58 protein-coding genes and 1 pseudogene (1 of these 59 running past the window's edge) are annotated in these 56,063 nt (G+C 68.5%); 36 read left to right on the forward strand and 23 right to left on the reverse strand.

Translation table 11 applies throughout. The annotated features are described in order from the left end of the window. The first annotated feature begins 1,067 nt into the window (after positions 1-1,067). The 7 genes and pseudogenes from AC07AG_RS41835 to AC07AG_RS41865 form a co-directional block, all read left to right on the forward strand. On the forward strand, positions 1,068-1,439 hold the full coding sequence (locus AC07AG_RS41835; protein WP_478762339.1) for a hypothetical protein: 372 nt from the start codon (positions 1,068-1,070) through the stop codon (positions 1,437-1,439). A 68-nt stretch (positions 1,440-1,507) separates the two neighbouring features. After that, entirely contained in the window at positions 1,508-2,068 is a 561-nt protein-coding gene (locus tag AC07AG_RS41840; RefSeq protein ID WP_478762341.1) for a hypothetical protein, read from the forward strand. A gap of 116 nt (positions 2,069-2,184) precedes the next feature. Further along, on the forward strand, positions 2,185-2,787 hold the full coding sequence (locus AC07AG_RS41845) for a hypothetical protein (protein ID WP_478762343.1): 603 nt from the start codon (positions 2,185-2,187) through the stop codon (positions 2,785-2,787). 442 nt (positions 2,788-3,229) lie between these two features. Further along, positions 3,230-4,435, forward strand: a complete 1,206-nt coding sequence (locus AC07AG_RS41850) for a DUF932 domain-containing protein (protein WP_478762345.1) — start codon at positions 3,230-3,232, stop codon at positions 4,433-4,435. 504 nt (positions 4,436-4,939) lie between these two features. Next, positions 4,940-5,806 (forward strand): hypothetical protein, encoded by an 867-nt coding sequence (locus AC07AG_RS41855; RefSeq protein ID WP_478762461.1) that lies wholly within the window; start codon positions 4,940-4,942, stop codon positions 5,804-5,806. A 383-nt stretch (positions 5,807-6,189) separates the two neighbouring features. Next, complete coding sequence (locus tag AC07AG_RS41860; RefSeq protein WP_478762347.1) at positions 6,190-6,627, forward strand: hypothetical protein; 438 nt, start codon at positions 6,190-6,192, stop codon at positions 6,625-6,627. 133 nt (positions 6,628-6,760) lie between these two features. Next, a pseudogene (locus AC07AG_RS41865) lies at positions 6,761-6,976 on the forward strand (single-stranded DNA-binding protein); the annotation flags it as partial. Positions 6,977-7,008: 32 nt separating this feature from the next. Here the strand turns inward: AC07AG_RS41865 and AC07AG_RS41870 are convergent. After that, a complete protein-coding gene (locus AC07AG_RS41870) occupies positions 7,009-7,149 on the reverse strand; it encodes a hypothetical protein (protein ID WP_478762465.1) in 141 nt (46 codons plus the stop codon). A 693-nt stretch (positions 7,150-7,842) separates the two neighbouring features. Next, on the reverse strand, positions 7,843-9,102 hold the full coding sequence (locus AC07AG_RS41875) for a hypothetical protein (protein ID WP_478762349.1): 1,260 nt from the start codon (positions 9,100-9,102) through the stop codon (positions 7,843-7,845). A 197-nt stretch (positions 9,103-9,299) separates the two neighbouring features. Here AC07AG_RS41875 and AC07AG_RS41880 point away from each other — a divergent pair, with 197 nt between their 5' ends. The 3 genes from AC07AG_RS41880 (at position 9,300) to AC07AG_RS41890 (ending at position 12,176) form a co-directional block, all read left to right on the forward strand. After that, positions 9,300-9,587, forward strand: a complete 288-nt coding sequence (locus AC07AG_RS41880) for a hypothetical protein (protein ID WP_478762351.1) — start codon at positions 9,300-9,302, stop codon at positions 9,585-9,587. Between the two features lie 511 nt (positions 9,588-10,098). Next, entirely contained in the window at positions 10,099-10,815 is a 717-nt protein-coding gene (locus AC07AG_RS41885; RefSeq protein WP_478762352.1) for a hypothetical protein, read from the forward strand. Positions 10,816-11,249: 434 nt separating this feature from the next. Next, a complete protein-coding gene (locus tag AC07AG_RS41890; protein ID WP_478762354.1) occupies positions 11,250-12,176 on the forward strand; it encodes a replication-relaxation family protein in 927 nt (308 codons plus the stop codon). Positions 12,177-12,237: 61 nt separating this feature from the next. Here the strand turns inward: AC07AG_RS41890 and AC07AG_RS41895 are convergent, their stop codons facing one another. Then, positions 12,238-12,543, reverse strand: a complete 306-nt coding sequence (locus tag AC07AG_RS41895) for a hypothetical protein (RefSeq protein ID WP_478762356.1) — start codon at positions 12,541-12,543, stop codon at positions 12,238-12,240. Between the two features lie 327 nt (positions 12,544-12,870). Here AC07AG_RS41895 and AC07AG_RS41900 point away from each other — a divergent pair, with 327 nt between their 5' ends. Continuing rightward, complete coding sequence (locus AC07AG_RS41900) at positions 12,871-13,704, forward strand: ubiquitin family protein (protein ID WP_478762358.1); 834 nt, start codon at positions 12,871-12,873, stop codon at positions 13,702-13,704. A gap of 372 nt (positions 13,705-14,076) precedes the next feature. On the opposite strand, the gene AC07AG_RS41905 is transcribed toward AC07AG_RS41900, so the two are convergent. From AC07AG_RS41905 to AC07AG_RS41930, 6 genes are all read right to left on the reverse strand, one after another. After that, on the reverse strand, positions 14,077-14,241 hold the full coding sequence (locus AC07AG_RS41905) for a hypothetical protein (protein WP_478762360.1): 165 nt from the start codon (positions 14,239-14,241) through the stop codon (positions 14,077-14,079). After that, positions 14,238-14,600: a hypothetical protein gene (locus AC07AG_RS41910; RefSeq protein ID WP_478762362.1), complete on the reverse strand. Its 363-nt coding sequence runs from the start codon at positions 14,598-14,600 to the stop codon at positions 14,238-14,240. Before AC07AG_RS41910 ends, AC07AG_RS41905 begins: the two co-directional genes overlap by 4 nt. A 123-nt stretch (positions 14,601-14,723) precedes the next feature. Further along, a complete protein-coding gene (locus AC07AG_RS41915; protein ID WP_478762364.1) occupies positions 14,724-15,938 on the reverse strand; it encodes a helix-turn-helix domain-containing protein in 1,215 nt (404 codons plus the stop codon). Between the two features lie 361 nt (positions 15,939-16,299). Next, positions 16,300-16,812: a hypothetical protein gene (locus tag AC07AG_RS41920; RefSeq protein WP_478762366.1), complete on the reverse strand. Its 513-nt coding sequence runs from the start codon at positions 16,810-16,812 to the stop codon at positions 16,300-16,302. A gap of 49 nt (positions 16,813-16,861) precedes the next feature. Continuing rightward, positions 16,862-17,626, reverse strand: coding sequence for a hypothetical protein (locus AC07AG_RS41925; RefSeq protein ID WP_478762368.1), 765 nt, complete (start codon positions 17,624-17,626; stop codon positions 16,862-16,864). A 66-nt stretch (positions 17,627-17,692) separates the two neighbouring features. Beyond that, positions 17,693-18,763: a hypothetical protein gene (locus AC07AG_RS41930; protein WP_478762370.1), complete on the reverse strand. Its 1,071-nt coding sequence runs from the start codon at positions 18,761-18,763 to the stop codon at positions 17,693-17,695. Positions 18,764-19,260: 497 nt separating this feature from the next. Here AC07AG_RS41930 and AC07AG_RS41935 point away from each other — a divergent pair, with 497 nt between their 5' ends. Next, complete coding sequence (locus tag AC07AG_RS41935) at positions 19,261-19,572, forward strand: hypothetical protein (protein WP_478762372.1); 312 nt, start codon at positions 19,261-19,263, stop codon at positions 19,570-19,572. A gap of 323 nt (positions 19,573-19,895) precedes the next feature. Here AC07AG_RS41935 and AC07AG_RS41940 read toward each other — a convergent pair whose 3' ends face one another. Next, complete coding sequence (locus AC07AG_RS41940; RefSeq protein ID WP_478762374.1) at positions 19,896-20,429, reverse strand: hypothetical protein; 534 nt, start codon at positions 20,427-20,429, stop codon at positions 19,896-19,898. 470 nt (positions 20,430-20,899) lie between these two features. Here AC07AG_RS41940 and AC07AG_RS41945 point away from each other — a divergent pair, with 470 nt between their 5' ends. From AC07AG_RS41945 to AC07AG_RS41975, 7 genes are all read left to right on the forward strand, one after another. Beyond that, positions 20,900-21,817, forward strand: coding sequence for a conjugal transfer protein (locus tag AC07AG_RS41945; protein WP_478762376.1), 918 nt, complete (start codon positions 20,900-20,902; stop codon positions 21,815-21,817). Between the two features lie 14 nt (positions 21,818-21,831). Beyond that, positions 21,832-22,146: a hypothetical protein gene (locus AC07AG_RS41950; protein WP_478762463.1), complete on the forward strand. Its 315-nt coding sequence runs from the start codon at positions 21,832-21,834 to the stop codon at positions 22,144-22,146. Continuing rightward, on the forward strand, positions 22,143-22,739 hold the full coding sequence (locus AC07AG_RS41955) for a hypothetical protein (protein ID WP_478762378.1): 597 nt from the start codon (positions 22,143-22,145) through the stop codon (positions 22,737-22,739). The genes AC07AG_RS41950 and AC07AG_RS41955 overlap by 4 nt, the downstream gene beginning before the upstream one ends. Further along, a complete protein-coding gene (locus AC07AG_RS41960) occupies positions 22,739-25,450 on the forward strand; it encodes an ATP-binding protein (RefSeq protein ID WP_478762379.1) in 2,712 nt (903 codons plus the stop codon). The genes AC07AG_RS41955 and AC07AG_RS41960 overlap by 1 nt, the downstream gene beginning before the upstream one ends. Then, the gene (locus AC07AG_RS41965) at positions 25,447-25,797 is read left to right on the forward strand and encodes a hypothetical protein (protein WP_478762381.1); all 351 of its coding nucleotides are present in this window, start codon (positions 25,447-25,449) and stop codon (positions 25,795-25,797) included. Before AC07AG_RS41960 ends, AC07AG_RS41965 begins: the two co-directional genes overlap by 4 nt. Further along, positions 25,791-28,682, forward strand: coding sequence for a hypothetical protein (locus tag AC07AG_RS41970; RefSeq protein ID WP_478762383.1), 2,892 nt, complete (start codon positions 25,791-25,793; stop codon positions 28,680-28,682). Before AC07AG_RS41965 ends, AC07AG_RS41970 begins: the two co-directional genes overlap by 7 nt. 101 nt (positions 28,683-28,783) lie before the next feature. Next, a complete protein-coding gene (locus tag AC07AG_RS41975) occupies positions 28,784-29,848 on the forward strand; it encodes a C40 family peptidase (protein WP_478762385.1) in 1,065 nt (354 codons plus the stop codon). Between the two features lie 251 nt (positions 29,849-30,099). Here the strand turns inward: AC07AG_RS41975 and AC07AG_RS41980 are convergent, their stop codons facing one another. Beyond that, a complete protein-coding gene (locus AC07AG_RS41980; RefSeq protein ID WP_478762387.1) occupies positions 30,100-30,462 on the reverse strand; it encodes a hypothetical protein in 363 nt (120 codons plus the stop codon). A gap of 20 nt (positions 30,463-30,482) precedes the next feature. Between AC07AG_RS41980 and AC07AG_RS41985 the strand changes: the two genes are divergently transcribed. Further along, positions 30,483-33,119 carry an ATP/GTP-binding protein gene (locus AC07AG_RS41985; protein WP_478762389.1) on the forward strand — a complete coding sequence of 879 codons (2,637 nt, stop codon included), beginning with the start codon at positions 30,483-30,485 and terminating at the stop codon, positions 33,117-33,119. Here the strand turns inward: AC07AG_RS41985 and AC07AG_RS41990 are convergent. The 3 genes from AC07AG_RS41990 to AC07AG_RS42000 all read right to left on the reverse strand — a co-directional run bounded on the left by AC07AG_RS41990 (position 33,094) and on the right by AC07AG_RS42000 (position 35,466). Beyond that, positions 33,094-33,297 carry a hypothetical protein gene (locus tag AC07AG_RS41990; protein WP_478762391.1) on the reverse strand — a complete coding sequence of 68 codons (204 nt, stop codon included), beginning with the start codon at positions 33,295-33,297 and terminating at the stop codon, positions 33,094-33,096. The genes AC07AG_RS41985 and AC07AG_RS41990 overlap by 26 nt on opposite strands. Before the next feature lie 245 nt (positions 33,298-33,542). After that, entirely contained in the window at positions 33,543-34,124 is a 582-nt protein-coding gene (locus AC07AG_RS41995; protein ID WP_478762393.1) for a GNAT family N-acetyltransferase, read from the reverse strand. A gap of 10 nt (positions 34,125-34,134) precedes the next feature. Further along, positions 34,135-35,466, reverse strand: a complete 1,332-nt coding sequence (locus tag AC07AG_RS42000; RefSeq protein ID WP_478762395.1) for a hypothetical protein — start codon at positions 35,464-35,466, stop codon at positions 34,135-34,137. A gap of 358 nt (positions 35,467-35,824) precedes the next feature. Here AC07AG_RS42000 and AC07AG_RS42005 point away from each other — a divergent pair, with 358 nt between their 5' ends. The 10 genes from AC07AG_RS42005 to AC07AG_RS42050 all read left to right on the forward strand — a co-directional run bounded on the left by AC07AG_RS42005 (position 35,825) and on the right by AC07AG_RS42050 (position 46,812). Next, positions 35,825-36,301 (forward strand): hypothetical protein, encoded by a 477-nt coding sequence (locus AC07AG_RS42005; protein WP_478762397.1) that lies wholly within the window; start codon positions 35,825-35,827, stop codon positions 36,299-36,301. Between the two features lie 145 nt (positions 36,302-36,446). Then, positions 36,447-36,635: a hypothetical protein gene (locus AC07AG_RS42010; protein ID WP_478762399.1), complete on the forward strand. Its 189-nt coding sequence runs from the start codon at positions 36,447-36,449 to the stop codon at positions 36,633-36,635. Further along, positions 36,632-37,234 carry a class I SAM-dependent methyltransferase gene (locus AC07AG_RS42015; RefSeq protein ID WP_478762401.1) on the forward strand — a complete coding sequence of 201 codons (603 nt, stop codon included), beginning with the start codon at positions 36,632-36,634 and terminating at the stop codon, positions 37,232-37,234. Before AC07AG_RS42010 ends, AC07AG_RS42015 begins: the two co-directional genes overlap by 4 nt. A 1,367-nt stretch (positions 37,235-38,601) precedes the next feature. Continuing rightward, the gene (locus AC07AG_RS42020; protein WP_478762403.1) at positions 38,602-41,589 is read left to right on the forward strand and encodes a lantibiotic dehydratase; all 2,988 of its coding nucleotides are present in this window, start codon (positions 38,602-38,604) and stop codon (positions 41,587-41,589) included. Then, complete coding sequence (locus tag AC07AG_RS42025) at positions 41,586-42,728, forward strand: lanthionine synthetase C family protein (RefSeq protein WP_478762405.1); 1,143 nt, start codon at positions 41,586-41,588, stop codon at positions 42,726-42,728. Before AC07AG_RS42020 ends, AC07AG_RS42025 begins: the two co-directional genes overlap by 4 nt. Positions 42,729-42,744: 16 nt before the next feature. Then, a complete protein-coding gene (fxlM, locus tag AC07AG_RS42030) occupies positions 42,745-43,944 on the forward strand; it encodes a methyltransferase, FxLD system (protein ID WP_478762407.1) in 1,200 nt (399 codons plus the stop codon). A 1,103-nt stretch (positions 43,945-45,047) separates the two neighbouring features. Then, on the forward strand, positions 45,048-45,224 hold the full coding sequence (locus tag AC07AG_RS42035; protein ID WP_478762409.1) for a hypothetical protein: 177 nt from the start codon (positions 45,048-45,050) through the stop codon (positions 45,222-45,224). Positions 45,225-45,746: 522 nt separating this feature from the next. Continuing rightward, positions 45,747-46,463: a hypothetical protein gene (locus tag AC07AG_RS42040; protein WP_478762411.1), complete on the forward strand. Its 717-nt coding sequence runs from the start codon at positions 45,747-45,749 to the stop codon at positions 46,461-46,463. Then, positions 46,460-46,660: a hypothetical protein gene (locus AC07AG_RS42045; protein WP_478762413.1), complete on the forward strand. Its 201-nt coding sequence runs from the start codon at positions 46,460-46,462 to the stop codon at positions 46,658-46,660. Before AC07AG_RS42040 ends, AC07AG_RS42045 begins: the two co-directional genes overlap by 4 nt. Then, positions 46,657-46,812 carry a hypothetical protein gene (locus tag AC07AG_RS42050; protein ID WP_478762415.1) on the forward strand — a complete coding sequence of 52 codons (156 nt, stop codon included), beginning with the start codon at positions 46,657-46,659 and terminating at the stop codon, positions 46,810-46,812. Before AC07AG_RS42045 ends, AC07AG_RS42050 begins: the two co-directional genes overlap by 4 nt. A 251-nt stretch (positions 46,813-47,063) precedes the next feature. Here AC07AG_RS42050 and AC07AG_RS42055 read toward each other — a convergent pair whose 3' ends face one another. Continuing rightward, complete coding sequence (locus AC07AG_RS42055) at positions 47,064-47,243, reverse strand: hypothetical protein (protein ID WP_478762417.1); 180 nt, start codon at positions 47,241-47,243, stop codon at positions 47,064-47,066. A 144-nt stretch (positions 47,244-47,387) separates the two neighbouring features. Between AC07AG_RS42055 and AC07AG_RS42060 the strand changes: the two genes are divergently transcribed. After that, positions 47,388-47,909, forward strand: a complete 522-nt coding sequence (locus AC07AG_RS42060) for a hypothetical protein (RefSeq protein WP_478762419.1) — start codon at positions 47,388-47,390, stop codon at positions 47,907-47,909. A gap of 14 nt (positions 47,910-47,923) precedes the next feature. Here the strand turns inward: AC07AG_RS42060 and AC07AG_RS42065 are convergent, their stop codons facing one another. The 8 genes from AC07AG_RS42065 to AC07AG_RS42100 all read right to left on the reverse strand — a co-directional run bounded on the left by AC07AG_RS42065 (position 47,924) and on the right by AC07AG_RS42100 (position 50,565). Then, complete coding sequence (locus AC07AG_RS42065) at positions 47,924-48,136, reverse strand: hypothetical protein (protein ID WP_478762421.1); 213 nt, start codon at positions 48,134-48,136, stop codon at positions 47,924-47,926. Between the two features lie 43 nt (positions 48,137-48,179). Next, a complete protein-coding gene (locus AC07AG_RS42070) occupies positions 48,180-48,428 on the reverse strand; it encodes a hypothetical protein (protein WP_478762423.1) in 249 nt (82 codons plus the stop codon). Between the two features lie 135 nt (positions 48,429-48,563). Beyond that, positions 48,564-48,917 (reverse strand): DUF6233 domain-containing protein, encoded by a 354-nt coding sequence (locus AC07AG_RS42075; RefSeq protein WP_478762424.1) that lies wholly within the window; start codon positions 48,915-48,917, stop codon positions 48,564-48,566. A 10-nt stretch (positions 48,918-48,927) separates the two neighbouring features. Beyond that, positions 48,928-49,194: a hypothetical protein gene (locus AC07AG_RS42080; RefSeq protein WP_478762426.1), complete on the reverse strand. Its 267-nt coding sequence runs from the start codon at positions 49,192-49,194 to the stop codon at positions 48,928-48,930. Between the two features lie 66 nt (positions 49,195-49,260). Then, complete coding sequence (locus tag AC07AG_RS42085) at positions 49,261-49,506, reverse strand: hypothetical protein (protein WP_478762428.1); 246 nt, start codon at positions 49,504-49,506, stop codon at positions 49,261-49,263. A gap of 111 nt (positions 49,507-49,617) precedes the next feature. Further along, positions 49,618-49,857, reverse strand: a complete 240-nt coding sequence (locus tag AC07AG_RS42090) for a hypothetical protein (protein ID WP_478762430.1) — start codon at positions 49,855-49,857, stop codon at positions 49,618-49,620. A 256-nt stretch (positions 49,858-50,113) separates the two neighbouring features. After that, entirely contained in the window at positions 50,114-50,341 is a 228-nt protein-coding gene (locus tag AC07AG_RS42095) for a DUF6221 family protein (protein ID WP_478762432.1), read from the reverse strand. 2 nt (positions 50,342-50,343) lie between these two features. Then, positions 50,344-50,565: a hypothetical protein gene (locus AC07AG_RS42100; RefSeq protein WP_478762434.1), complete on the reverse strand. Its 222-nt coding sequence runs from the start codon at positions 50,563-50,565 to the stop codon at positions 50,344-50,346. A 997-nt stretch (positions 50,566-51,562) separates the two neighbouring features. Here AC07AG_RS42100 and AC07AG_RS42105 point away from each other — a divergent pair. The 5 genes from AC07AG_RS42105 to AC07AG_RS42125 all read left to right on the forward strand — a co-directional run. Then, positions 51,563-52,126: a hypothetical protein gene (locus AC07AG_RS42105; RefSeq protein WP_478762436.1), complete on the forward strand. Its 564-nt coding sequence runs from the start codon at positions 51,563-51,565 to the stop codon at positions 52,124-52,126. Between the two features lie 413 nt (positions 52,127-52,539). Next, positions 52,540-53,028, forward strand: coding sequence for an ATP/GTP-binding protein (locus tag AC07AG_RS42110; protein ID WP_478762437.1), 489 nt, complete (start codon positions 52,540-52,542; stop codon positions 53,026-53,028). Positions 53,029-53,044: 16 nt separating this feature from the next. Next, on the forward strand, positions 53,045-53,740 hold the full coding sequence (locus AC07AG_RS42115) for an SAF domain-containing protein (protein ID WP_478762439.1): 696 nt from the start codon (positions 53,045-53,047) through the stop codon (positions 53,738-53,740). A 6-nt stretch (positions 53,741-53,746) separates the two neighbouring features. Further along, the gene (locus AC07AG_RS42120) at positions 53,747-54,670 is read left to right on the forward strand and encodes a hypothetical protein (protein WP_478762440.1); all 924 of its coding nucleotides are present in this window, start codon (positions 53,747-53,749) and stop codon (positions 54,668-54,670) included. Beyond that, positions 54,663-56,063: the 5' portion of a CpaF family protein gene (locus AC07AG_RS42125; protein WP_478762442.1), read on the forward strand. 129 nt of this gene lie beyond the right edge of the window; only the first 1,401 of its 1,530 coding nucleotides appear in the window; the start codon lies at positions 54,663-54,665; the stop codon falls past the right edge of the window. The genes AC07AG_RS42120 and AC07AG_RS42125 overlap by 8 nt, the downstream gene beginning before the upstream one ends.

Genomic DNA, 56,063 nt, shown 5'->3' on the forward strand with positions numbered 1-56,063 from the left:
CCCGCGGAGCGGGTACCACATCGCTGCGCGATGTGCAAGCGAGCACCCTCGCTGCGCGAGGGTGCTGCGCTCCCGCTCCGCGGGAGCGCAGGCGGGACGCTGCGCGTCCCGCTCAACCAGGTTGCTGCGCAACCTGGTTGACGCTCCGTCCGCTGCGCTCCCGGAGCTTGCGGGGGCTATGCCTCTGTAGTGGCTTCCGCTGCGCTACAGCCACTCGTGACGCTCCGCGTCACCAGGCGGGCCACGCTCCGCGCGGCCCGCGCAACGGGCCTGATGGCCCGGCAGTAAGGAGCAGTTCGCCCGACGGTTGTGGGGTAGCGGGATTGGGATTTGCTTCAAACTACATCACGGATTGAGTCTGGAATGGATGAGTCGCCCCGATCCGCCGCCCGATGATCGAAGTGTCTGCACTGTGCTGTCATCAAAATCCGTCACGCCATGACACCGGAATCAGCGCATCAGGACGTCATCGATCCTGCTCAACTGCGGTGACACCGCATGACTTCCGCAGTGACATCGAAGTGCAGATGCGCAGGGCAGACGCGCAGCACCTCAACGCCTTGTTCACCCGACTCGGCGGAAGCCTTCCGAATGCCCCTGTACGGGCCCATGAAGCTCTCACGCCGTGCAACGCCCCCGGGAACTATCCAGCCCCTAGCCCAGCCGCAGGCCCCCGCAGAAACCCGCCCCGACCCCGCCGTGCCCAGCGGCCCGAGCGCGGAGGCCCCCGACGCGCAACACGAACAAACCCCACCCCCGATCCCCGAAGCCGCCACGCCGACCGCACCCGCCCCACCACCTACACCCACGGGGCACGGGAGCAGGGGCAGCAGAGGGGATGTCAGGGGATGGGCCAGCTCTGTTTGGTGGGGTGAGCTGGGGAAACGCAGGTCCCCGAAGTTCGCCAGCGCAACGTATATCGCAACCTCTACCGCAACGCGATGGCGCAACATCCAGTGCAACCCATAACGCAGCGGGGGTTCCACCCAAGCAAGGGAGACACTATTATTTGAAGTCACGGGGAAGGTGCTCCCCGGAACCGCACGAGACCAACAAAGGGGAAAAACGTGGAACTTCAGATCACTGACGGGATCGTGCGCAGGGTACGCGGCGCGGACGCGCCCATGACCGGGCGTGCAGTTCAGGCCCGCACTATCGCGAACTTCCTGCCCCTCCAGTGCGCGCGAGCAGGGGTGAAGATCGTTCACAACTTGGACCGTAACTACACCGGAATCCGGTTCGAGACCAAAGCTGCCGGTCCGGTCGTGCTGGAAATGCCGACGGGTGAGGAGCCTTACCGTCTGGTTCAGGAATTCATCGATCCGGACGGGGCGGGGCGCATGGAGGTCGAGTTACGGCGGTTCCCGCAGATCTACCGGCCGCACGGAATCGCGCTCATCACGTCTGAGTTCCTCCGGTCGAGCGGGTTTTTGAAGTAATCCGCGCGGGGCGCCCCGGTTGGGGCGCTCCCCTTCCACCCGGCATCGCTGAAAGGAGAAGGGACACCATGGAGAACACGCGGATTGCAGGGCAGGCCCGAGAATCCGGAGCGCCGCTCACGGACGCCGAGATAGAGCAGGCCCGTTACGCGCTGCGGGAGTTGGCCCGCAGCGATAGGGACCCGGAGGCGGTGAGGGTGTCTCCCGAACAACTGGACGTGGTCCGGTCGTTCTTCGAGTTGGGTTGGGCCATGGGTGTGCGCACCGGCCACACCGGGCCCCCTATGACCGATGTTCCGGTGGACCGGGCGACGGTTGACCGCGCGTTCGTAGAGCTGCTGTCTGCGCGGGTGGCACATCAGCTTTCGTTCTCGGTGGCTCGGCTCGTTGACCCGCAGGACGCTGGACCGGTCCTGTGGCAGAAGGTCAGGTATCACGGAAGCCTGACACGGCATCACGGCCTCTACTGGGTCCGGGCGATCAAGGCGGAGGCCGGCCCGGAGGGGGCGGCTCACACCGTCCGCTACGACCTGTGCGAGGTGATCGGTGGTGTACCGGTTCCCGCTGTCACGCACGTGCGACGGCAGAGCGTGACGCCCCTTCCCGAGTTCCGCGCACCGTCGGCCTAAAGGTGCAGGTCAGGGGTGGGTTTACCCACCCCTGAAATACACTATTATTGAAGTTGTTCGGGGGTGACAGCCCGCCCCCGGCCCCACAGAAACCAACGTCGAAGGGGAAGCGGCACATGGCAGAGCAGGGAGCCCGGCAGATGCTGCCGGAGGTAAAGAAGTACGTCGAGACCCTCGAATCCGCCATATCGACTCGGAACGCCGCCGAGGATGCGGCTGGCGGGAAGTACCCGCAGCGGTGCGGCTACGGCGAGGACGCGCGGCGCCAGGCCAGCGCCTACAGGGAGGAGGTCGGCACGGCGTACGACACGTGCTCAGCGGCCCAGGCAGACGCGTGGGAGGCTCTCAAGGCTTCTGGGGACCTGCTGGTGAAGTGGATTGCCGAGAACAGCGTCGCATACCGGGAACAGGCTCGGTGCATTCTCGCCGCCCTCCCTGCCACGATCGATGAGCTTGACGATCTGGCGGACGCGAACGATTTTTGCGGCGTCTGGGACGACTTCAGGCAACAGGCCATAGAGGCCGGAGTCGTCTCCGGCGCCACTCCCCCGAGCCCGGCCAGGAAAGCGGTCTTCGAGCGGATCAACGAAGACAGCTGCTGCCGCATGGACAGCAAGGCCATGCGGCGCCTCGACAAGGCCCTGGACGCCCTGGTCCATGAAGTCCTGACAGGCCCGGGCAGCGCCACAGCAGCGAAGGGCGGAGCAGTCCCAGCGTGACCGAGGCAGGCCACAACCCGCCAAGACCCAGGTAACAGCAGCACCGAGCCGCCGCGTCCTGTTTCTCTCCACGACGGGGCGCGGCGGGTCGGAAGACGCACTTTCCGGCGACTCGCCCGTCCCGGCTCCCGCCCCCCTGCCGCCGGGGCGGGCGGCGGACCGCATGCCGTGCAGCCGAGCCGCGGGGCCAGTAATGGCAACCGAGAGCGCAGCGGCGCGAGGATTCCCGGCGCAGGCTGGGCAGGCGCTCACCGCCCCCTGCCCAGCCTGCGCCGGCGGCCAAGCCCACCGCCCCCTCTCCCGGGAGGGCATCGGTGCCGACGCACATAAACCGCCAGTTCAGGGGTGGGTTCACCCCTCACCAAAACACACTATTATTGACGTTGTTCGGGGGTGGTGGCACCGCCCCCGGGCACCGCAGAAACCGACACGAAGGGGAATCGTGACTCTCACCGACGTGAACACCGCGTTCGCCGCCGAGAAGGCCGCACAGGTCGAGGCCGTCCGCGAACAGGAGCGCGCCTTCCAGTCCCGTGTGGACCGAGGCGAGATCCGCATGACCGGCATCGACCGCTATGAGGTACTCACCGGCTGGGACCGGGGCGAGACGTTCACCCTCTCCCGCAACACCGAAGGGCAGATCGAGCAGATCACCGCCAACCACGGGCTCGACGAGCAGACCAACTCCACCATCTCCCTGTACACATCGTCTCCGGCCTGGCACGGTCTCGGCCAGATCATCCCCGGCGGCACCACGGACATCGACCAGGTCCTGCGTCTGTCCGGGCTCGACTTCGAGGTCACCACCGTGCCCGCCCTCTACGAGTGGCAGGGCGAGACGCGCGAGCACACCGACCAGCAGCACACCGTTCGCACCGACACCGGCGCCGCCCTCGGCGCAGTCGGCTCCCGGTACACGCCCATTCAGAACCGGGCGGGGTTCGTGTTCCTTCAGGAACTGGTGAGCCGCTACGACGTGGTGTGGGAGTCCGCCGGACTCCTGCGCGGCGGGAAGCGCGTGTTCATCTCCATCCGCCTCCCAGAGACCGTCACCGTGGACGCCGAGGGCATCAACGACATCGTGGTCCCCTACATCGCCGTCATGAACGACCACTCCGGCAATGGCCAGTTCCAGTGCGTCGTCACCCCCTGGCGCCCTGTCTGCGCCAACACCGAACGGTTCGCCGTCCGTGACGCAGTCACCCGCTGGGCCGTCCGGCACACCGCAGGAGCCACCAGCCAGATCAAGGAAGCCCGCCGCACCCTGGGGCTCTCGTCCCAGTACTTCGAGCAGTTCGCCGAGGAAGAGACCGCACTCGCCCGCACCGACATCGCCATCGCCGACTTCCACCAGGTGATCGCCGACCTGTGGCCCCTGGACGACGACGCCACCGGCCGCAAGCGAACCAACCACGCCACCCGGCTGGACGCCATCACCGACGTGTTCCGCACCGAGAGCAACCGCGTCGGACCGACCGCCTACGCAGCCGAGCGCGCCATCACCGGCTACCTCGACCACCTCACCCCCAGGCGCCCGCCGCAATCCATGACCGAGGAAATCGCCCGCGCCACGGCCGCACTCGAAGGCGCCGACGACGAGATCAAGAGCAAGGCACACCGGCGCCTGCTCCAGCTCCACACACGCTGACTCCCTGGAACGGCAGCCTCACCAGCCAACAGCCCCCGTGCGGGCCGGGAACTTCCCCGAGCCCGGCCCGCACGGGCCACCACCACCCTCACGCCCAAAACACGCGCTGCCACCCGCTCACGGAGCACAGGACGCACCCGCCCGCCGCCCCTGCCCACGCGCAGCACAGCGCGACGCAGCAAAGGAGCCGACCACGCGCCAGCACGACACCCGTCGTGCCCAGAGGCACCGCACGGCCTGCCCCCGAACGCCCACCGCCCCGCCCATATGCGAGGCGCAGGGGCCGCCTTGCCCGCAGAGACGGCCGTCCGCCGGCGTCGAACGGACCCGACGACACGCCAGCGCGCAGACCGCGTGTCCAGCTGGCGGCTGGCGGCTGGCGGCTGCGAACAGGCCCCTCAACTCGCCCACGAGAAAGGCATACAGGTGACTCACACACCCCCGCCCCCCGAGCACGGCGGCGAACCATCGCACGCGAGCACAGCGCCTACCGACCACCAGACGATGCGCCGCCTCCTGCGCCAGGAAATGACCGGCACCATCGGCCTCCTCGCCGATGAGCACGACTTCCACGCCATGCGGCACTACCGCAGCTTCCCCTTCAACGAGCACGCGACCTACCTGACAGGGGTCGAAGACCTCCTCAGCGCCCGCGCCTCACAGGGCATGCACACCATGCTCGCCCTCTTCGACCCCGAGGAGTACACCGACTTCTGCACCGACAACGGCCTTGAACCCGACAGCCCGACCAGTCGCACCCGCTTCACCGCCGAGATCGCCACAACAGGACCGACCATCCCCTACGACGGCGCGCCCCTATCCGACCTCATCCCAGACCTGATCGACGAAACCCTGCGCAACGCCACCTGGGAGTACGCCTCCACACTCCTGGCCCGCCTCGGCGCCTGCGCCGCCTGCGGAAAAGACGTCGGCCAAGAAGCCCTCGACCGCGCCCAAAACCTCCTCCTGCGCATCCTCAACACAGCCGAACCCGGCCACAACCACCTGGTATGCAGCGTCTCGACCACACCGGAAACCCTGGTATCCGTCCTGCACGCAGACACCGACACCGACGGCGTCACCCACGTCGGCGACGCCGCAGCCCTGGAATTCACCACAGTTCTCGCCCTCGGTCTCGCCGCCCTACCCGGCGGACTCGTCATGCGGACCACCGCCCCAGACGCCACAGACCGCGTATACGGATGGCGACTGCACGCGGGAGACCCCGAACCCCTCACAGCCGCACAGGTCTTCGACGCCTACTGCTCCGATGCCGACACCGGCGACCCCATCCCCCCGGAATCAGACGTCGACTACTGCACGCCGCCCGACCTCGGACCAGACACCACAACACCGGGCCACCACTACTGAACGCCCCGGGTCGTCGCTCCTGGCACCCAGCCCGCCAGGAGCGACGGCCCACCTCCCCCGCCCCCAGTTCTCAAAGGTTTCCATGCCCCAAACGCTCCACCCGCGCCCTACAACCGGCACGCCTGCGCGTACCGCCCGCCAGTTCACCTCCAAAAGCGCCGACTGCCGCCCACCGCCCACGAAACGCCCGGCATGACACCACCGACACGGAAGAAGGCCCGATGTACCTCGTCCTACCCGACCCCGCTCACTGACTCGTCGCCGCTCCACGGTCCTCCAACGACCTCACGCCCCTCACCGAACAAGCGCTCGCCGCCCAGGGGTTCACCTGGAACAACGAGATCGAGGCATACACCCGACAGACCAACCACGACCCCGCGGCCGTGGACATCACCGCCGGCATGCTGCGCCACTACGTCTTCTGCGCCCACAACCCGCTGCCCAAAACCGGCACGGACAAGAGCTGCACCGACCAGGACCACACACCGCACCCCGCCAACCTCTCCCCTCACCCCCAGGCACCCCTCAGCCTCGGCCTCTGGGACGCCGAAGCCTGTGCCGAGGCGAACAGCTCGGCGGTCTTCCACCCCCAGGAGCGCCCCGGCGACGACGGCCTCCCGTGCATCGAGCTCGCGGGCATCCTCGTATTCGCCTACCTGGACGCCGACCTCCGCACGGTACGGATCTCCGTACATCTGGACACCACCCACGAGCAGCTGGTTCGGGCTGACGGCACAGTTCCCATCCAGGTCGAGATCGAAGACGCCACCGTGTTCGACAACCTCATCCCACCACCGGCCCCGCCAGAGCCAACCGGATAAGGGCCAGCATCCGGAACCCCACCCGCCACACCGCACCCCCAGCAACAGAGAACGGCAGCAAGAGGGGCCACCCTCACATAAAACACAGTTATTCCAGTTAGGAGGTGTACGCGTGGCCCCGTCCGTCATACACGTGAGCGGCACCATCACCGGCGACGTCGAAGTCCGCCTCACCCAAAACGACACCGCCGTATGCCGGTTCCGCCTCACCCAGACCCCCACCCAGTGGGACACCACCACACATAAATGGCGCGACGGAACCCCCATCCCCTACATCTGCACCACCTGGCGGGACCTGGCCCACAACGCCGCCACGTCACTCGCCGAGGGAACCCATGTCCTGGCCACAGGGCACATCACCGAGATCAGAAACAACACCATCTACCTGACCATCAACGACCTCGGCATCAGCCTGCACCAGCGCACCACCCACACCGACACCAGCACGCCCACTCCGCTCACCGCCCACCCCGCCACCGCACCCCCGACGCCCCAGCCCACCGCCGCGTCCCGTCCAGCCACCAGGCAACCGGGCAGCCCACCCCCCTGGTGGGCACGGACACAGACCTCCCGCCAGAGCCAACCCAGACCTTCCGCGACGCCAGCCCACGATCACCCCACCCGCCGACCCCCGGCCCCTCCCCCTTCGACCGACCCTGCACGGCACCGGCTCACCAACCGGGTTTGCGCCCTACCCGGCTTCCCGAGGTGGTCCGCCCTCTCCGACCGCCTGCATGGGTCTGCCGGAGCAACTGAGGCCACTCGGAATTCGTGACTATCGCCGCTCATGAACCCGCGCAAGGAACTCCTACAGCCATCAACCAACACACAGGTTCTTGGCCTGCCAACAATCAGGAACACGTGAACCCGCGCGCCTCCGAGCACACCTTCCGCCACCAGGAGCAGAATCACCAGCACGCCAAAGCCCCGCTCATCGCCCTTGGAGCACCGGTGCCGCGAACCCGGGGCCGGCTGCAAACCGGCCGCGTGGCTCCGGAAGCCCCCCCCGGCCTCGACCGGCGCCCGCAACACGCGGCACCGCGAAACGCATCGCTACGCCTTCAAGCTCGGGCGCACCCGCCGGGAGCGGGCCGACGTTCATCTGGCCCGGACCGGGATGCCCACGCCGCACGGCCTTGACCCAGTACACCTCCAGGGAGGGTGGTGAGACGGCGCCCGGCCCGCTGTGGCACGTGCCCGTGTATCTCGGCGTCGTCATTCGAAGGGGCCGAAGTCTGGCGAGGAGGCAACGCGACTGGCCCTGAGCACCTGGGCAAGGGTCGAGAGCGCTTCGAAGACACCGAGGACCTCGCCGAGGAACTCGAGATACGTCATCCCGGAGGGGCTCTCGTCGCTGACAACGCGGCCTGTCTGAAGGTCGTGATGTGCTGTCGCGTGCCCGATCGTGTTCCGGCGACGGTTGTTGAGCAAGCTCTCGAATGGCTCCCAACCTGGGACCTGTGCCACGTATGCGATCTTGAAGGCATTCGGCAGCTTGTCGAACTTGTCGAGGTTCCTGGGGCGCTTCTTTTCGGGTACGCGGTCGGGGTGGACGGCTCCGAAGTCGTCCGGGCTTCCGCGCTTCACCGTGTTCTGTGCTGCAACAAGCGGCCACAGGCACTTGCAAGCGAGCTCGAATCCGTGCTGGTAAAGGTCCCTCACCATCGAGAACTCGTCGCGGTAGAGGACAAGGTCGTCGAAGGCATCCTTGCCGCCCGGCCCGAAGAACCTGCCCAGGAGCCCCATCTCCCAGGACTCGTGATGTTCTACGAAACGGTTGAGCTCGGTGAAGACATCTCGCTCCAGAGCCGCCGAGGACTGTCCGCGACGCCGGAAGGTCGCGAGGTGATCCTTGTGTCGTTTCATCGCTGCGAAGTGCTTGCGCGAGAAACGGTCGATCACGTTCGCGCTGGTGGTCCCCGTGGTCCCTGTGATGACTGTCGTCACTGCGCCCATAGCCTGGTAGGCGACGGTCGTCCGCTCATGGCTCGTGCTCGGTTCCCATTCGAGGCCAAGCTGCTGCTGTGCGATACGAACGAACATCTCAGTGTTGCCCTGGAGGTAGTACTGGAACAGTATGCGGACCGTAGGCCATTGATCGCGGCCTGCTTCGAGCGCCTCATGCCGTTCGGACCGGAACTTCGCAAAGGCGTCCTGGCCGAGGGCCTGGAGGAGCGTCATCGTCGGGAAGGACCCCATCGGCGTGAACGTGTCGGCGTCGTAGCGCGACGGCACGAACGGATTGATGGTCACGACGCGTCTATCAGGAGACTCTGGCGCGGAGTCGCTCAGCACCTCGCACTCGATGGCGATACGGTGGTTCTCGAGCTCAGTGCCCGACATCGAGCCCCGGATCGATAGTCCGCAATGTGGGCACGGCAGGTAGAAGCGCGTTCCGCGGGTCGGCTCCACACCTAGGCGGGCGTCGAACGCCTCTGCACATCCCGGGCACTTGAGGTAATAGCGGGAGATCACCTTGCCAAGCTAGACGCCCAGAACCAGGGCGGCCAAGCTCTGTCGATGAAAGCCGCTGCCAACGAGGTTGATGACCACAGCGAGCACCGCCTCATCCTTGATGTGCGTGACCGTGCCGTACAGCGTACGAACTTGACCGGCCGGCGGCAACGGCCTCCCCAGCGTTGTAGGTGGTGCTGAGGGAGACCCCCGAAAGGGTGGCCACCTTCACCGGGGAGATCACCGCGCCGAAGGTGGCCACGTTAGAGGCGATGCTGGAGCTGATCGGGGCGGTGCTGCCACAGGGCGAGCTCGCCGCGTCGGTGGCGGCTGTTGTCGAGCCTGCGCCGCCGCTGGACTCGGACACGGATCAGGTGTGGCGGCGGAGGCTGATCAGCCGGTTCTCCACGGAGCGGCCATGTTGTGGCTCCCAGTCGGGGACGGGTCGACCTCCAACGGTCGCCATTCGTACGCCACTTGACTCCCTCAGCCGCAACACGACATGAGGCAACACTGCGTATGTCCACAGAACATCGGTATGTGTAGCGGCTCGGCAGAAACCGGCGCGAGCGGGAGCACATCAAGGTCAGCCTCCCCGCTCACCGCCCCTATCCCAAGCAACCCGACCCCGAGCCGACCAGAGTCTGAGAACCCGACCACCTGCAACATGCCACCGCCCGCCATCAGCAGCAGCAATCACGGCGCGCCTCCACCGCCACCCACCGCCCCCTCGGAGGACCCCTGCCACGCAAAGAAACAGAGCCGGCCCGCGACAGCGGCCGCCGCACAACGTACGACGCATGCGACTGCAGCTGACCACCACCCGGCATCCCCCCTCATCAGAGAAACGCTCGCCGCGGTATCTGCTTGATTCCCGAGGAGTAGGCCGCGAGCCGATGGCAGAGCCGCCAGGGGACACGTGCACCGCCGGCTGGACCTCCAACCGAAACTCCTGCCATTATTTGCTTTGTGGGTCGGGCTGGCCGGCTCACAGCCGACAGGACGGACGGTTCTGCCATGGCCTCGCGCCGTGAGCCTCGCCTGGCCGACGCCGCCGAGATCGCGGCCGAACAGGACCTCACACCCGCCAGAATCACCGGCCTCTACACCGGGCGCGAGCAGAACGCGGCCGGCAAGACATTCCCCGAGCCTGCCGGCAAGCGCGGCCGCGCGCGCCTGTGGGACCACGCGGAGGTCACCGAGTGGTTCGCCCACCGGACGCCGGCACGGCTCGCTGAACACGCACCGCCCTCCCTCGACCCGCAGACGCTGCTCAACGCGGCGGAAGCCTCGAGGTATCTCGGCTATAAGAACTCCAACCAGGTCACCACCTTCGTGCGCGACCACCCCGGCTACTTCCCCGAACCGGACGTGGTCGAAGAGAAGGGCACGGCGGACAACCCCTACCGCCGACAGCTCTGGAAGGTGCAGACCCTGCAGGCGTGGATGGCCACCCGGCCCGGCCGCGGACGGCGAGCCGGAACCAAGCAGGCACCGCCCCTTCCCGACGTTCCCCTCGAGGGCGATCCCGAGGAACTGCTGGGGGCCAGCCAGGCGGCCGCCCTGCTGGGCTACAAGAGCCTCGGCTCCTTCTCCAGCAGCCTCTCCCAAGGCAACCTCCCGCTACTGAAGACCACCGACGGAGTCGCCGAAAACGCCGGACGCCAAAACGGGCGCCGCCGGTGGACACGCCGGCGCATCCTCCAACAGGCAGCCCAAAGACCCAAGAAGTAACACCCGGCGCAGAGCGAACCACCGCCCACCGCCCCACGAACACGGCCCCCGACAGTGGGAGTTGGCGCCTTGCCGGCCGTGCGTCCCACGATGGCCGGCACGGCGCGGCACGGCTCGCCACCGCAGCAATCACGCTTGTGGCGGACCGGTCATCGCCACACCACTCACGGCGACCCTGTCCGCAGATACGTGGCGCCAGCCAGGCCCCAGCGAACTGTCCTGCGCCGCCTCACCCCGACCACAGCCCTACCACCACGGCGTTGCGATGTCGTGACCGTGGTCGGGGCCCTGTGGTCGGGGATCTGGTCGGGCCCCACTGGTTTCCTCATCAGCAACCAACAGACCCGCCACACACCCCGCAGCACTGATGAAGAGCGCTGAGGCGCGGGCCCACGTCGAAAATCCCCCAACCGGTCAGAAGGGAAGGGACCTGCGTGACCAGCCCCGCACCGAACACCCCCGCCACGAGCCTGGCCCCCAGCCCCGTTGAACCCCTGCGCAACCAAGTGCTGGCAGCCCTCGCCCAGCACCGCATCGCCACCACCGGCCAACTGCGCCAGATGCTCCGGCCCGCCCATACACGGCAGTTACTGTCCCGTGTTCTGAACCGGCTGCGTTCCGAGGGATTCGTCGCCTGCCTCGGGCTGCCGCACACCAACCGCTCACGCACCAAAGCCTGGCACCTCACCCAGGAAGGCTCACGCCTGACCCGAGACCTGCCCATACTGCGGGGACGGCCGCCCTACCCCCTCCCCTCACCCGCGGCCGCGTCATTGAAAATCCCCCACACGCTCGCCATCGTGCGCGCCCACCTGGCCTTCGCCGCAGACGCCCGCAGACGCGGCGACGAGCACGGCCCCTTCGACTGGACCCCCGAAGTCGCCCACAACCTCGGCGACGGCGAGCGCCTCATCGCCGACGCCCTCATGCACTACACCCTCACCCGCCCCGACAACGAGCGCATCAAACTGCGGGCCTTCATCGAAATCGACCGCTCCACCATGAGCAGCGAACGCATGGCCAGCAAGCTCATCGAATACGCCCGCTTCAAGCTGTACCAGCCAGCCCCCACCGGCCGCCGCAAACCCACCCCCGGACTGGAAGGCCCGCACTGGACACGCTGGTACCCCGTTTTCCCGCGCGTCCTGTTCATCCTCACCGGCGCCAGCCGCCGCACCCTGGCCAACCGGATAACCGACCTGCGCTCCATGACGCAAGTGCATCCCGCCGTCACCGAACTCGCCCGCCACACCCCCCTCGGAGCCGCCACACTCGAAGACCTCGAACAGCACGGCCCCACAGCCGCCCTCTGGACACCTCTCACCGGCCAAGCCCAAGCGCGCCCCTGGATTGACCTTTAGACGAGCCCGCCACTGTGAAGGTGGCTGGCGGGCTCTCACGCGTTCTGCCGTCTCCCGACAGCTAAAGGGGCCAGCAGTTGGCCGGAGAGTCGAGCCATGCACGAATGCCGTCCGCAGCGACGGCCAGCCCTAACCGGTCGTGCGCGGGCTGATCGTGATCGGTCCACCAGACGAGCGCGGCCTCCACTTCGTCCCACAAACGGCGCAGCCCGTGCTGCCACACCACGGTCTCCACCCCGTCGCGGAAGAAGACACACGCCCAGGACTTGTCACCCGGCCCATAGAGCCACACAGGGCGGGCGCCGTCGCGCTTGTCGGCGACGACCTTGCCGACGTCACGCACGCGCAGGCTCACCGCCCAGTGCACGAGATCAAACCTGCCGGTGGTGAAGGCGCGTCCCGTTTGGCACTACGTTGTTCATGCCCGAAGCCCACCTGGCAGCCCCGACCAGCTTGCCGCTCACGCCCCAGAAAGGAGAGCGATGCCCGCCCTCCTTCGTTTGCTCCGCGTTCTGCCCATGTCGCCCTGGGCTTCCCTCACAGACTGCGGGGGCAAGGAGCGCAGCCCCGGGGCCCAGAGGCCGGGTCGGTTGTGAGGCGCGATTCATGGCCCGACCCGTGGGCCGAGGCCGCCGAGACCCCCCGGACCGGTCACCGTGACGGCGCATTTGACTTCCCGCCGGTTCGTAACGGTGTGGACTACCTGAGCAGTGTGGTCGAGCTGCTAAATGGAGAGGGTGTGACGTGGTTCGCGGACGACGCGCCCACGCCGCGCGATATCAAGTACGCAGTGCTCCACCTGCAGGCCGCGGTCGAAGTGCTCTTGAAGACCCGTTTGCTGCGCGAGCACTGGAGTCTGGTCTTCAAGGACCCCGGACAAGCCTCGGAACGCCGTTTCCGCGAGGGGGACTTCGAGACCTGCGGCACCGACGAGACGGTGCGGCGGCTGCGCAACATCGCCGGGGTCCCCATATCCGACGCTGACCAGAGGGCGCTCAAGGCCCTGGCTAAGGACCGCAATGCCCTGCAGCACTACGGCCTGAGCCTCACCGCGCCGGCCGTCGAAGCGCGCGCAGGCCGCGTGCTGGACTTCTTGGTCCGCTTCCTCGACGAGGAACTGCGGCCTGGCCTGGATCCCGGCGAAGAGCACGAGATCGGCCCGGACTTGGACCGCGTCCGGCAAGGGGTCCTCGGCATTGATGCCTTCGTCCTACAGCGGACCAAGCGGGTGCACGGCGAACTCACCGAGAACGGCCAGGCGAATCGGGCCGTACGTTGTCCCGAGTGCTGCGTAGCAGCCCTGGTGGTCGAGCCGGGCAGCAATCGCTGCCACTTCTGCGGCAGGTCCTACCCCAACGCCTCCTTGCTGGCTCGCGGCGACCCGTGGCGTATGGAGCCCGATCCGCTGACCTGCAGTCAGTGCCAGGAACCCACCGCCCGCAAAGGGGTCAGCTTCCTGGATGACCCCACCACCCTCTACCTGTTCTGCTACTCCTGCGCGGCCCGTAAGCCTTGCCCCACCACGTAGTGATTCCGGCATCGATCTTTGGGGAGCGGTCGCACGGGGTTGCTGAAGCAGGATCATCTTGCGGAGGAGTTTGAATCCGGCCCGTCCGTCGAGCTGTCTGGCTCCTCCGGCGTTGGGAGCCGTTCTCGCTCGTACGGGTGAGGCGCGGGCACGCGAACACGACCCACACGCACGCACCGGCCCGACCGCTTACCTGGGATGGGAAGCGTGCGGCCGGGCCGGGCACCCTCAACCGGTACGCGCTGTGTGACGAGCAAGCGCACCAGCCGCGGGGGTCTGATGAGCGGCCCGCCCTCATGAGCTCACACCATCAGGCGGGCCGCTCCGTCCCTCACCGTGGGCTCTCCGACGTGGCCACGGCAAGGGGTGGGTCTAAACGGGGTGGCGCCGGACGAACGTCCCGCGGTCCGCGCAGGCTTCGTGCAGACGGACGGTGATCCCGCCGGCCGAAAGGGAGACCTTCGCGAAGGTCCGGAACTTCTGCCCCTGAGTGATCGGCTTGTCGCAGTGCCCGCAAAACCACTGGCCCTCGCTCATCGCCGTGTCTCCTTCAGCGCCTGCCGCAGGGCTCGGCCGTCGGCGCAGTGAGCCTGGTTGTCGTAACACTGCAAGCAGTTCTCGGTGTGGTCGAGGAGCGCCTTGTGTACGGCGACGACGGCGCAGCGGCGGCAGGAACGAGGGAACCAGCGGACAGGCGATCCGTGTGCGTCTGTGTCCCGCACGCCGAGGTCGTAGGCGGTCGAGTTGTTCAGGGCGACCGCGCACCACACGCAGGCCCTGCCCCGCACCTGCTGATCGGACAGCTCGGCAGGGTCGGGCAGGTGGACCTGCGGCGCATCGAGCGTGATTCCCGATCCACTTCCCGCGCCGGCCCTTGGGCCCGTACTCTCGCCCATGTCGACTCCATCTCAGTCGGCCATGCCTCGGGACCGTTCACACGGTCGCCGGGGCGCTGTACGACTCATGGAATCGGCACGCTACACAGCGTGACAGGGATGTGGCGTCCTACTTTTGCGACGCTATTCGGCGACCCCCAGGAACTCGGCCAACGACCGCAGGCCCGCAGGGTGGTTGGGGAGCGACCACAGGTCACGCACGATGGCTACGGCCAACGTGTGGTGCTGCATCCAGGTCGGAGCCACACGACGCAGCGACTCAAGAGACTTCACAGCCTCTCCCGCGCTCCCGAGGTCCGTATGGGCTCGGGCCACGTCCAGCAACAGCCACGTCCGCCAGGACGGCGGGGTGTCCTTGCTCAGCCGCATTCCCTTGGCCAGCTTCAGGGCCTCTTCGGGGTGCCCGTATTGGACGGCCAAGCGGACGCGCTCGATACGCACCGATGACGGGCTGAACACGCTGACCATGCGGCTGTCGCTGCCCTGCGGCAGCTTGGCCACGCGGGCGGCTTCCTTCTCGGCGTGTGCCATCAACGAGGCGGCCCGCTCGTAGTCGTTGCTGCGCGCGGCCGACGTGGCGGCGGACATGGTGAGCGCACCCCAGACTTTCAGCCCGTCAGCGGTCCCCGTGTGCCCGCTGTCCTTGGTGTCGTCGGCGGCGTGCAGGGCGATGCTCAGGGCGTCCCCGAGGCGCCCTTGCCGCTGGTACGTCCACGCAACGGAGTTGACGATCATCGGGCGTAGCAGGGGGTCGGAGGATCGCCCCGCGGCGTCTATGGCGCGCTCCAAACTGATGAGGGCAAGGTCTGTCTTGCCCATCCGTACGGCGACGTGTCCGGCGAGCTGGAGGGCCTTACCCAGTGCTGCGAATCCGGCGCCCCGGTCGTCGTCGTTGCTCGACACCGAGGCCGTCTGCGCGTCCGAGATCATGTCCGGCAGGGCCTGCATGACCGTGTCGAACTCGGCGGAGTGGTACTGCGTCCAGCCGTCCGCGATCCGCTCGCGCAGTGCGGACAGTGAGAAGCCGGGCTCTGGTGGCTTCGGCTCGGGCCCCCAGAGCGCCGGCATGATGGCGCGGCGCACCGACACGAACCGGGGCCCGTCGTTCTCTCCTGTCGAGGAGACGGCGGGAGGGTCGCCTAGGAGCGTCGTCAGTTCCACGCCGAGACCGTTCGCCAGGGCGTGAAGCGTGGGCAACCGCGCCGAGTGCTTCCGTCGCTGCTCAAGCTGCCGGATCACGTCAACGGACACGTCGGAACGCTCGGCCAATTCCTCCTGCGTGAGGGAGGCCAGGCGGCGGAGACGTCGGAGAGTTCGCCCAAGGTCGTCGTTTGCCACGCTGTCACGGTACGCCGACCATGTGCGCCACGGGTCAGCCCTCGTCGGGCAACGGGCGGCGGCCCTGCTCGGTCAGCTCGTACCGTCCACGTGTGTCTGCCGCGGCGAACTCCTCCGGGCTCACCCGGAACTGCGTGACGAGCTGCGGGTACTGCTCCAGCAGGCGGCGGATGATCTGTTGGATTTGCCGACCGCACCCCCGCGTCGGCGGGGAGCACGCAGCCGCGGCCTTACGCGTCTCCGGGGCAGCGGAACACCCCCACCAGGGCCCGGGGGGGGCGGTCTTCCTGGCCGTTCGGCTCGCTTCCCCGGTAGCGCATGGTAGGCGCGTGCCGGACGGGCGGGGCCCGATCTGGGGCGGCTATCGGAGGGCCGGCAGGAGGCTTGCGCCGGGCCATAGAGCACGACCGGCCTGTGTCGCTTTCAAGTTCTCCGTCAGCGCCGCCAGGACGGCTGCGCGTTGCTGTGGGCCGTGGGTCTCGCGCTGTCCGGTGTCCGTGTTGAAGTTGGTTACCCGGGTGTGCGGGCCGCTGCACATCAACGCCCGTTCCAGGGCAGGCAGTCCCAGGCCAACGGAGTCGCAGGAGCCGAAGCGCGCCAGGGCCAGGAGGTCGTCCACGACCTTCTCCCAGTTGGCAGTCTGCTCCCATCCGGCTCCGCCGTCGAGTTCGTGGGTCAGGGTCGCCAGCGGCACGATCTCCCCATCCGTGCGCCGGCCTTGGTGCAGGAAGCGGTGCATACGGGCTCCGTCGGGCTGGCGCACGTGGGTGTGCAGCAGCGTCGCGGCGGCGACGATGGTGATGTTGACCTCCCGCAGTCCGTGCGGCGGGTAGTAGGGCTCGTGGGCGAACAGGAAGTAGATCTCGTTGTGCACGATGGCTCCTTTGAGGGTGTGTCGTAGAGGGCAGGGGGGTGGCGTGCGGCTATCGGTGGTGGTCTCTGCGCCAGCGGCGGGCTCGAGGCGTCGGTGAGGAGTTGGCGGTGGCCGAGACGATCGGGGCATCGAACGCGCTGCGGGCATGGTCGATGTCGTCCGCCCGGTGGGCGAGGTGGTCCATGAGGCTCTCCAGGGCGAGCCACCTGCTGGTCGTCACGGGGCTTCGGTCGGGGTGGGGCGCGGTGATGATCAAGGCGATCGACCACAGTGCGCGATGGCTGAGCTGAGCCGCGTGTCCGAGCCCGGGGCCGGGGTTGGATCTGTGGGCGCAGACCAGGCGGGCGTGTTGGTCAGTCAGCTGCTGCAGGTATTCCAGCCCCGGTCCGGTGTCGATGTGGCGGGCATAGGCGCGGGCGCGTGTGTCGAGGCGAGCGGGCAGGTGGGTGACGAGCAGCGGCAGCCCGATGGCCACAGGTAGGCCGATGGAGACAGGAAGGCCGTGCTCGATGGCCCAGCTCATGCCGATCAGGCCGCCGAGCGTACTTAGGAGCGTGAGGGCGGTGACCGATCCGCCGTGGTCAAGGTAGAGGCGGATCGGCGGGCGGCGGGTGAGCCAGCGCTGCGCGCACCATGCGCGCAGTGAGGGTACGGGCGTGAGGATGCCGATCTGCAGCAGCTGCTGCGGTGCGCCGTCGGGGGTGGCCGGGCTCCAGCGCAGCCACCCCCACCCGGTGCGTTCGCAGGCAGGCAGTCGCCTCCTGCCGGGCGGGACGTTGGTGGTCGATGCGGCGTGGGGCGGTGGGAGCATCATCGTTGTCTCGATCCGGTGGACGACGGCGGGAAGTCGGGGCAGTTGCGCGATGGGGCTGGGCAGAGCTCAGGTGGCGCAGAGCGTGCAGCGGCCATCTCCCTCAGGACGGGCGCGGCGCGGTGTGGGCCCGGTACATGCCGTGCACAAGGGCCAGTTGAGGCAGGCCGGGCAGAGGTCTTTGCCTGGGGCGCGGCTGGGGCTGCCGCATCCGGCACATTCGACCAGCGCCCGGTGGGCGACGGCATCGGCTACGGTCCGGCCCTCGGCGTCCAAGGGCGTGTGCTCGGTGGGCGGGGCTGCGCGGTCGGGTGCGGTGATGGCCTGCGCTGCGCGCAGGCGGGCTGCGATGATCGCGCCGACTGTGTGGTGCAGCGGCTGCGGCAAGGGCCTGGCGGCGATGACGTGGCGCACCTGCTGCGGTGTCCAGCCCGCCTGGAGCAGGTCCTGGACAACGCGACCTTGATCGGTGAAAACCGAGCCGGTCAGCAGCAGATCGGGGTGCTCGGCGCCGACCGACAGAAGCAGCTGCTCGCCGGCCGTCGACTGCGTGGCGATGGCCGTGGCGGGAGCTTGCTTCCGTGTCTGGTTCTGTCGCCCGTACGCCCGGCTCGTTATGTCGACCTCGCGCGCGCACGCGTTAAGGACGGACGGACGGACGGAGTTGGTGTTCTGCTCTCTGGTCTTCTTGCTCTTGGTGTTCTTAGTAGTGCGATCTTCCAGCGCTGGGTAATCCAGCGCTGGAAAACCTGATTCTGGTTTTGACCTGCGGCTTTGTGCGATGTCGGCCGAGGTGGGGGCCTGGTCGCCCATCAGGTCGTACAGATGAGCCGGGGCGTCGGTGATGGCGTAGATGACATCGCCCAAGGTGCCGTCCTCGCGGCGCTCACGCTCGCGCGTGAGGTAGCCGTACTGCTCCAGTTCCTCAAGGCCTGAGCCCACTGCGCTGCGGCCGTCAGGACCGCAGCGCGCGAGCTCGGCCACGGTGATCCGCCACCCGTCGCGGTGCGTCGAGATCAGACCGAAGATCCCCTTGGCCTTGAAGGAGATACGGCGGTCGCGGAACAGGGCGTTGGCGATCTGTGTGAAGCGGTCGCCTGCCATCTCACCGCGCCGGATCCCGGCACCGTAGGAGGTCATCGCGGCGCTCCGGCCGAGGTGCCCCGTGCCCGTGCGCGGCGACGGACGGCGGGGGTCGCCGACGCAGCGTCTGGCCAAGGCGTGTTGGGAAGCGCGGGGTGTGCGTGTTCCATGGCTTGAGAAAACCCGTCGGCCCCGACCGGTTCGTCGACCACAAAGCCCCGACCACCATCACGAAGAGGTCACAGAACGCTCTTCCCACAGTGGTCGGGGCGACCACCGAGGATCGGCGAGCCTCTCCGCGAGCCCTGAGGCGACGAAGGCTACGTTGCACTGACCGCCAGACACCGTGGTCGCAAGAGCAGCGGGCGTAATCAGCCGCAGGGCGGGCGCTGCTGGTCGCGCGTGCGGATAACCAAGGTCAGCAGGAGGAAGCCCGTCAGCGCCTGCCATCGGCCGGGTGACGGATTGCGTCAGCTGTTCAACGACCGTGCCTGGCTGGTAGGTAGGCGCCGTCTCTGAACTTCCGTGTGATTCGGGTCGGATAGTGTCCCGGCATGTCAACTGAAGATCGCCGCGATCTCACCGCCGTCTGCGCCGCGGCGCAGACCGGATACGTGCTACAGGTCATACGTGACGGTGTTTCCCCGCCGCTCGCCGAGAAGGAACTGTTCGGCTGGCCGGACTGGCCGGAGTTCCCACCCGCCGCTGCCCATGCGGCGGGGTGCGAGCTCGTCATGCTCGGCTACATGATCTGGCCTGACACGGTCACATCCGACTCGCTGATCGGGTGGCGCCGTATCCCGGACGAGCACGCGTGGTCGGCGACGATCGGAAGCTTCCAGGACCTCCAGACCCACGGGTACTGAGAGCCCATCCTTGAACCCCTGTTGATCTCGTACACGCGCCACGGTGGAGGCTCCGCCGACCGACGGTGCGTTCAGCGGTGCGACGGCCATGGGCCCCTCGATAAGGCACGACCGCCGCCTCGCCGGACAGAAACAATTCCACGCACTGGAGGAACGTTCTTCCTCCAGCATCCAGGACCTTCACAGCCCGTTCTGCCAATTCGCGCAGACGGTCACCCGGACGCCACGGCCTGTCACCTATCTACCCGAAAAGCCTGCTTATCGGCTCCAGATGGTGGAGTTCGGTGCAGGCCGGAGGTTCGAGGACGGGTTCTGAGTCTGAGTCAGGAGCGGTCAATACGATTGATGCGGCGCAGAATCCACCCCGCTCCGAGCGTGACCATGAGCAGAGAGACACTCAGCGCGTAGATCGTGATCCTCGCCCAGAGCGCCACAGAGTCTGCGTTCACGGTCACCAGCACGCATACGGCGACGAGCAGCACCCAGCTGCTCCATCGCCACCGACGCACGTTCACGGGACGAGCGTCGGGACTCAGGGCATCGGAGTTGGTGGGTATAGGCATACTGCCGATCTTTTCAGCCGAATCGTGCGTGCCGGAGTTGTCTCGGACATCCCCCTGCGAGGCGTACATGATCGGCGAGCGAGGTGGCGTGCGCAGCTGGGGCGGTCTGCGCAGCTGCGTGCGCAGCGAGTGATACCGATCGCTGGCGTGCGCAGTCGCCGATTGCCCCATGGCATGGCCAGTTGCAGCGTTCTCATCACTCTGCCATCGGGAGGGCGGTGCACAGGGCTCCCTCGCGTTCTTCGAGCGTGTGCAGCAGTGGTGGTAGATGGCGACCACCGTCGTCGATGCCACCCCGACGACCGTACTGCCAGGCCCGACCACTCCAGGTCACAGCATTACGCAGACGGCCTCGCCCCTTCCTGGCCGTTGTTGCGCATACCGCCGGGCCCGCTATGGGTCGGCTGCTGCGCAACCGGCGCTCCGTGTCCTTCCCTCCTTCCCGCGCCGACGATGGTGCCTGCGCACCGATCGCCGATGGTGTCGTCGGGTTCGCTGCCCATCACGGCAGCGATCGGGGCTGGGGTGCGCAGGAAAACGCACCGCGTGCCCTGCGCATCGCCGTGGTCGCTGCGCACGTCGGATCGGTCGGCGCCGACCCCCGTGGTGCTGCTCCTTCACGGTGGTACCTGCTACCACCACCCCGACCACGCTTTTGTGACCACCTTGTCACCGTGGTCGGGGCTTGGTGGTCGGTAGTCCGGTCGGGGTCAGTGGGTTTCCTCAAGGCATCAACCCACTGAACTCTCTCCGGGAGATCATGCATGTTCCGATCGAAAGCATCCCCAGGCGCGGGCGCTCGGCCGGTGGCTGCCGGTGTCGCCCTGACACAGATGCGGCGGCGCGTGCAGTTCGGCCGCGCCGGTGTCTGGGCCGCGCTCGCCGCCGGCCCGCTCGCCTTGGCCTTCGCCGCATGCCAGCCCTCCACGACCGTCGCCTCCGAGCCCGCGCCCAAGCCGCAGCACACCGAGCAGACCTCCTGGGTGAGCGATCCGTCGGGCTACGTCGTCGAGTTCGTCGATGCGTGGCTGCGCAGCAGCGACGACGCGAGTAGCGGGGCAGGTCGGCGTGCGCAGTCGATGGCACCCGGCATCACACTGCCCTCGCTCGATGAGGATGCGCCTGCGCCACGGCGGGTGACGCCGGTGCGCAGCGCCCCAAAGGCGGGCGGGCAGTGGTCGGTGACGGTGGCTGCGCAGTACGCGGATGCCGTGCGCTACTTCGCCGTGCCCGCGATCGCCGCCGCTGGCGGCGGATCGTTCGCGGTGACTGCGGCGCCCGCGTTGGTGGCCGCCCCGGCCCGCCATGCGGTGCCCGACTCCGCGTACGCGGTGACGGTCGAGGACGGGCCGCTGACCACGACAGCAGGCGAGTTCCTCTCCGCGTATCTGGCCGGGCGCGGCGAGGTGAGCCGCTATCTGGCGCCGGGCGTGAAGATGGCGTCCGTCTCCCCCGCGGCCGCCACCTCGGTGGAGGTGCAGGACATCGCCGCCCGTGAGGAGCGTGCGGCCGCCGGTGAGGTGCCGAGCGACGGCGCCCGGGTGCACGTCCTAGTCCAGGTCGAGGCAGCAGACGCATCGGGTACCTGGCCGTTGGCCTACGAGCTCACCCTCTCCGCACGCGGCGGCCGCTGGGAGATCGCCGCACTGGAATCTGGCGCGGCGGTCGGTGGGCAGCGGTGAACACCCTCAACCAGATGGTGATGGCCGGGGAGTTGGCCGACCTCGGAGACTCCTGGATCGGCACGGCGAAGGACTGGGGCACCAAGGGGCTGCAGGCGGCACTGATCGTGATCGTCGTCGTGATCATGATTCAGCGGTTCTCGCTCAAGGCGGGCATCGGTGCCCTGATCCTCATGGTGATCGCGCTCGGCCTGTACAGCTCGCGCAACGACCTGGCCGACATGTTCGAGGACGAGGTGAAGAACCCTGCCAAGGGCGCTCCTGCCTTCGACCGCCCTTTCCGTGACGGTGACTTGGTGAGGGCCCGCGGCCTGGAGGCTCGGGCGTGAGCGCGGCCGCCGCCCCCCGCATGGCCCGCTTCTACACCGCCGCTCGGCGTCATCCGTGGGTGATGGGCAAGCTCGCCGACTGGCGTCTGCCGCTGGGCCCCTACAACGCGGCGCAGATCGCTCTGGCCACGGTGGGCGGTTTCGTCCTGGTCAAGACGATCTCCGTATGGAGTGTGCTGGGGCCCATCCCGGTGGCGGTCTGGCTGGTGGCCATCTGGATGCTGCGGCGGCCCAAGATCGGCGGGCGCAGCCCCGCTGCGGCGGCGATGGGCATGGTGGCACTGTTCGTACAGCCCGCCGGGGGCCGCATCGGGCAGCACTCCGCGCGTGATCCGCGTGCCCGCCGTCTGGGCGGCGGCTTCACCATCGAGGGCCTCCCTCTCTCCGCCGGAGCCGATCCCGGGACGCCAACGCCCGCCCCGCGGCAACCGGAGCACGCGGCACGCGGCAATCGCCCTGCGCCCACCGCGCGGGCCCGCCGCACCCCGCCGCTCCCTCCGGTTGCCGTGGCGTCGGGTGCCCCGGTCTCAACCGTGGCGGCGCTGCGGACGCAGGCACGCGTCCGTGCACAGAACCAGAAGGGAGGACGCTGATGCGCGTTCCCATCCGTCACATCGCTGGGCATCTGCTGTGGTCGGCCCACGGACATGTGTGGGCCGTGTACCGGCTGCACCCCGGACCGGACGCCGAGGGCCGCAGCCAGGAGACCGTCCCTGGCACCTACGTGCCCCCGGCCGTCCGCGACGAACTCCTGACCAAGATCACGCATTTGGTGCGGTCCCTGTCCGGCGCGCCTCGCCTGGTCGGGCTGTGCGCGCAGGTCGATCCCGCCGAGGTCGTCTGGCGCATGGCCGACGGCCTTCAGGATGAGGAGACCGGCGGCGCGCTCATGCCGGAGGCCCGCCCGTGGGTGGAGCACCTGGACGCCGCGCTCGATCTCCTGCAAGGCCAGGAGATGCACCAGCGCACCTGGTGGCTGGCCGTGCCGCTGGAGGCGGACCACCAGGGGTTGAAGGCGGCGAGCGCGCTGTGGGCCGAGGTGTCCGACACCTTGGGCATGCGGGCCGCTCCGGTGACCCGCGCCGAGGTGAACGCCTGCCGCGAGCAGGCAGCGCAGGTGGAGGCTCAGTTGGCGGGCGGTGCCTCGTTCCGCCCGGCCCGTCCCGCAGAGATCGTGTGGATGATCCAGCACGCGGTGCACCGAGGGCTTGCCGAGCCACTGCTGGGTGAGTCCGCGATGAGCGATTTGTACGGCGGTCAGGTCCGCCAGGGGGTGCTGCGCTCACCCAGCTACGCCGATCTGGGCCAGGTCCGCCTCGAGGAGGGCGGCACCGAAGCCACCGGGGAGGACCCCGGCCGGGAAGCGAGCGCCGGTGCACGTCGCGGGACCGGGGGCACGGCCCGGTGGTGGAAGGCGCGGTCGGCCTCGCCATTGCGGCGGCGCTGGCTGCAGGTGGAGAGCAATCACGGCACCGGCTACCAGGCCCACTTGGCGCTGGCCGAGTGCCCTCCTGCCATCTCTTTGGAGGCCGCGGACCTCTTCGCTCAGCTCGAAATCCTGGACTTCCCTGTCGACTTCACCATCGACCTGACCCTGGTGCCGGCGGAGAAGGCGCGCACCCAGGTGCAACGCAAGAAGAACGAACTGGTCGACCAGGCCGACCAGTATGACGCTCGGCCCACCGGCATGCCCGCCTCCCTGCCGGAAGCCGCCCGCGATCTGGGCGAGCTGGACGCACGACTCTCGCGCACCTCGGTGGAGGTGGAGGTCCAGGCGATCACCGCTCTGACCGTGTGGGGGCCAAGCGCCCGGCTGTGTGACGCCCGAGCCCGCGCCTTGGAGAAGCTCCTGGCGGGCGCGGACTACCGGGCGGTGCGCCCGGCCGGACTGCAGGGCGATCTGTTCGCCCTCGGGCTGCCCGGCGCGGTGCGCAGCCACCGGCTGAAGGAGTTCACCCAGCACCAGGTCAGTGAGGACTGGGCGCTGTCGGGTGCCTTCACCCACAGCGAGGTCGGTGACCCCACCGGGATGCTGCTGGGGCTGGATCTGGACTGCGGCACCACCCGCCCCGTCCTGATCAACCCTGCCGATGCCCCCAAGCAGGACGCCTCCGCGTCCCTGGGAGTGGTCGGTGATCTGGGCGCCGGGAAAAGCGTGCTGCTCAAACTGGTCAGCGAATCAGTCGTGGACCGCGGTGGCCGCGCCATCTGCATCGACCGGACGCCGGTGCGCGAATGGGCGCGCTTCGCCGAAGCTGCCGCGCCAGGCCGCTGCCAGATCATCGACGCCGCGCAGGCCGCCCTCTCCATCGACCCCTTGAGGCTGTTTCCCGGGGCGGAGGGCCGCCACTACGCGCTCAGCTACCTCACCCTGCAGTTGGGCATCGGCCCCATGACCACCTCCGGTGAGGTCCTGCACCACGCCATCGAGCGGGCGGGCGCCTCGCCCTCGCCCTCGATGAGCGGCGTGGTGGACGTGCTGCGGGAAATGGCCACCAGCCAGAGCGGCAAGCGCCAGGACGCCGCCGCCACCCTGGCCGGACTGCTGCGCCTGGTGGAGCAGAACCCGCTGGCACGCATGGTGTTCGATCCGGTGCTGGCGCCGGTGAGCCTGGACGGCACCGGTGCCTCCGACTTCATCGTCATCACCACCACCGGTCTGAAACTGCCACCCAAGCAGGCCTTCGAGCACGCCGAGATCTTGCATCAGCAGCCGCTGGAGGCGCTGATCGGCCGCGCCGTGCTTTATCTGATCGCGGCGATGGCCCGCCAGGCCGCCTTCTCCGCCCCCGAGCGGTTCTGCGCCGTTGTCACGGACGAGCTGTACTGGCTGACCTCGTCAGCCGAGGGCACCGCTCTGGTCCACGAAATCCTCCACGACGGCCGCAAGCACGGCGCCGGACTCTTCGCTGGCGCCCACGATGCCAAGGAACTGGGGCCCGACCGGGGCCTGATGGCCTACCGGGCGCTGGCCCGCACCACCGAGCGCGAGCGGGCCCGCCGCGGCCTGGACTTCGTTGGCCTGGACTCCACCGACAGCGAACTCGTGCGGATGGTCACCTCCGGCCTCTCTCCCGTCGGGCACCAGGACCGTGCTGGCGAGGTCCTGCTGACCGGGCCGCGGCAGAACACCGGTCGGATCAAGGTCGTGATCCCTGAGGTCGCCCGCATCACGTCCCACATCACCACCACCCCCGGCCACCGTGCACGCACCCGTGTGCCCGGCGCGGGAGCCGACCTGACTAAGCCTGCGTCTGCTGCTGCCGTGCAGCAAGTTGCCGGTGCACGCGAGGAGACCTCATGAACGACCGTGCAGGTCTGCGCGGATCACGGCGGGCGGCAGCGCGCCGCGCGCGCGGTGTCCTCGCCCTGACCTGTCTGTTCCTGGCCGCCCTCATCGGTGCGTCCGCCGTGCCACCCGCCTGGTCCGAACCCGCCGGTGACACCCGCCCACCTGTCGGCGGCGGGCGCGACGATGCCTGCGCATTGATCGTCGGCCCGGCCAAGGACTACTGCCAGCGCCAGAATTCCACCGCAACGGCCGCTCAGGTGCCAGCGCGGGACGCGGACGCCTGGGTGCTGGTGCCGCCTGCCGCTGCCCTGCTCGCGCTGATGGCCGTGCGGCGTGCAGGGAGGCCGGAACTGTGGTGATCACGTGGCGCTTTGCGTACGGCAGGTTGCGCACCTTCGCCCATGCCCTGCTGCTGGCTGTGGTGTTCCTCGTCGTCAACGCGCAGGTCGCCTACGCGGCCGATGGCGGCGGGGACATGATGGCCCCGCTGAACGTGCGCAGTTCCGAGGGCGTGCCCATCGACGGCTACGAACTGTCGGCCCAGGGCGGCTCCATCTTCGACGTCAAGACCAACGCTTATGCGTTCATCATGAACGGGCTGTTCACCCTGCTGCGTCTGGTGGTGGGACTGTCCTGCTGGGCCATCGAGTTCGCACTGCGCTTCCCGCTGATCAAGATGCTGGCCGATCCGGCGCAGAAGCTCTCCGACACCTACAACGACATCGTCGTCGACACCCTGGGAATCAAAGGGCTGCTGCTGTCCTGGGCGTTCATCTTCGGTGGGATCCTGCTCGTGCGCGGCAAGGCCAGCAAGGGCCTGGGGGAGATCGTCCTCACTTTGGTGATCGCCGCGTTCGCGGCCTCGGCGTTCGTGCGCCCCGACTACCTGCTGGGCCAAGACGGCCCGCTGGCCCAGAGCGAGCGGGCCGCCTCCGAGGTCGCCCAGATGACCGTCGACTCCTACGACTGGGGCGGCAAGATCGCCAGCGGGGACGCGGGCCCCTGCGGTGGAGGCCTGTCCGGTCCGGCGCTGGAGAAGTGCTACCAGGCCGAGAAGGAGAAGGAGCATTCCGCATCCGCGATCGCCAAGCCCATTCAGAACTCCTTGACCAACGTGACGGTGGTCAAGGGCTACATGCTCGTGCAGTACGGGCGGATCCTTGATCCCGGCAAGGCTTCGGATCGCAAGGCCTACGCCCTGCACCTCAAATGGGTCTCCGGCGGCTACAAGCCCACCTCCGCAGCCAGCAAGGCAGACCGTCGGCAGGCCGACGACGCATGCAGCAGGATCAAGGGGCCCGCTCACAAGTACTGCGTGAAGGGCAATCTGAAGAACCCTGCGCCCGACGAGCCGCCGCTGAAGTCGACCCCGCTCACCCCCGGCGAGGCACTGCTGGACGCCGCCACCCCGGTCCTCAACTCCCAGGACCAACAGTTCGCCGCTTTCCTCAAAGAGTTGGAGGAGGCCGGGCCGGTGGGCAAGGAGGCTGCCGAGTACGCCAAGGAACCAACCGGCTGGCGCACCATGGGCGTGCTGATGCTGTTCGCCGCCTCGCTGCTCATCTCCGCGATCCCGCTGTCCGCCGCGTTCGTGCTGCTGGGCATGCAAGCCGCCGATGCCGCCGCGGCGGCCGTCGGCGGGGTGGCGCTGGTGTGGGCGATGCTGCCGGGCCCCAACCGCCAGGCCGCCTGGAAATGGCTGGCCCTGCTGGGCATTTCGGTGGCAGGCATGTTCGCGATCTGCACGTTCCTTCCCTCGTATGCCATCGGTATCGATGTGGTCCTCACCGACGGACCCGACGTGCCGGCCGAACGGCTGTTGGCGCTCAACGCGCTGGCGCTGGCCGCGCTCGCCTTCCACCGCAGGCTCCTGGCAGGGATCTCCTCGGCGGGACAGCGCCTGTCGGTGCGGATGCGCCACGCGAAGATCGGCGGGACCCATCTGCCCGGCGACACCTCCGAGATCGGCGCCGCCCTGGCGGTCCATGCAGGCGGCGGGATGGGAATGGGCGGTGGCTTCGGGCTGCGGGCGATGGGGGGCGGGTATGGCCGGCTCGGCACCCGTCAGCGCATCATGCGTTCCCTGGCCGCGATGACCGACGGCGCCGGCATGCCCGTCGATACCGGTCGGCTCCTGTCGGATGCGGGCGCCGAGGCCTCCCGTGGCCTGGCCCCCTTCGCTCTGGCAGCCACGGGCGCTGGAATCGGCGCCCGCGGCGCTTGGGGCCTGTTGGTCGGCAAGCATCCCGGCGACACGGCGCTGGAGCGGATGCGCAAACCCACGGCCGAGGGTGATGCCCCGGGCAGCGGCCCGCAGTACGACGGCGGTGGCGCAGACGGTTCTTCGGGGCCGGCCGGGTCGCGCGTCCCACGCCGCAACGGCCCGCCGGACCGCTACCGCGAAGACGATGGCAGGATCGCCGACCACAAGACCGGCGAGACGCTCCACGACCAGAACAGTGACCGCACGCTGCTGTCCACCCGTGCCCACAACCGCCTGGTGAGGCTGCGCGGATACCGCATCTTGCACCGCGGGGGCCGCGTCGCCTACGGCGCCACCGTCGGTCTGCCCACCACCACCCGGCGGGCCCGCCAGGGCGCCTCCGAGCACACCCAGGATGCCAAGCAGCAGCTCGCGGTGTGGGGCAACACGGTCCGCGCGGACGGCCGTTCGTGGAAGGGGGTCTACGAAGCGGCCACAGGCGGGGGGCGGGGAGAGTCCGGCGGCACAGGTGCTGCCCTGTCCTCCGGCCGTGCCCTGCGCCGCACATCCGGGGTCCCGACGGGCTCGTCCGCGTCCCTGAGCCGGCCAGATGGGGCTGGCTTGGCCAGTGGCCCGCCGAACGCGTGGGGGCCTCGGCCGTCTGCCGACACATCAGGCGCGGCCGGGGGCAGGCCCACTGCCGGTGGGCCCGAGCGGCACGCCAGCGGTCGCAATTTGGGACCCGCAGGGCCCACGCGCTCCCCCCTGGGCAGCCGGACCCCCGCCTCCTCGCCGCCACCCATGCCACGGCGGGCGGAGCGCGGTCCGGACGAATCCGCACGGTGGAGGCCGCGGGTCGATCCGGCGGATATGCGTCGCAGTGCACCGACCGATCCTGAAGAACTTCGCCGCCGCCTCGCCCAACAGCGCCAGGGACGCCCTGAAGAGCTGCGCCGCCGCTTTGCCGAGGAGCGCAAGGCGCGCGAAGAGGACCAACGCCGCGACAGAGCGAACCCCGACGCGGGCCGGGAGGGCGGATGACGCCGCCTCGTGTCCGGCCGCGGCCACGACAGGGGAAGCAGTGGGGCTGCCTGCTGATCCTGCTGTTGACTGCTGCCAGCTGTGCCGCTCCGTTCTCCGGGATGCTCTCAGCCGGCGCCCAACTCGCAGGCGAGGAAGACAAGGAGAACGGCGCCGGGCTCGACCTGGGCGGCAGCCCCGCGGGCATCCCGCCCACCATGCTGGCTGCGTACAAGAAGGCCCCCCAGCTGATCGGCCGGCACGTGCCCAAGTGCAAAGGGATGTCCTGGCCGATCCTGGCGGGCATCGCGAAGGTCGAGTCCAAGCATGCTGCCGGGCGCACCATCGCCAAGAACGGCGACATCCATAAGCCGCGCATCCTGGGCGTGCTCCTCAACGGCTCCGGCGTGGGAGGCAACACCACTTCGTTCCCGGATACCGACGGCGGGAAGTGGGACGGCACCGCTCACAGCGAACGCGCGGTGGGGCCCTTCCAGTTCCTGCCCTCCACCTGGGAGTCGACCGGCCGCGACGGCAACGGCGACAAGGAGCGCGATCCGCACAACGCCTTCGACGCCGCCCTGGGCGCGGCTGTCTATCTGTGCGGCAGGGGCCGCGATCTGACCATGACCAGCCAGCTCAAGGCGGCGATCTTCCAGTACAACCACTCCCAGGAGTACGTGAGCAACGTCCATAACTGGATCCAGCAGTACCGGGCCGCTGCGACATCAGGGGACGCGGACCTGGGGCCGGTGACTGGCAGGGCGAAGAAGGTACTCAAGGCGGCGCTCTCTCAGCGTGGGGTGCGCTACTCCTGGGGCGGCGGCGGCCCGAAGGGCCCCAGCACGGGCTTTTGCTGCTCGCCCAGCGGCAAGAGCGGGGCAGGCATCAAAGGCTTCGACTGCTCGGGGTTGACCCAGTACGCCTTCGCCCAGGTCGGGATCAGCCTGCCCCGCGTCGCCTCCGCGCAGGCCGCAGTGGGCCAGCGCATCCCCGCCAGCCGCGGCACAAAGGCACTGCGACCCGGCGACTTGGTGTTCTACGCCCGAGGGGACTCCACCATCACTCACGTCGGGATCTACGCCGGGAACGGGCAGATGATCAACGCAGCCCGGCCCGGGACCGTAGTGCGTCTGGACTCCCTGGATGCGATGTCCGGCTATGCGGGAGGGGCCCGGGTCCTGTGAAACCGACTGCTGCCATGCCCCGCTCGGCTCCGCGTATGCCGTGGCTTCTGCTGACGTGCACTCTGGCCCTGGCGGCCTGTGGCTGTCTGCTCCTCAGCACCGCATCTCCCCCGCCCGCCCACTCCCGATCCAGCGACACGACTGCAGCACAGCCCAGCCCGACGGGCACCGCGAGGGAGGCGCCCCGTCCTCGGGCAGCGGCTCCCGGGGCCCAGAGTTCGCGACCCGGCACATCAGCATCGTCATCACCGTCAGAGCTGGCCGCGACGCAGCCGCCGCGCGCCCCGCGGCAGGTCACCGACAGCCAGATCCAACAGCTCCTCGAAGAGGACTGGCCGCGTGACCTGCCAGCGGCCCAGGAGCAGCAGCTGCGCCGCGATGGCGCACTGCTGCTGCGCGCGGACGCCACCGGGGCAGGCCGCGACCGCTTTCCCCAGGTATTCGCCGACCGGCCGGACACGGCGGTGGCGCCCGCGTTCAGCCGCTTCCGTATCCAGGCCGCCATCGCCCGCAAAGACAGGCAGACCGGACGGGCGGTGGTGCACCTGGTGTGGGCGGCAGCCGATCGAGGCGGCACCTACGCCGACGGCCGCGTCAGCGACCTCACTTTTCACCGACCGAAAGGAACCGGTGCATGGACACCGCTGCCCCGCCCCCGGCCCTGACCTCCCCCACAGCCAGTGGCCTGCCCACCATCGTCGAAGTCGCGATCAACATGCTGGGGTGGCTGGCCGGGCACTGGTATCTGATCGCGCTGGCTCTGGCGGTGGCCTACGTGGCGGGCGAAGCCGTGGTGCGGCATCTGGCCGCCACGGCCTCCCAGGAGCGGATGGCCCTGGAGTTCCCCCCCGCCCCGCACTTCGACCCCGGCCACGAGGAGATCTTTAGGCGTGGTGTGGAGCTGACCCGTGCGTGTACCGCGCTGCCCTGGTGGGCGCCGCGCCGCACCAAGACCGTGCGCATCCGGATGCGCTCCGATGACACCACGCCCTTCGCTTACCGGCTCGAAGGGCCTGCCGGGGCCGAACGTCTCCTGGCCACGACGCCGTTCGGGCCGGGCGTACACGTGGTCAAGGCGGCCCCCCTCAAGGACAAGGAGCGCCGGCATGAGGTCCGCGCGGAGTTCATCCTGCGCGGCAACCCCGTCGCCTCACTGCGGGAGGTGCCGCTGCAGCCCGACCCGCTGCAGCCGCTGGTGGATGCCGTCGCTGATCTGCGCGCCGATCTGGGGGACCTCGCAGAGATCTGCGTCGACCTGCAGCGCTCCCCCAAGTGGGCGCTGCGCAGCCGCCGCTGGACGCTGATGAACAAGGCGCGCCGTGGCGAGCAGCGGGAAGCGGCGCGCTCGGTGCGGTGGATGAACCGTGACGGAGCCCGTCTGGACGACTCGCTCATCGGCCAGCTCCGGCAGCTGATCACCCCCGGCCCAAGCGGTCGGTCAGGTGGCGGGCGCATGGTGATGTCCGCGCCGCCCATCCGTGTCGATCGCTCCGAGGCGCTGGGCAAGCTCGCCGAGGACTCCCATCTGGTGCGGGTGCAGATCCTGGTGCGCTGCGCCTCAGACATAGAAGGCCGCGCCGAGGCCCGTCTGGCCCGGGTGCAGGCAGGTCTCGATGTGTTCGGCGGCTCCGCACGGTGGGCGATGAAGGGACTGAGGGTCGGACCGTGGAGGCTGGGCGCCGACCGGTGGCCGCACCGCACGCGCTTCGACCTGCGCTGGCGCACCGGACAGTGCCTTCCCCCGGCCGCGAACTGGGTCCGGTTGGAAGAGCTGCTGGGGCTGCTCAAACCGCCCACCACCTGGTGCCGGGTGCCGCTGCTGCCCGTCGACCTGCCCACCTTCGCGCATGGGGACCCGGATCTGCTGCTGCAGGGCTGGTATCGGACCCCCGACGGCCGCCGACGCCTGGTGGCCACCCGCGCCGAGCAGACACTCTTTGAGATCGGCGTGGGCAAGGCCGGGGGCGGCAAGACCGAACGCGCAGCCGCCCAAGCCGTCGGCTACGCGCACGCGGGCGGAGGGCTGCTGTTCGTCGACCCTCATCACGACTCCTGGCGTCGCGTGGCCCCCTTCCTCGCCCACCAGCCGATCATAGACCGCATCGCGCGCATCGACCTGCGGGCCAAAGGCCGCGGCCCCAACCCTCTGATCAGCGCCTGGAACCCGATCGGCATGCACCACCACAAACAGGCCGCCTACGAGGTCGTCGAGGACGTCGTGGACGCGTTTGCCACCGCGTTCGGCTGGGACGACGCGAACGCCCCGCGGGCGATTGCCATCTTCACCCAGGCCCTGACCGTGCTCACAGCCGTCAACGAACTGGCCTGCCGGGCCGGACGCGGCCACGACCAGGCAACCCTCTTCCACATCCGGCCGCTCCTGACCGACCCCGACTTCCGCAGCAGCGCCCTGGCCGCCACCGAGCCGGTCCTGGACTCCGAATCGGCCGCCTGGTGGCAGAGCACCTTCCCCACCTTCCCGCCCGACGCCTTCAACGTGCTTCTCAACCCGCTGGCCCGGTTGGCCGCCAATCCGGTCACCCGCGCCTTCCTGGGCCAGCCGGAGGGCGTCTACAACATCCGCTGGGCCATGGACAACCGGTGGATCGTGTGGGTGAGCACGGCAGGCAACGGGCCCACCGACCGGCTGCTGGTCTCACTCCTCAACCGCGACCTGCTGCGCGCCGGCCGCTCCCGCGTCGACCTGCGTGAAGACCAACGCGCGCTCTTCCGCGGCTACTTCGATGAGCTCATCACCCTCTCCAGCTCAGGCGCCGACTCCATCGCGTCGATGTTCGAAGACTTCCGCAAATTCAAGATCCAGCTGCACGCGCTCACACAGCTCCTGTCCCGCCTGCCCACCTCGGTCCGCCAGTCGCTGGTCCAGAACGCCTCCACCCTCTCCACCACCCGCGGCTCCCGGGCCGCGGTTAGTCCGGTCATCGAGGAGTGGGGAGAGCGGCCCAGTGCGGCTCAGGTCGCCAGCCTCGATCAGTACGAGCACTACAGCTCGTTCACCATCGACGGACACCTCGTCGGCCCGGTGCTCATCCACGGCCCACATCTGGACGAGGTGTTCGCCCAGCAGTACCAGCCCAACCGCGTGGACGCCCTGGAGCAGGCCGCCGACCGCAACGCCCAGGCCCGCCCTCTCGACCAGCTCACCGCATCCGCCGCCGATCAACTGCAACGGGTGGCTGCTTTCCTCCGCGACCACCTCGCCGCCTACGCGCGGCCCCCCGCCCTCACCAGGACCAGGGACTACCAGTGATCTCCTCGCTCACATGGCGGCCACCGTCTTCCACCACCGTGGCGATGAGGTAGCGCACGACGTCATCCAGGCCCTTGGGGTGTCGCATCCCCCACCTCGTGAGCTTCGCGGTGACCGCCTTCTTCCCCTCCCAGGGCTGGGCCTCGAGGGACCACGTTGCTCCCTGGCGATTCGTCATTACCCGTCGCCCTCGGTCGGCCTGCAGTCTCACCGGCACGCTGATCTCCCGGGACGGCGGAGACGGCGGCTTCTTCGACAGTGGGGGCGTCGGGGGCGTGTAGTCAGGACGGGGCTAGTGGCCTGAGACTCCGTGTGGGGCGTTTCCACGTGGTCCCTCCCTGTCGCTGTGATCGCTCAATCACCCATCGCAGAGGCCCACTTCGCTCCTGCCTGGAGGTCAGCTCACGGGGGTGGTGGCGAGGGTCAGTTTCCACCCGGCTCCGAGGGCTGGTCCGCCGTCTGCGCGGTCCATTCCCGCTCAAGAATGGCGTGGACAACTGAGTCTCGCCATTGCCCGGCCTTCAGAACATGCTCGCGGATGGTGCCCTCTTCGATCATGCCGGCAGCCGCCATGACCTTCGCGGAAGCCTCGTTGAGCGGGGATCGCGCACCCCAAATGCGGTGGAGCCCAAGGTCGTGGAGCCCGAAATTGAGCAGCAGCCGCACGGTTTCTACGCCGTAGCCCTGCCCCCACACGTCCGGACGCAGCGCAAAGCCCATAGTCGCTCCGCGCTGCTGGTGGGGGTCAAGGGCGAGGCGGCCGAACCCGATGAGCTCAGCCGCCCCCTGCTCAACGACTGCGAGCGCATACTCTGTGCGAGGCGTCGCCGTGGCCGCTGCGATGGATCGAGCCACGATCTGCTCGACCTGCTCGCGACTACGCGGCTCGAAAGACAAATGCTCCGTGGCTACGGAGCTGCCGTAGATGGCGAGCACCGACTCCACGTCTGCGATGGCGAATTCCCGCAGACCGAGACGTGCGCTGAATCGAGTGACCGGATGCATGCCCCGGACCTTACCTGCGAGGCAGCGCTGGTCGGCTAGCTGGGAATGCCTCGATCTCTGCGCCTAGGTCTCGCGCAGCGACGGCCGTTCGGGTGGGGCCAGTGGCCAGGGAATTCCTGACACGCATCGCGGAGACGATGATCCCGTTGGTGCGGTGAGAGGCAGGCAGGTCCAGTACCGGCCGCATAGCCTCGGCGGCGCCTTCCACGTCACCGCCGAAAAGCCGTACGAGGGCGAGGTCGCATCGAGCCCCTGCAAGGTCGCCGAACGCCCAGTTCGGGGCGCTTGGGTCACTGAAGCCCTGAACCGCTTCCTCCGCCTGTGCGGAGAGCCGCTCCCCGCCTTGGCCCAGGAGTGCTGAGGCTTCCACCGTGTAGTAGAGCTGCTTCTCGCGGGCGTAGGTGAACAGCCCGCCTAGCTCATCCAAGTCATCCGGGACGACGTGCTCACGCCGATCCGCGGCCCGTTGGCTCACGGCGCGCACCGTTTCCACGTCACCGAGCACCCCAGCGGCGCGTCCTTGGAGGCCGAGCAGCCACAGACCTGCCGTCCCTTGGTGGTGCTCCGCAGTCTCGGCGCCCTTGCTGGCGTAGTGATAGGCGTCTGCGGGCCTATCCGACCAGTACGCAATGAGCGACTTGAGACCGTCAGTGAGGGCGATGAGGCCGGGGTGCTCGGCGTCCCTGGCACAGGCTGCTGCGACTCGGGTCATCGTCAGGGCTTGGTGGGGGTCTTGCATGTCGTGTAAACCCTTGGCGACGAGGAAGCTCAGGACGGCTCCTGCGACGTTCAGGTCGCGTAGTTGCGATGGCCGCACCCGGCCACCCTCCAGAAGGCGGAAGACCTGGTCCTGGGTATCCAGGAGGTCAGGCCAAACCTTCGACAGAGGTTCGCGGGGGTACTCGGCGACCAGGCGCCGCACCTCGTCGTCGAGCAGGCCGAGCGTGTCGTCGCCCACCCGCTCGCGGTCTGCCCCCAGAAGGAAGTCTTTCGCTCGTCGTACTGCCACAGCGCCCGTCCTTTTCATCTCGTCCAGGTCCACGCCGGCTTCGGCGTGGAGTGCAGTCAGTGATGCGCCGGCCATCGGAACGAATGACGGCCCAACACCGCCTTCAGGGACTTCGGACCAAAGCTGCTCGATGCTGTGCCCCAGCATCTCCACGATGACCGGGCGGAACGCTCGCTGTGGTTTCCGCCCTTCGTAGATCCATCCTTCGATGGTCTTCGGGGCGGGGTCCACGTCCTTCAGTCCAAGCCGTGATGCTGCCTTCCGGTACTCCGAGAGGAAGTCGTCAGGGCTACGCACACCGTGCGCTTCGAGAGTGGTTCGAAAGAACAACACGGCGCCTCCCCGGCCATCCGACTGGCACGTCACTGCTCCGACGGTAGAGCGCTGTCCCCCTCAACTTTCCCCCTACAGAAGGTACTTAGCGGGTCCGAGGGAAATCCGAGGAACGTCCGAGGAAATGCGTCAACTTCTCTCCCAAAGCCGAGGTCGGTATGGGGGTGGATCCGTCCGAATGTCGTTGCAACGCTCATCTCAGCCCTCGCGGAGAGTGTCCAAATGCACACAGGGCTGTAGCCACTGATGTGTCTTCGGCCCTTCTCCAGAGGGCGTGATGACGTCGAAAGCTGGCCGGACCTACGGAGACACCCCCATGTCATCCAGCACAGCAGGCACAAAGCGGGACACCAGTTGGATGGACCGTGACAACGAAGTCAGACCGTTAATCCACGGCGAGCCGGTGCGGCTGCCGCCGAAGCCGGCGGTCCACCGTGGCCTGTACTTGAAGCGGCTGCGCCTGGGCTACAACGGCAACGCCCTGGAACACGTGCCCAACCCGGCCCGGCCCCGCCGGATCATCGCCTACGCCATCAACGAGGCGGGCGACTGCGCGGACCAGGGCCTCGCGGTCGTACGCGACCTGATCGAACGCGAGGGCCACACGGTCAGGCACGAGCTGACCGACACCCGGACCTGGACCTTGAATGCCCCGCAGCAGCGGCCGGGCTGGGTCGAGGCACGGCGGCTGCTGCATTGCGGGTTCGCCGACGGCATTGCGGTCGTCGACCGCAATGCGATCAGTCGCAGCGATGACAAGTACGAGGAAGAGATCCATTGGATCGGGCAGCGCCCCGGGCTGCTGCTGGTGGCTGTGCCCGAGGCAGCGACTTGAAGAGCACCCCTCCGGTGGGCAGACGAGCGCGCGCTGGGCTGGCGGCAGTGGTGCCTGCAGCTCCTGATCGTGTTCATCGCCGCCGGGCTCACCATTCCGATCTTGCTGACCGCCTCCGGTCGGCTCCGCTGAAAGGAACATTGTGATGACCGGCGACGACCTGCCCAAGCGCACACCGGGCAAGGCCCTGGCAGAGGGGACGCCCAAAGAGATCGTCCCGTCGGAGGTGAGCCTGTTCAACGTCCGTGCCGGGGACTTGGTGGTCTCATCCTTCGAGGTAGCCCGCTTACGACGGGCACGACGAGGCCAGAACGCTCCGGAGTCCTCGGAATGACCATCGTGCGCGAGACCAGCACCCCCGAGTACTGGAACAGCCTCTACGAGGGAGGCAAGTACGTTCCCGGCATCACCGGGTTCGAGCGGAAGATGTTCAACATTTACGTCGGCCCTAAACCCTCCATGGTCGCTCTCGACGCCGGGTGCGGGCGGGGGGAGTTCGCCGTCTACCTGGGAACCGGGGGCCTTGATGTGCTCGGCCTTGATTTCGCTGCGACGGCTATTGGTGAAGCACGCCGCGACTCCAAGGACCAGGACAACGTCACTTTCGATCTACACGACTTCAATGCCGGCCCGATTCACCGCAGGCTCAGACCGGGTTCGCTCGACATCATCGTGTGCAGGCTGTCGATCGCGTACCTGGATCGTCATCGTTTCCTGGTCGACGCGCGGCGCTGGCTGAAAGAGACCGGCGTCCTGCACATCACCACGCACGTCATTGAGCGCTCGCCTCCCTTCATGAGCCGCCGTGGCCTGGCAGAGGAAGCCGTCGACGATCTTGAAACGGGCTGGGAAAAGGCCACGCGCTATGACCTGGAGGGCAACGGCAGCCTCACCTGCCTGGTTCTGCGCGGCCCTTACCCAACCGACAGCTGACACAAGCTCCCGCCCCTGGTCGCCCGTCGCGGGCTGCGGGCAGGGCAGCGGGTCCCGGTCCCCGATCCGCGAATGACGGCCCACGGCCCACGGGGCCGGGAGACTCCCCCCGCCACCGGCACACGGTGGCGGGGGGAGATGCCCACACCAGAACACGCAAGCCCCTGGAGGCTCGGCATGATGACACCTGCGTCCCCTCTGCCCCAGGACGACCTCAGCCTGCCCGCGCAGATGCACCATGTGGCAGCCACCGCGCCGGTCCGACGCGAAATCCGGCTCGACCTCCCCGGTGAGACGGGCCTGAAACTCCTGGCCCGCGTACGCATCACTGCACGAACCTCTCTCACCGTGCTGTCCTGGCCAGGCGATCAAGCGGTGGCCGTCCGCGTATTGCACTGCCTCGTCGACAACGCCGCCAAGCATGGCCTCGCCCCCGGGCAGACCGGTAAGAGCCTGCGCGCCTGCCTCCGCGTCACCGAAGTGGCACAGCTTCTCATCGACGTCACAGACCCGAACCCGACTTTCCCCGGCTTCGACAAGGCCGTCGCCAAGAGGCGGGGGCGGCGACCTGGGACTCGTCACGAAAGTCGGCGGAGCGCTCTCCTGGTTCGTCACCCCACAAGCCGATGTCAAAACCGTCCGCGCTGTGATCCGGCCGGGCCTGAAAGGTTCCTGAAACGCCGCGCCTGGCAGCGTGCTGGGTCGATCGCACGCGGTTGGGCGCGGGCAAGTTCCTTGCGGCTGGGGCGGACCAGGTCCCAGTCGCAGGGGCTCACACGCCTTCCTGTAGTCGAGCTACGGGGGAACACCATGCACAAGCCAACAGAGCCGTTCGTGACCGCATGGAGGGGAGAACTCATCCCGCCCGTGGACGTGGTGATCACCGCGTCAGCGGGCTCGTGTACGCCGGACCGATCCGCGAATTGCGGCCCACGGGTGGGCGCCGGGTCCCCCGCCACCGGATGTCGGTGACCTGTGGCCGAGGTGCCCTTCCGAACGGCGCGACGCCAACATGGGCACCACAGTGCCCGCGGTGTGGGCTGCACCGGAAACGGCAGCGCGCACCGGGGGCCCTGAGGGTTCCCCCGCCCCGTCCTGGGCGGTCCGACCAGCAAGGAGTAACCGTGTCGAATGCAACAGCCGAACAGCAGCCGACCGCCTCCCCAGCGAAGGCGGAGCCGGACGAGTGGGAGCTGACAACCACCATCTCCCAGTCGCCGGTCCCGATCGTCGAGGCCTGCGGCACTGGCGACGGATGTGCCTCGTCGTGCGCCTCCTCCTGCGCGTCTAGCTGATCGCCCTTGCTGGTGCGGGCGTAGAGCCTCCCCCGCTCGCACCAGCACCCCCACCCGAGCGAGGAATCACTGATGGCGACTCGACCCTTCTTCCGCAGGCGCGGTGACGTGCTGGTTCTACGGGCCGCAGCTCTACCCGTGCAGGCCCGCCCAGTTGACTGGCCCGCCGGATACTCACCGGGTGAGTGCCGCCAGTGGCTCGCCCACATGTGGGACGACGACGCGTTCGTCACGCCGCTGCGTGCCGCGTCCCCGAACCTGGCCACTTTCGTAGAACGAATCCTCATGGCCAATGACGTTTCGGCGAAGCGGGTCCGCCGAGCGACCTGTGCCGTGGCCAGATACGTGCTGCGCGCATCGGGTAGGTCGACACCGTTCGGCCTGTTCGCCGGGGTCGCCCTGGCCGAGTCCGGCTCCGTGTCCGCCACGTTCGGCTCCGGCCATCAGCCCGTTGCCCGTCCTGACACCCTGTGGGTGGACTACTTACGCCGGGAGTTGCAGGGCCGGGCCGATGTGCTGCCTCACCTGTCCTTGCAGGTCAACAACCTGTCCTTTCAGCGAGGTGACGTCCTCGGCGCGCCCCGTTCCGGCGGGCGCCTGGCGAGTGCGCCGATTACTCGCCCGATGGCCGTCATGCTGGGCGCCGCGGCCGAACCCATCTCGGGCGGCGACCTCATGCGTCTCCTCGCGGAGGCGGGAGGCACGTCCGAACAGATCGTGAGACTGCTCGGGAGGGCCCTCGTGGACGGATACCTGACCAGCAATCTCGCTGCGCCCATGGCCGTGCCCGATCCCCTCGGCCACATTGTGGGCATTCTGCTGCCGCACGCGGACGACCTCGAACCGTCCACCCTTGAGGTACTCGACTACCTCGGCAACGTGCAGATCGCCCTCGCCATCCACAATCAGGCTGCCCCCGAAGACGCCGACAAACTGCGGGAGGTGGCCGATGAGCGGATGCAGGTCATCAGTGCCGACTGCCGGAGCCGTATCAGTCTCGACCTGCGCCTCAACGCCCAGGTGCGTGTCCCCCCAGAGGTCTTGGACGAGGTGGAGCGCGCCGCGCACTCGCTTGTACGTCTGACGCGTACGCACGGGGCAACGCCCGCCTGGGCCACTTACCAGACACATTTCTGGGAGCGCTACGGCGCCGGCGTCCTGGTGCCCGTCCGCGAGGCCGCCGACCTGGCCGCGGGCATCGGCTTTCCCGCCGATTACCCGATGTCGGTGTGGACCGAGGCGCCGCCCAAGGTCCTGCCGCGCGACGAGCAACTGGCGGCCAAAGCTATGCAAGCGGTCATGACCGGGGACGACGAGATCATCCTCACCGAGCAGGACATTGAGGAACTCGCCTCCGACGAGCCGGAGGAGCCGACCGCCCCGCACGTGGAGATGGGGTTCAGGGTCCGAGCCAACAGTCAGGAAGCCGTAGCCAGAGGCGATTTCACGATCGACGTGCGGCCGTCCTGGACCGCCGGCGTCCTGTCCGGCCGGTTCGCTGGCGTACTCGGGAGCCGACTGTCAGACCAGTACCGGAAACTGCCCACCATGACCCAAGGGGCACTGTCGGCACAGCTCTCCTTCATGCCCAGCTTTCCCCACGCCCAGAACGTCGCTCGAACCCCCGCTCTGCTGCCGTACGTCATCTCGTTGGGCGAGACCTGCGGGGCGGCAGACGACGTGATCAGCATCGACGACCTCGCCGTGGTGTCCACCGGCCGACGTCTGCACCTGGTCAGCATGTCCCGGCGACGCGTCGTGGAACCCAGCGTGCTGCACCCCCTTGCCCTTGAGAAGCAGGCCCCGCCCCTGGCCCGGTTCCTGGCCATGCTGGGGCGAGGTTTCGCCACGCCCTGGACCGCCTTCGACTGGGGACCGGCGGCGATTGCCCTGCCCTATCTCCCGCGTGTCCGCTACCGCCGCGCCATCCTGGCCCCCGCCCGGTGGAAGCTGTCCGCCGCGACACTGCCCGGACGGTTCGGGCCGGCGTGGCATCGGTCCTTGAGTGAATGGGCGACCACATGGCGCTGCCCGCCCCGGCTCGAGCTGATGGACGACGACCGCACCATCAGCGTCGACCTGGCCGAGCCGCTCCACGCACGCCTCATCCACCAGCACCTGCGCCGCCACCGGCACGCACTTCTCTCCGAGACCGTGACCGATGAGGACCTGGGCTGGATCGGACACGCGCACGAGCTCACCGTCCCGCTCGCCTCGACCAGCCCACCGGAACCGCACCCGGACCTGTCTCGCGCTCCTGTGGTCACCAACCAGAGCCTGGCGCACCCGGGCGATGCCGAGCAGCGGTGGATTCAGGCGAAGGTTTTCACCCACCCGACGGCCATGGACCAGATCATCAGCCAGCGCCTTCCCCTTCTGTGCGAGGAACTCGGCACCTCCCAGATGTGGTTCGTGCGGTACCGGTCACTACAGGAGACCGACCATCTGCGTATCCGCGTTCCCACCGGCGGGACGAAGCGCTACGCGGCCACCCTGCGCGCCTTGTCCGCCTGGACGCAGCAGCTCACCGCGGACCGGCTCGCCTCCCAGCTCGTCATCGACGGCTACCGGCCCGAAACGGGCCGCTACGGCACCGGCGCGTCCATGGACGCGGCCGAGGCGGTGTTCGTCGCCGACACTCTCGTCGCCCGCTATGCCCTCACCGACCTCCCCGCCCTCGCCCCGGACGTCGTCTGCGCCCTCAGCATGATCGACATGGCGGAGTGCTTCCTCGGTACCAGCGCGGGCCCGTACTGGCTGGCAGAGACTCCCGCACATGGCGACGGCCGCCCCGAAGCCACCCGGCAGACCGTCGAACTCGCGGACACCCAAGCACTCCTGCACGCCTCACCGCGTCTCGCCCAGGCCATAGCCCTGCGGGGAGCTGCGCTCGCCGCGTACCGAGCCCAGATCGACGAGCAGGGCCTGGGGCAGATCCTCGAACCCCTGCTGCACATGCACCACAACCGGCTCGCGGGGCCCGACCGGGACAGCGAAGCTGCCGCCCGTCACGCGGCGCGGCAGGCCTGCCGTTCACTTCTGCTGAGGGAGACCGAGTGACCCACGACGACTTGGGCGGTGGCCTCACCGGGACCGCCCTGTACGAGATGGTCGTCGCGCACGACCGGGGCGACTGGGCGGGGGCGCACGCCGCGGCGAAAGCCATCAACACCCAGCCCATCACCGCCTACCCGGACACGGCGAGCCTGTATCGCGGCGCGCCCGCCGTCGCATACGTCCTGCACATCGCCGGGCATCGCGCCTATGCACGCGCACTCGCCGAACTCGATGCGGCGGTAGTCGCGATCGTCGCGGACCGCCTCAGCACCGCTGAGCGCCGCATGGACAGCAAACTCCCGCCGCTCATACGCGAATACGACCTGATCAGCGGACTCACCGGTCTCGGCGCCTATCTCCTGCACCGCGGCCGCGACCGCGCCCTCGAGCAGGTATTGCGCTACCTGGTGCGGCTGTTCACCGAGCCACTCACCGTCGACGGACAGCAAGTGCCCGGATGGTGGGCAGCCGCGGGCCTCCGGGACGCCCCCGAGACCGGTCCGATGGCCTGGGGCCACGCCAACTTCGGAATGGCCCACGGCTGCACCGGTCCGCTCGCCCTCCTCGCCCTGGCCCACCGCGCCGGATACACCATCGAGGGACACACCCAAGCCCTGACCAAGGGCATCACACACCTCACCACCTGGGCGCAGCCCGCCAACAGCGGTGCCACTGGCTGGCCCGAAAGCCTGCCCCTGTCCGCCTACGCGGAGGGACCCCGGCCCGACGCACCCGCCGGACGGCCCTCCTGGTGCTACGGCACGCCCGGCATCGGACGCGCCCTGCAACTCGCCGCCATCGCCACCCGCGACGACACGGCCCGCCACCTTGCCGAACGCATGGTGCTGGAGGCCATCACCAATCCCCGGCAACTCCGACTCCTCACCGACGCCACGCTCTGCCACGGCTGGGCCGGACTGCTCCTGACCGCAAGCCGGATCGCCTCCGACGCCCTGTCCCCAGACATCACCGACGAACTACCCCGCCTGCGAGCGCGCCTGAACGCGCACCTCGTGCAGCACGCGATACCCGAGAAGGCCGGGCTCCTCACGGGCAACGCCGGCGTCCTCCTCACGCTGCACACCCTCCGCACCCCTCGCCCCGTTGACCTGGGGTGGGAGACGTGCCTCCTCCTCAACTGAAAGCGATGATGTGACTGTGAGCCAGACACCCACGGCCGACGAACTCCGAAACGGGCTCGTCGACGAGATCCTCAGCGGAATGGGACTGCCCGCCGACGTCGAGCGGGCCATGCGGACCGTTCCCCGCGAGGCCTTCCTTCCTGGCATCGAGCTGAAGAACGCGTACACGGACCAGGCCGTGACCATCAAAGACAATCCTGGCGGCCCGCTCCCGCTGTCCTGCGCCTCGGTCCCCTCGGTCGTCGCCATGATGCTCGCCCAGCTCGACCCCCAGCCCGGCGACAGCATTCTCGAGATCGGCGCCGGCACCGGCTACAACGCTGCTCTCCTCGCCGAGCTCGCCCGCGGCGGGCGGATCACCACCATCGACGTAGATTCCGATGTCGCCCTCCACGCCCGCACCACCCTCAACAAGGCGGGGTACGAGCGCGTCAAGGTCATCGAGCGCAACGGGCTGCGCGGCGCCCCCGAGAACGCGCCGTACGCCCGGATCATCGCCACCGTCGGCGTCTGGGACATCCCGAAAGCCTGGTGGGACCAACTCCTGGAAGGCGGGCGCCTGGTGCTCCCGCTGCGGTGGAGGGGACAGACCCGCTCCGTAGCCCTGACCCGCCGCGGCGACACCCTCGTCTCCGACGGAATGCAGCTGTGCGGATTCGTCCCGATCATCGGGCAGAGCGGCGAGAAGACAGCCCCGCTCAATGCCGACGACACGATCCGCGTGCACTTCGACGAGGACCAGGCCCTCCACGCCGACGCTCTCACCGACACCCTCGCCTTCGCTCCCTGCCATGAGGTCTTCTCCGCCCAACGGGTCGGCGGCGAAGAGTCGTTCGATGGCGTGTGGTTGCGCGCCACGGCCAGCGATGACCGCGTATGCCGTCTTGAGGTCACCCCCAGGCCCCTCGAGCAAGGTCTGGTGCGCAGGCCCGCGATCCCCGGCCGCAGCCCCGTCCTGGTCGAGGGAGACTCTCTCGCCTACCTGATCCATCGCCGAGAAGGCGCCGATCCGGAGCGCCCATTCCAGCTCGGCGCGGCCGCTTACGGCCCGCATGGCGACTCGCTCGCCAAGGACCTGATTGCGCACATCGACGCGTGGGGGAACGACCGCACAGCGATTCCCCACCTGACTGTCACCCCCGCCGCGAGCGGGCCCGGAGCCGCATCGGGTCATGCGATCGGCAAGCAAGAAAGCCGACTCACCCTGACGTACTGAGACCGGCTCCACGGCGCCCCCACCTACACGGTGGGGGCGCCGATGTGCTTTCGGCAGGCCCTGCGAGAGGGCCTCTTCGCGTGGCTCACGCCCGAGAAGGCCCCCGCAGCGCCCGCCCCAGCGCCGCTCTTCTCTCCGTGGTCTGGTGGAACTGAACGTTGACTACCGCGTCGAACAGTTCGGCGCGAACCTGGGCGGCAGGCGCACCTGGGCACGTGCCACACATGCGGGACGCTCGGGTCGGCGCCGAGAGTCCATCGGCCATTGCAGTCGCGGGCGGGGAGCTGCACGCGCTCGGCGACGGCATCACATCTGTCGAACACGTCGCCTCGACCTCGGCATCGTTGACCCGCAGGTCTGTCGGCGAAGGGTGCGCGCGCACGATGGCGGCGGACGGCCGACGGCGGCCTCGTCGAGGGCCCGGTCGTCGTCGTGTCAATCGTCGGTGGCGAGCTGGTCGAGGAACCCGCGGCGCTCACGGCACCAGCCCGGTGGCCGGGCGGCCACTCGGCAATGGCCGCGAGCAGGGCATCTGGCCTCCCCGCCCTCGCCATCGGGGGTCTGGTCTCCGTCCGGGACGCAGAGATCTAGCGGGCTCAAAACCGGTCCGTTCACGTGACACCGCACTCCATCGCTACCCCAGCGCAGCGAGCGCACAAGGAGCACCGGCGGTCCGCGATGCCTTGCACCTCATGTATAACGCCTGGCGGCCCAACTCGGTCCAAGGGAGAAGCCAGCCGACGACGTTGGCCCCGATCTGCTGCAACACCGCCGGAGGACTCGCACTGTGCCGACCTCGAATCCAGTAGTCCGCGGTGAACTGGAACACGAACGTGGGACAGCCACACCACCGAGCAGAAGTACGCCGCCATTGCCGTGCACACCGCCGCCCTGATGGAGAGCTGCGGGCCCGAGTGCTCCGAGATGCACCGTGGCGGCCACCGCTGTGTGGCAGGGAGGACGCAGTGAAGCCCACCCGCATCGAGCTCCTCGACGACAACGACGAATGGCAACCCCTCCACGGCATCACGAACATCGTGATCTAAGACGAGCCCGAGATCGCCCGCGCCGCCGCAGACCGCATCCGCGAGTACCAGGACGCGATGACCGCCCTCATGCGCGCCTACGCAGAGGCCGCCCGACCGCTCCTCGAAGAGCTCGGCCGAACGTTCCAGACCATGCGCGAAGCCGGGCTCATCGATGACGACGGCAAGCCCACCCGCCGCCCAGACCGGCCCGCCTGGCAGTCGCTGTACGGGCCACCGAGTAGACGCCGATGACGAGAGCCCAGGAACTAAGCCTGCAAGGACGCCTGCAAAGCAGCGTGCGCCCGCTTCTCCCGGTCCTCTGCCGCCAGTGCTCGGGTCCGCCACATGCTGCATTCCCGGCACGTCGTAACGTCGTCATGGGGAAGCTTTTGCTGCCCCGGGATGGAGCGGCGTATCCGCTCCCGACTCTTTCGCATTGCCTCAACCTCAGCCACCGCGAACAGGTTCGTGCCGTTCGTGCCTTTGCCGACGACGGTCAGCTTGCCGTCTGCCTTCATCGCGTGAACCGCATCAGCCCGGACTCCGAGCAATTTCGCAGCCTAAGAGGTCGTCACGGTCTCTTGGTCTTGGGTCTGGGTCATGCCGCACCAACGCCCGCCAAGGCCGAACCGCCACCGCGCAGCCGTCGGATTCCCCCAGACCAGTGAACTGAGTATCGCGAGCATGACGAAGGGGTGCCCTCAAAGTCTCCCCAGACCAGGACGCCCCTCAGGTGCTGATCACCGTACCGCCCCAGACGCCACAGGAGCAGCGATGACCACCACCGCCACCCACCTCCGCACCATCGCCCTCCACTGGGCAGACCTCAACGAAGCCGTAGGCGCCCCCACCCAACACGGCGCATTCGGCCTCGGCCTCCGCGGCTACCTCGCCCGCCTCGACCAACTCGACGCCGAACAGGCCGAGTACGAGCAGCACCAGGCCGCCCACCTCCGCAGCTTGGAGCGCGACCCCATCCAAATCGGCGAACGCCCCGTACCCGTCCGCCTTCACATCCTCGACACCATGCGCGCCATCGAGGACGCCCTCGTCGACTGCGCCGACCAAACCGCAGCCGACGTCCAGCGTTCCCCGATGCCGTACGCCCCGCGAGGATGGCCGGCCGCCGACCGCGCACGCCGCGACCAGCTCGCCCGCGCAGACGCGTTGGACCCCCGACGGTGGAAGTACCGCGGCCACCGCACCGCTCCGTACGCGGCGCTGTGGCTCCTCGCCCGCGTCGAGCACGCGGCAGGGCCGTTCACCGCGCTGAGCGAGGTGCACCGAGGACGGATCGGCGCCGTCGCGGAGGGAGCGGCCGAGCGTGTGGAGCGGGCCCTCGACATCGCTGCGCAGCGCCGAACGTTGGAGCGGCCGTGCTCGACGTGCGGCGGGAAGATCGACATTCACGGCGGGGAAGGGCGCGTCCCCCTTGCGCACTGCACGGGGTGCGGGCAGGTCTGGACAGAGGGCGGGGTGAGCGCGGCATGACGGCCTCGGACCGCATCGGGTTCGCGCTCGGCTACGCAGCCTCCGCGATGGGTGTCTGCGCTGCCGCGTACGGCGTGACGATGTTCTGGGGCCCTCTGCGCGAGATGCTGTGCGCACCCGTCATGGTGGCCATCGGCGCCACCGCCTACGTTCTCGGCCGGTGGCAGGTCTACGGGATGCGGCAGGAGGCGCAATGACGCAGACGCCCGACGAGCAGCGGCGCGAGTACCTGCGAATACTGCGGGAGGAGGACGCCCGGCAGCGGCGCCGCCTGGCCGCGCGCCTCGTGGGGTGGGTGGTACTCCTCGCGGCTCTCATCACGGTGTCGTGGGTGGCCGTGCGGACATGAGCGAGGGGAACAGTGTCAGCGCCGTGCCCTACCTTGGTATGTAGGCGCGGGGCCTGGACAGTTGGGAACCCCATGACCTCAGATGAAGCCCGATTTCAGGGTGGCCCGTTCGACGGCGAAGTCCGGCAGTGGCCTGCCAGCCCTTGGTTCCTTCTCGCCCTCTCGATCATGCCGCACCACGACCCCTCCGTACGCGCTCAGTACATCCTGAGCTCGCGCGCAGTCGGAGAAGGGGTCGTGCTGGTCTATCGCTACGTCGACACAGTGCCCGCCTGGAGGACGACGAGCAGCCCGCCCACCGCCGCGTAGACGAACCAACACCGCCCTCGCAGCACGGCGTCGGCCGCCGCCATCGGCCCGGCGCCGTGCTCGCGCTCGTCGGCCACCTCGTCGATGAGCGCGAGCATCTCCTCGTGCACGTCATCCGGCATCGCCCACAGCGCCTTATCAGCCGCACGCGCAAGATCCACTCTGTGCATAACGCCCCCTTGTGATCCGCAGGAGCAGCACGGTACGACGAGTGCGAGCAACTCGTATCGGCCTGTGGACAACTCGAAACTGGGGGAACTGCTTTCATGGACGCTGCACTTGCGGGACTCATCGGCGCCCTCGGCGGCTCGGCGCTAGGTGCAGGCGGAGCGTGGGGAGCTGCACGCATCGCCTTCAGAGGTGCTCGATACCAGGCGGACACGCAAGCTACGAGCGCCCATGAGCAGTGGCTACGACAGATCCGCCGCGAAGCTTTCTCTGCATTTCTTTCAGAAGCACGAGAAATACTGGACGGGCCATTTCGGGTTGCGGTCGAGGGGCGAAGTGCAGGATCTGGCACCAAAGCTGACGCCGAAGAAGTAGGTGATGCAATTCGCCAGATCGCGCCATGCCTGAGCGCTCTCGGTAGAACCGCCGAGAGCATGAAGCTCGAAGCTCCTCAGCACCTAAGCGCTAGGGTCCAAGGCTTCATTTTCAACCTGCGAGTGTTGCGCGAGCTGATCAATTTTGGCACCCCGCTTGAAGGGCAGAAGGAGCTTTACCAGGCGGCCAAAGATCACTTAGACGAGATCACCGAGAAGTGTCGTACATACGTGCAGGAGCAATAGGTCCAGATGTCTCTTTATGCCGCCCTGTACTCATGCGCCCGCCCACCCCGCCACTTCACCCACGCCGGATCATCGAGCAGCCCCTCCGCATCCGGCAGCCCGGCACGGCGCAGGAACTCGATCACGTCGCGATCGGAGTGCGCGAGGCCCAGGATCTGCCCGCGCACCGTCACCCGCCGGCCGCCCGTGGGCGACGGCTGGTGGACGACTATCGGCGCCGGAGTCATACCTCCAGGGTGCGGCGCGCGGGCACAGCGTGCAGCTTGAGTGTCAGCCGCTTCCCTTGGGCCAGTAGTCGTCACCGAGGACGCCGACGGTGCCGGTGAGCGGGTAGTCGGGGTCAACGCCGTCAGTGACCGGAGCTACCCCGGTGCCCCTGGGCCAGAACTCGTCACCCGCGGGAGTGACACCGCCGCCCCTGGGCCAGTACTCGTCGCCTGCGGTGGCGGTGGTCGCGGCGAGCGCGATGGAGCCGCCAGCAAGAACGGCGACGACTGCATATCGGATGGTGCTACGCATGGCTTCCCCCGTGATGCTGGACGTTGCGTACACCGATGGAACATAGGACCGGAGCCGTTCCTTCAGAACCTCTGATGTCCGAGGGTGGCCAGTCAGCTGACCCGCACGGCCGCCATCACACTCGGGTCCACCGAGCTACTCCAGCACGCCGAGCTCGGTGTCCGGCCGGCAGTGGATGCAGGCGCGGATACCGCGGGCCAGCTCCCACCGCGCCTCATCCCGGGTGACCGGCGTGCGCCGCTTCCCTGCCGCGCCGCAGTCTCCGCGGTGCACCTCGGTGGGTGGGCTGTCCTTGCCGATGCCTCGCCCGACGATCCAGTCCGGGTCAGGCGGGCGGGCGTCCTCGCGGCGGGCTTGTTCGGCTTCGCGGCGTTCTTCGTCGGCGATCCATCGGTCGATCTCCGCGAGGGCGCGTGTGGCCTGCTGCTCGACGACGCGGCGGGCGAAGCGCAGCTGGTCGAGGCGGCTAAGCGGAGCGGGATCGTTCACATGTTCGAGTCTACGTCTCTGAGCTGCGGTAATCCCGTCGGGTCATCCGGTCCGGGTCCCACCAGTACCAGCCGTGCGGGGCCTGGTTGGGGCGCGGCCAGAGGAAGAGGTCGTACGCCCGGCGCCCGTCGACGTCGCGGTGAGCTCGTACCACGCCGCGGTAGGGCGAGCCCTCGATCCGCAGGTTGATCCGCACGACCTCGTCGGGCGCGTAGCGGTGAACCCCGGCCCCGCCGTCCGGAGCCGGGGCCGCTTCAGCGTCTCGCGTGTCGCCCATGCGTTCGAATGCAGCGCGCCCTGATCGGAGCGGCGACACCCCGCACGAGTCGCGCCTGTCGCACTGTCAACCGAGGCCGCCCTCGGGAAGGGCATCGCTATTGGTGCGGTAGCACGCCACCTCGCCATCCTCGACGTAGCAGGTCGCCTGCTGATCCATCACATCAACCTGGACGAGACCAGCCTCGTCAGCGATCGGGAACGGATCGGCCACAGGGGCGTGGCGCAGTTGCGGTGCAGCCGAAGCGACACCGGCGAGCGGAAGAGAGGCGAGGGCCGCGACAGCGACAGCACGGCCAAGCAGCGTGCGCATGGACGACTCCTAACGAGTCAGGTCGGGACGGTCGCGGCGATACATACCGCGGCGGATCTTGACCGCTCGGGAATCGTGATGGTTTCGCTCTTCCGGCGGGAGGTCAGACCGCTACTCGACCGGGTCCTCCTCCGCGTGCTGTACGGCCTTCTTCGCGGCCATCTCGACCACATGCCGCGGCTGCCCCGTCTCCGTGGCGTGCACCGTCACGGCCGCCTGGAACGCCTCGGCCGCTTCTGCCCAGCGGCGCCACTGCGCCGCGTACTCCTCACCTTCGAGGCCCGCGAGCTTGGCGCGCGCCTCCTCGGAGGATCGTTCCAGCATGATCAATTCATCGGTGATGTCAGCCACGAACGGATCTTAGGCGAGCAGCAGAATGCCCCCACCTCGGCGCGAGGTGGGGGTTCGAATACGTGCGGTTACGGTCGCCAGTCCTCGCGGCATCCGGGTCGGGCCACGTACGGCAGGACGAGCAGGCGCAAGCGTCGGGCCACCCGAGCATCGCGACCACAATCACACGGCCCCGGCGCACGCGACTCGTCCAAACAGACCGGCCCCCCGTCCTCGTCCATGATCGCCGGGCACGTGTTCCAGTGGTCGTCCGCGCTCATGAAGTGCGGCTCGGACAGGATTTCGGCGAGCAGTTGCCGCTGGCGTCGATCTCGCGCAGCACCCGCGCCGGACCGTGGGCCATGATGTGCCGCTCATCAGCCGCCATCGCGGGGTCGAAGCTGGCGATGCGAGTGAAGACGTTGCTCAGCTCCGCGTCCGCGGCCCGCGCGGTTCGCTCATCCTCGTCGAGCTGCTCGCCGTACCACTGCACGAGATCATCCACCGCTACGCCTCCGTGTCCGTCCCCTTGAGGTCCGTCCGCTGCCCCTGCCGCGACTTCCTGTTGGCGAAGTACGGGCGCGCCTTCCGATAGTCAACCGCGCTCGACCGGCCGACCGGCACGACCGGTGGAAAGTCGGCGTCCTCCCGCGAGAGTTGGGAGATCCGCTGGTGCGTGATCCGCTCGACGACGCCCTCACTGACAAGCCGTCGAGCCAACTCCCGCACATGGCAGAGAAGTCGCTAGCTTCGCCGATCTCGCCGCCCGCTGGACACCCCGCAGTTGGCCTCTGTCGCCGAAGAGCGGTTTGCGCCAACTTTCCCGTCCAACTCGGAGCAGTAGCCGCCACATCGCTGTGCGGAAACCACCCCCAAGGGCACCGGGCCACTCGGCGCAACAACAAGCCTTCCCCGGCCATCGAGCGACAAGGCGTAAAACCCCAGAGAGGTGTACCGCGAGATTCCGCTTTCTCAACCACAAATCGCCTGCTGCCCGCCACGAGAGCAAGCTCGCCCCGCCTCTAACGCACCATCCGCGACGACTTGGCGCAGGAAGCAGCACCCCCGCTCCCCGCTGTCGAGCTTCGTGGACAGGAAGCATGAGTAGCCACCGTTGGATTCGCGCCATGCCCCTCATCGCCGACAACCACCATCCACTGGCCCCCTGAACAGGCGCATTCTGCCCCCCCCTGCAGGGCACTACCTCATTTCCCCCTCCCCCCGTCAGATCGCTTCGTAGCACCCAGGCCGTTGAGCAGGGCGATCAATCCGCCTACGAGGCGCTGATCATTGCCTGCCTGCGCAGTTGTCCCACGGCACCCGCCGAGCTTGAGCACCAGGCCGATGCCAGCACCCCGCCTCAACTCCGGATTCACTCTTCTCTCCAACGTTCGCCTTTGCATCGAGTCAGATGTCCACACCTGCAACAGCTCCCTGCGTCACTGAGCCGCAACTAGCCTGTACCACGCCTGCGTTGTGGCTGAATACCCGCCACCTCCATTACGCGACAGGAGAGGGGAGGGTGGCTGGTGGGCGCCCCGCGCCATAGTGTGACCGGCACGCAAACCCAAAACAGCAGCTCGAACCAGCCGCGCGCTCCCCAGTTCACCCTGCTGCACGACCTGGGAGTTGACCGGCGCAGTATCACGCCGCACAGGGAGACACAGTGACACGAGCAGCTATCCACCAGGCATATTCCGTTGTTCGCAGCAGGAAAACGACTCGGATGACAGGGGCGCTCCTCGCCGCGTGCGTTGCAGGAGCTCTCACTGCCTGCAGCGGCGATTCCAACGCGGACGCCAACAAGTCCTCTGCTCCGCCGAGCAAGCCAGCCAAGGACAAGCCCACCGCGAGTGCTGACCCCCAGGCCAAGGACAAGCAGGCAGCCGTAGAGGTCTACGAGCGCATGTGGGACGAGCAGGTCAAGGCCTACGCCAAGGGCGACCACACGGGCACCGACCTGAAAAAGTACGCCACCAAGGAGGCCCTTGGCGGAGTGCTCGGAGATCTCCTGAGCATGACGCAGGCCGGCACGGCCACTAAGGGCGCGCCGACTCACTCGGACATCACGGTCACCGCGATGGACCTCAACCGGGAGGTCCCCACCGCTCGGATCACGGAGTGCCTGGACATCTCCAAGTGGATGACGATCAAGAAGAAGACCGGGAAGGTCCAACCATTCCCGACCGAGCAGGAACTGCGCTACGAGACCACAGCCGACGCAGAGCGATGGGGGAAAAGCCGGTGGATGATCACAAAGCTCACGCCCCACGGCAACAAGGTCTGCTGAAGCGCTCTGGCTTGTTGCTCACCGTCGCTGTCGTGCTCTCGGTCGCACTGCCCGGCGCAGCGCAGGCAGATCCAGGACCCGTCGTGGGCGGAAACTGCCCGGGTACGAGCAAGTTCGTCACAACCTGTCGTCAGGTGCCGGGTGGAGGAGGCAGCCAGGATCAGAGCAGCGGCCGCCCCACAGGACAAGGCGACGGCAACGGCAAGAGTAGAAGCAAGGGGAAGCCGCGTCCTCAGGTATGCACGGTGGAACGATTAGACCCCCAGCCCCCAAAGAGCGACCCCGTGTGGAAGGGCCACCAGGGAGACGGCGCCATCTACACCAAAGTGTGTCTCGGGCAGGGGGGTGCTGCCCTTGGTGCTGGCGCTCTGGGCGCACTGCCGCAAGTGTTCTGGGCGGCCCAAGCTCCGGCCGTGGACGTCGACCCGGAGCAACTGGCACGGGAGGCCGTGGACAAGATGCTGCTGACCGGCCCGAAGATCGCCAGTCCGCGCGCGGCGGGCAGGTACACGGTCGGTGTGCCGATGTGGATGTGGGTGGACCCCTCCCCCACCGCCTTCGGCCCCAACACAGCCTCGGCGACCCTGGCGGGGGTGACGGTGTCGGCGACGGCAAAGGTGTCCGCCATCCGCTGGTCCATGGGCGACGAGAAGACGGTCAACTGCCAGGGCGCGGGCACCAAGTACAAGGCCTCCTACGGCATGGCCGAGTCCCCCGACTGCGGCCACTTCTACCGCACCTCGTCCAAGGAGCAGGCGGGCGGCAAGTTCAACGGCACCGCAACCGCGACCTGGGCCGTGGACTGGCAGGTCACCGGGGGCGGCGGGGAGCAGGGAGCGTTCACCGAGGTGCGCGAGAGCGACTTTGAGGTGTCCGTGGGCGAGATGAGAGTCCTCGACTAGGCGGGATGGCAAGCACGTGTTGAAGAGCGGTGCGAAGAGCAGGGCTGTCACGGTGCCCGTCCCGCCGGCCGGGGACGTGATGCGCCCGGACCTGGACATCATGGATCCGGAGCCGCCGCGGCGTCGGCGCCGCTCCTCCATGGTGATCGGTGCGGTGATGGTGCTCGCCGGGGCGATCGGATTCGCCGGACTGCTGAACGCGTCGGGCGAGCGCTCCGATGTGCTGGCGCTGGCCCGGGATGTGCCCGCCGGGCAGAAGATCACGGCCGGGGATCTGCGGGTGGTCGCGTTGCCGGATGACCCCGGGCTCAAGCCGGTGTCGGCCGCGAAGAAGGACACGGTCGTAGGGCGGCGAGCCCCGGCCGCGCTGTCGGAGGGCTCGCTGCTTACCACCCGCCAGCTCACCGGCAAGGGCGGGCTTCGCCCTGGTGAGGCGCTGGTCGCCGTGGAGGTGAAGCGGGGCGCGGCTCCGGTCGACGCGCTGCGGCCCGGCGCCACGGTGAGCTTGGTGACCCGCCCTAAGGAGGGTGAGGTCGTCGGCAAGGAGCAGCCCGAGCTCACCGAGGTAGCCGGTCGCGTCGTCAAGGTCGGTGCGCCCTCCAGCAGCGGTGACGTCGTTGTCCAGGCCGCCGTGCCGGACGCGGACAGCGGCGTCGTTGCGTCGGATGCGAGTGCGGGCCGGGTGGCGATCGTGCTGAAGACTGGAGGCTGAGGCGCCATGTCCGTGATGGTGCTGGCCGGCGGCCACGGCTGCGGTGTCACTGTTTCCTGTCTGGCGCTGGCCCTTTCCAGCGCCCGCCCTTCGCTGCTGGTCGAGGCCGCGGCGAAGCAGGCTTCGATCCGCTCCGGCTACCGGCAGGGAGCCTGGGGCGGGGAGGTAGGTCTGTGGCATCTCGCCCAGGCCCACCTGCAAAACCAGCTGGCCGAGGCCTTCGAGGCGCACCTGCGTCCCCTGGACGCGGAAGGCAATCGGCTGCTGCTGCCGGGGCTGACCGACTCGACCCAGGCATCCGCTTTGGCAGGCACGTGGGAGCCGCTGTCGTTGCTGCTACAGGCGATGGACCAACACGCTGGTTACGACGTGGTGGTGGATGCCGGGCAGGCGGTCGTGGATGGTGGCGGGCTGCACCCGAGCCTGTTCCCCGCGGTGCTCGCCCACCGGGCCGATGTAGTGCTGCTGGTCGTGCGCAACTCCCTCACTTCCGTAGCGCAGACGCTGCCCGTGGCGCGTGTCCTGCAGGGCGAGTTGGAGCAGCGTGGCAGCGGCGCGGATGCGCTGCGGCTGCTGGTCATCCAGGAACTGCCCATGTCGGCGGGCGGGTTACGTACCGATGCGATCGCGCGGCGCTTCGCCGTGCCCGTGGTGGACATGTTGCCGTGGGATACGACAGCAGGCACGTTGTTCACGCATGGCTCACAGCGCCCCCCGAAGCTGATGAAGCTTGGTCTGATCAAGCAGGCCCGCAAGGCGATGCAGGCGATCGGGGTCGAGGTCAACACCCGGCGTCGTGCGCTGGACATGCCCACAGCCCCCGTGAGTTCGCCGGTGGTGGCCGGGGTGCTGCAACGGCTTTCCTCCACCCGACAGGCACCGCCGGCGCCTCCCCGTGACCCGCGCCTGGGAGCGAGCGCCCATGGCTGACCGGTATGGCGAACCGCCCGCGATGAACGGCACGAACCCGGCCCCAGCACGGTTGCAGGATGTACTGAGCCAGGCCCTGCGGCCCGCGACACCGGGCACGGCGCCGCACACCCTGCGCCCGGCAGTGGCCTTGACCTCTCCGTCGTCGGTGGAGGTCACCGAGCAGGGGGCGCTGCCGGCCTCGCCGCAGGACATTGCTGATCTGCGGGATGCGGTCAGTGACGACATCGTCGCGGCCGACGACCAGGATCCGCTGCCCAACGAGAGCGCGCGCCGCGAACGGGCGCGCTCTCTGGTGGCCGAGCGTGTCTCACGGTGGGCGGTCGACCAGGCCCGGCACAACAAGGCGCTGACGCCCGCGCAGGTCGAGACGCTCTCGCAGGCCGTCTATGACGCGCTGTTCCACGCCGGGCCGCTGCAAAAGTACCTGGATGACCCGGATGTGGAGAACGTCGTCGTGCTTGGGGATGACGTCCAGGTCGACTACTTCAACCGGCCCACCGCCAAAGTCCCACCGGTCGCGCAGAACGACGACGAACTCATCGCGCTGATTAACCGGCTGGCCTCCAACTCCGGGCATCGTGAGCGGCGGTTGTCGGCCTCCTCGCCGATGGTCAGCTTCCGGCTGCCGGACGGTTCACGCGCCGAGGCCACCACGCTGACCCCGGTGCCGTTCCTGGGCGTGCGCCGCCACCGGGTGCTCGCCTCCAGCCTGGAGCAACTGCAGGAGTGGGGAACCCTCTCCCCGGCTCTGTCCGCGTTCTTGCACTCCCTGGTCCTGGCTAAGAAGAACATCCTGTTCGCCGGCGACATGGGCACCGGCAAGACGTCCCTGCTGCGCGCCCTCGCCCAGAAAATCCCCGCGGCAGAGCGCGTGGTCACCCTCGAGTCCGACCGTGAACTCTTCCTCGATCAGCACCAGGGCGGAGCCCAGTTCCTGGCGATGGAGTCCCGCGAGTCCAACGGCGAGGTCGTCGACGGGCATCCGGTGGGGCAGATCAGCGTCGAGGACATGTTCCCGCACGCGCTGCGCATGCTCTCCACCCGCGTCATCGTCGGTGAGGTCCGCGACCGTGAGGCGATCGCCATGCTGCAGGCGATGAGCGCGGGCGGCGCCGGATCCCTGTGCACCCTGCACGCCGCCTACCCCACTCTGGTGCTGCCCCGCCTGGTCACGCTGTGCCGGGGCATGCACCGCGACGACGTCCACGAACTGGTGGGCACCTCCATCAACTTCGTCGTCTATCTGAAGCAGATCAACCAGACGAGGGTGGGCGGGCGGCGTCACCGCTTCATCTCTCATGTCCTGGAGGTCCAGCCCGGCGAGGGCGGCCACCCCTCCATCCAGGAGATCTTCGCCCCGAACGGGTCCGATCCGCGCGGGGTGCCGCAG

The organism is Streptomyces sp. NPDC044044 (genome assembly GCF_056434405.1).

Bases quoted from the DNA above. Each gene is read 5' to 3' on its own strand.
- AC07AG_RS41840 (WP_478762341.1), top strand. From the start codon at position 1,508: ATGGAGAACACGCGGATTGCAGGGCAGGCCCGAGAATCCGGAGCGCCG.
- AC07AG_RS41845 (WP_478762343.1), top strand. From the start codon at position 2,185: ATGGCAGAGCAGGGAGCCCGGCAGATGCTGCCGGAGGTAAAGAAGTAC.
- AC07AG_RS41855 (WP_478762461.1), top strand. From the start codon at position 4,940: ATGCGCCGCCTCCTGCGCCAGGAAATGACCGGCACCATCGGCCTCCTC.
- AC07AG_RS41885 (WP_478762352.1), top strand. From the start codon at position 10,099: ATGGCCTCGCGCCGTGAGCCTCGCCTGGCCGACGCCGCCGAGATCGCG.
- AC07AG_RS41905 (WP_478762360.1), bottom strand. From the start codon at position 14,241: ATGAGCGAGGGCCAGTGGTTTTGCGGGCACTGCGACAAGCCGATCACT.
- AC07AG_RS41910 (WP_478762362.1), bottom strand. From the start codon at position 14,600: ATGGGCGAGAGTACGGGCCCAAGGGCCGGCGCGGGAAGTGGATCGGGA.
- AC07AG_RS41925 (WP_478762368.1), bottom strand. From the start codon at position 17,626: ATGATGCTCCCACCGCCCCACGCCGCATCGACCACCAACGTCCCGCCC.
- AC07AG_RS41930 (WP_478762370.1), bottom strand. From the start codon at position 18,763: ATGACCTCCTACGGTGCCGGGATCCGGCGCGGTGAGATGGCAGGCGAC.
- AC07AG_RS41935 (WP_478762372.1), top strand. From the start codon at position 19,261: ATGTCAACTGAAGATCGCCGCGATCTCACCGCCGTCTGCGCCGCGGCG.
- AC07AG_RS41945 (WP_478762376.1), top strand. From the start codon at position 20,900: ATGTTCCGATCGAAAGCATCCCCAGGCGCGGGCGCTCGGCCGGTGGCT.
- AC07AG_RS41950 (WP_478762463.1), top strand. From the start codon at position 21,832: ATGGTGATGGCCGGGGAGTTGGCCGACCTCGGAGACTCCTGGATCGGC.
- AC07AG_RS41960 (WP_478762379.1), top strand. From the start codon at position 22,739: ATGCGCGTTCCCATCCGTCACATCGCTGGGCATCTGCTGTGGTCGGCC.
- AC07AG_RS41965 (WP_478762381.1), top strand. From the start codon at position 25,447: ATGAACGACCGTGCAGGTCTGCGCGGATCACGGCGGGCGGCAGCGCGC.
- AC07AG_RS41975 (WP_478762385.1), top strand. From the start codon at position 28,784: ATGCTCTCAGCCGGCGCCCAACTCGCAGGCGAGGAAGACAAGGAGAAC.
- AC07AG_RS41985 (WP_478762389.1), top strand. From the start codon at position 30,483: ATGGACACCGCTGCCCCGCCCCCGGCCCTGACCTCCCCCACAGCCAGT.
- AC07AG_RS41990 (WP_478762391.1), bottom strand. From the start codon at position 33,297: ATGACGAATCGCCAGGGAGCAACGTGGTCCCTCGAGGCCCAGCCCTGG.
- AC07AG_RS41995 (WP_478762393.1), bottom strand. From the start codon at position 34,124: ATGCATCCGGTCACTCGATTCAGCGCACGTCTCGGTCTGCGGGAATTC.
- AC07AG_RS42005 (WP_478762397.1), top strand. From the start codon at position 35,825: ATGGACCGTGACAACGAAGTCAGACCGTTAATCCACGGCGAGCCGGTG.
- AC07AG_RS42010 (WP_478762399.1), top strand. From the start codon at position 36,447: ATGACCGGCGACGACCTGCCCAAGCGCACACCGGGCAAGGCCCTGGCA.
- AC07AG_RS42015 (WP_478762401.1), top strand. From the start codon at position 36,632: ATGACCATCGTGCGCGAGACCAGCACCCCCGAGTACTGGAACAGCCTC.
- AC07AG_RS42020 (WP_478762403.1), top strand. From the start codon at position 38,602: ATGGCGACTCGACCCTTCTTCCGCAGGCGCGGTGACGTGCTGGTTCTA.
- AC07AG_RS42035 (WP_478762409.1), top strand. From the start codon at position 45,048: ATGACCGCCCTCATGCGCGCCTACGCAGAGGCCGCCCGACCGCTCCTC.
- AC07AG_RS42040 (WP_478762411.1), top strand. From the start codon at position 45,747: ATGACCACCACCGCCACCCACCTCCGCACCATCGCCCTCCACTGGGCA.
- AC07AG_RS42045 (WP_478762413.1), top strand. From the start codon at position 46,460: ATGACGGCCTCGGACCGCATCGGGTTCGCGCTCGGCTACGCAGCCTCC.
- AC07AG_RS42050 (WP_478762415.1), top strand. From the start codon at position 46,657: ATGACGCAGACGCCCGACGAGCAGCGGCGCGAGTACCTGCGAATACTG.
- AC07AG_RS42055 (WP_478762417.1), bottom strand. From the start codon at position 47,243: ATGCCGGATGACGTGCACGAGGAGATGCTCGCGCTCATCGACGAGGTG.
- AC07AG_RS42060 (WP_478762419.1), top strand. From the start codon at position 47,388: ATGGACGCTGCACTTGCGGGACTCATCGGCGCCCTCGGCGGCTCGGCG.
- AC07AG_RS42065 (WP_478762421.1), bottom strand. From the start codon at position 48,136: ATGACTCCGGCGCCGATAGTCGTCCACCAGCCGTCGCCCACGGGCGGC.
- AC07AG_RS42070 (WP_478762423.1), bottom strand. From the start codon at position 48,428: ATGCGTAGCACCATCCGATATGCAGTCGTCGCCGTTCTTGCTGGCGGC.
- AC07AG_RS42080 (WP_478762426.1), bottom strand. From the start codon at position 49,194: ATGGGCGACACGCGAGACGCTGAAGCGGCCCCGGCTCCGGACGGCGGG.
- AC07AG_RS42085 (WP_478762428.1), bottom strand. From the start codon at position 49,506: ATGCGCACGCTGCTTGGCCGTGCTGTCGCTGTCGCGGCCCTCGCCTCT.
- AC07AG_RS42105 (WP_478762436.1), top strand. From the start codon at position 51,563: ATGACAGGGGCGCTCCTCGCCGCGTGCGTTGCAGGAGCTCTCACTGCC.
- AC07AG_RS42120 (WP_478762440.1), top strand. From the start codon at position 53,747: ATGTCCGTGATGGTGCTGGCCGGCGGCCACGGCTGCGGTGTCACTGTT.